The sequence below is a fragment of the Coprococcus sp. AF19-8AC genome (genome assembly GCF_003603115.1).
Taxonomy (GTDB): domain Bacteria; phylum Bacillota; class Clostridia; order Lachnospirales; family Lachnospiraceae; genus Coprococcus; species Coprococcus aceti.
On record NZ_QTMI01000003.1, the window covers coordinates 403,700 to 461,370 of the forward strand.

Here is a 57,671-nt window from a genome sequence, read left to right on the forward strand (position 1 = left end):
CCTTTTGGTCGCATACAAGGAGAGATTTGACAAGGACAACTTTATCAAGAACCTTCTCTTAGACAATCTCCTTCTGGTTGATATCTACAACAGAGCAAAGAAGCTCCACATAGATACTGATGTGAGAAGAATCGTATTTATCATAGAGACAAAGAATGAGAAGGATACCAATGCACTTGAGACAGTACGTAATATCTTCTCAGCCAAGACAAAGGATTTCATCACTGCTGTGGACGAGAAGAACATCATTCTTGTCAAGGAAGTCAAGTCCAACGAGACATATGACGACATGAACAAGATTGCCAAGGTCATCGTTGACATGCTCAATACCGAGGCGATGTCATCTGTACATGTATCATTCGGAACAATTGTCAATGAGATAAAGGAAGTTTCACGTTCATACAAAGAGGCTAAGATGGCTCTGGATGTTGGAAAGATATTCTATGAGAACACAGATATCATAGCATACAGCAATCTTGGAATAGGACGACTTATTTACCAGCTTCCACTTCCTCTGTGCAAGATGTTCATCAGAGAGATATTTGACGGCAAGAGCCCTGATGAATTTGACGAGGAGACTTTGTCAACTATCAACAAGTTCTTTGAGAACAGCCTGAACGTATCAGAGACATCAAGACAGTTGTACATCCACAGAAATACTCTGGTATACAGACTTGATAAGTTGCAGAAGAGCACAGGCCTTGATCTGAGAGTATTCGAGGATGCCATCACATTTAAGATCGCTCTTATGGTTGTAAAGTACATGAAGTACATGGAGTCACTGGATTATTAAAATGTCCGGTGGACAGTTATCTGGAATATAGATTGCATAGAAGCGGCAGCCTTACATATGGATATATGAAGACTGCCGCATCGTGTATTAATTTTAATTCACAAACTATACACAACAAAACAATCAATATGTAGTATAATGAAGCGTGGATGAAATGAATCAGAATCATCCGACTATGGACAAATGTAAGATAATGTACAGTTTATGCCGTAAAGAGGCAATATAGGAGACATGAGATGATAGAGTTAGAGAACGTGAGTATGACATACCCTGGGGGCAATCAGGCGCTCAAGAATGTGAACATCAATATAGAAAAAGGCGAGTTCGTATTTATAGTTGGAAGCAGTGGATCAGGCAAGACCACTCTGTTCAGGCTTATGCTCAAGGAGCTCGATCCTACGGAGGGAAATATCACTGTTGCCGGATACGACTACGGCAAGATCAAGAGGAAGGATATACCGAAGGTCAGAAGAAGGATAGGGGTTGTGTTCCAGAACTTCAGACTTCTCAAGGACAGGACTATATACGAGAATGTCGCATTTGCACAGAGAGTCATCCAGACCCCGGCGAGATATATCAGAAGACGAGTTCCGGCCATGCTGACGCTGGTTGGACTTGCAGACAAATACAAATCATATCCAAAGGAGCTCTCAGGTGGTGAGCAGCAGAGAGTTGCCATGGCGAGAGCACTGGTCAACAATCCTGACATCATACTGGCGGATGAGCCTACAGGAAATCTCGATCCTAAGAACTCATTGGATATCATGAACCTCCTTGAGGATATCAACAAGAGAGGAACCACAGTTGTCGTGGTAACCCACAACAAGGATATCGTCAATGAGATGAAGAAGAGAGTTATCACCCTGAAGAAGGGTGTAATTATCAGCGACGAGAAGGAAGGAGGATATATAGATGAAGATTAGTACATTTTTCTATATCCTCAGACAGGGCTTTGCAAATATAAGAAGAAATATTCTGTTCTCACTTGCATCACTTGGAACCATCATATCATGTCTGTTCCTCTTTGGAATCATATATGCGGTGGTTGTAAACTTCCAGTCCGGTATGCAGGAGCTTGAGAATACAGTTACAATATCAGTGTTCTTTGACGAGGATGTGTCGGACGACACGATACAGCTTATCGGATCACAGATAAGAACTCTGGATTATGTAAACACGATGGATTACGTGTCGGCGGATGACGCATGGAATAAATTTGTTGAGCAGAACTACGATGATCCACAGGCGGCAAAGAATGCATTTGGCGAGGACAATCCACTTAAGAATTCGGCCTCATATGAGGTTACGCTCAAGGATGTGGCCAGACAGCCGGAGTTCGTGGCATTTGCCCAGGGGCTTTCAGGAGTCAGAAAGGTCAAGAGCTCTGACGTGACTGCGGACAGCATCACGACACTGTCATCCCTTGTCGGATATGCATCCATAGGAATAGTTGTGATACTGATGCTGGTATCTATCTTCCTTATAAGCAACACTATCACCATAGGTATCACGGTGCGAAAGGAAGAGATAGGGATCATGAAGCTGATCGGTGCGACAAATGTATTTGTACGGGCGCCGTTCATCATAGAGGGTGTGATCATAGGTGCGGTCGGTTCGGCTATACCACTGGTCCTTCTGTACTACATGTATGATAAGATACTGACATATGTTGCCGGAAGGTTTAAGGTTGTCACAACGCTGTTTGCATTTGTGAGCCAGCATGACCTGTTCAAGACCATGATACCGGTTGGACTTGTGCTTGGTATTGGTGTTGGACTGGTAGGAAGTATCCTTACCACGAGGAAGCATTTGAGAGTATGATATAATGAGCATTGCGACGGATGCGCTTGCGCAAGACGTCATAATGCGAATGCCCTCATTGAGCCGGCAGGCGATATAATATAATGAAGCACGCTGATGCGTGCGCAGGTCATCGCGCTCACGCACGACGACATAAGATATACTAGTTAATTGTTAGATGGGGATAACAAGGAGTAGTAGATTATGAAAAAGAAAGTCAATGTAAAATGGAATATCAGAAGGATGGCATTGCTTGTTGCGGGATGTGTAGTCATGGGGGGCATGGCTGCGTCTCAGACCGGGGGAAATATGGCATATGCCATGACGAAGGAAGAGGCTGAGCGTCAGAAGGATGATGCCAGTGAAAACGAGAAGAATGCCAAGGACGTTCTGGATTCTCTGGAGGAACAGCAGAACAAGATCGTTCAGGACGTTGCGGATCTGGATGCCAAGATGACATCCGTCCAGACTCAGATAACGAGCCTGCAGGAGCAGACAGACGAGCTCCAGACGGAGATAGACACAACTCAGAAAAGTCTGGATGAAGCTCAGAAGGCAGAGGATGAGCAGTATGAGGCGATGAAGCAGAGAATACAGTATCTGTATGAGGAGGGGGAGACGGAATATGTCGATGCCCTGCTCACATCCATATCATTCAGCGATCTCCTGAACAAATCAGAGTATATAGACCAGATATCGGAATACGATCAGAGGCAGCTTGCAAAGCTGATCAAGACCAAGACAGATATTGCCAATTATGAGGCGCAGCTTGAATCTGACCTCAGACAGGTGGAGTCGGTCAAGACGGATCTGGAGAGTAACGAGGCTGAACTGCAGACCCTTATAGATCAGAAGCAGGAAGAGATCACCAGATATGATGGCGATATAGAAGCCCAGAAGTCGTTGATGAACAAGTTTACTGTGGCCCGTGAGGAAGCCGAGAGGCGTATCGCGGAGATATCCAGACAGGAGATGGGCAAGGCAAATGCAAATGGTACGGGTGCGTATACGAAAGATGGAAAGGTATACGACACCTCCAAATATAAGGGCAAATTCATGTGGCCGGTATCGACCGGAGGTGTTATCACGGATGAATTTGGTTACCGAGATGCTCCTACAGCGGGAGCAAGTACATATCATCAGGGACTTGATATAGGCTGTGATTATGGAACAGATATTGTTGCGGCGGAGGCCGGCACAGTCGTGATGTCCTGCTACAATGGCGGCGGTGGCAACATGGTCATGATCAGCCACGGCGGCGGAATATGTACGGTATATATGCACAACTCACAGCTATGTGTAAATGTTGGCGACAAGGTTGTGAAAGGTCAGGTCATAGCAAAGGCAGGAAGTACGGGTGTGTCGACAGGTCCGCATTGCCATTTTGGCGTGTCGATAGACGGAACGTATGTCAATCCGCATGACTTCCTTGGACAGTAGACCGGGCAGGGGATATGGAGAGATTCAGGTATTTGATGGCAATACAAGGTTAGGAGATAATGATATGAGGAAAATGTTGAAGAAGACAGTAGTGACAGCGGTGCTGGCAAGTACGGTGATCGGTCTGACGGGTTGCGGTACATCAGGTGTGTTCAGTGGCACACTCAGCGGCAAAACCGGCAGTTCCACCAAGATAACCTATGATGGCAATCTGTTGGATGCGGACGTACTTGACAAGACAGAGAAGATCGAGAGTATCATAGACAATTATTATTACAATGATATTGACGATGATACGATCAGGGAGGGCATATACAAGGGTATAATGGAATCCCTTGACGATCCGTATGCACAGTATTACACCAAGGAAGAGTATGCCAAGCTGCAGGAGGATGATTCAGGTGAGTATGCCGGAATCGGAGTTACGGTCAGCAAGGATGAGGATACGGGATATGTCCGTGCGGTAAATATCCTTGAGGGTGCACCGGCTGAGAAGGTGGATATACAGCCTGATGACATTATTGTACAGATAGACGATCACGAGATCACTACAGACGATGATCTTGACTACCTCGTATCACTCATAAGAGGTGATGCTGGAACTGATGTTACGCTGAAGATATACAGGGAGCGTGATAAGGCTTACCACGATGTCACCATCACTAGGGAGATCGTTGAGTACAGCACGGTATCATCATTTATGATAGACGACAAGATCGGATATGTGAGGATCACGCAGTTCATAGACAACACAGACGAGCTTTTCCAGAAGGCAGTTGAGGAGCTCAAGAATGAGGGCATGCAGGCACTGATGATCGATGTCAGAAGTGATCCGGGTGGAATGCTTACCACGGTCGTAAACATTTGCGACTATCTGCTCCCAGAGGGAACCATAGTGTCCATCAAGGACAAGACCGGCAAGGTTGTGGACGAGTATAAATCGACAGATGATGAATACCTCGATATGCCTATGGTAGTCCTGACAAATGAGTACAGTGCCAGTGCGTCAGAGATACTTACATCGGCACTCAAGGAATTCGGGGCTGCAACTGTTGTAGGAAAGAATACCTACGGTAAGGGAATCGTGCAGAGCGTTATACCACTTGGTGATGGCACAGCGATCAAGCTCACGACACAGAAGTATTTCACACACGACGGCAACGATATCCACAAGAAGGGTGTTGCGCCTGATATTGAAGTGGATCTTCCAGATGATTATACCTATGAGGATTTCCAGGGCAAGAATGACAGCCAGTACCAGAAGGGTATTGAGGTTTTGAAGGAGAAGCTGAAGTAGGGATTAAGATAGAGATTGGTATAAATATTGTTATATAATAGATTTCAATATTGAGTGGGTAGGGCAGATGACGTTACTGCGTTATATAAATTTGTCAGTGAAGTATCTGTTCGAATGCTATCGTATATGTAAAATGCATAAATAATTAAAACAACATAATTTTTAGATAATATGCAGCACAAAAGTGCTGCATATTGTGTTATACTAGGAAATGTTCAGAAATCTGTTATAAGTAATAAAAGGCAACAAAGGAGATATACATGGATAAGGAACTGATTATCGTATTGGACTTTGGCGGACAGTACAACCAACTGATCGCCAGACGTGTAAGAGAGTGTAATGTATATGCCGAAGTACATCCGTACACATTGCCGCTGGAGAAGATCAAGGAGATGAATCCAAAGGGAATCATCTTCACGGGCGGACCAAACAGCGTATACAAAGACGATTCACCTAGCTGCAGCAAGGAGATATTCGAACTGGGTATTCCTATTCTCGGAATATGTTACGGTTCACAGCTCATGGCTCATCTGCTGGGCGGCAAGGTCAGCACGGCCCCTGTCAGCGAGTATGGAAGAACAGAGGTAGAGGTTGACAAGACATCCAAGCTGTTTGCAGATGTGAATGACAAGACCATCTGCTGGATGAGTCACACAGACTATATTGCAGAGGTGCCAGAGGGCTTCAAGAAGACAGCTTACACTCCTGTATGCCCAGTGGCAGCCATGGAGAATGCTGAGAAGAAGCTGTATGCGACTCAGTTCCACCCAGAGGTTATGCACACCGAGGAAGGTATGAAGATGCTCAGAGCATTTGTCATGGATGTATGCCAGTGTGCAGGCGACTGGAAGATGGATTCATTTGTAAAAGATACAATAGAGAGCCTCCGTGCCAAGATAGGCGAAGGCAAGGTGCTGTGCGCCCTGTCAGGTGGTGTGGACTCATCAGTAGCTGCGGTTCTCCTGTCCAAGGCGATAGGCAAGCAGCTCACATGTGTGTTCGTAGACCACGGTCTTCTCCGTAAGAACGAGGGCGACGAAGTTGAGGCGGTATTCGGACCAGATGGACCTTACGACCTGAACTTCATCAGAGTAAATGCTCAGGACAGATTCTATAGCAAGCTTGCCGGAGTAACCGAACCTGAGGCAAAGAGAAAGATAATAGGCGAGGAGTTCATCCGTGTATTCGAGGAAGAGGCAAAGAAGATCGGTGCCGTTGACTTCCTCGTACAGGGAACCATATATCCTGATGTCATCGAGTCAGGCCTTGACAAGTCAGCGGTCATCAAGTCCCACCACAACGTAGGCGGACTTCCTGACTATGTAGATTTCAAGGAGATCGTGGAGCCACTCCGTCTTCTCTTTAAGGACGAGGTCCGCAAGGCCGGCCTTGAGCTTGGAATCCCAGAGTACCTGGTATTCCGTCAGCCATTCCCAGGCCCAGGCCTTGGAATAAGAATCATCGGAGAGGTCACAGCCGAGAAGGTCAAGATCGTTCAGGATGCCGATGCCATCTACCGCGAGGAGATCGCAAAGGCAGGCCTCGACAGAAGCCTCGGTCAGTACTTCGCAGCCCTGACCAACATGCGTTCAGTTGGCTGTATGGGAGATTTCAGAACGTACGATTACGCCGTAGCACTCCGTGCTGTAAATACAACAGACTTCATGACAGCTGATTGTTCAGAGATACCATTTGAGGTGCTTCAGAAGGTAATGAACAGGATTATCAATGAGGTTAAGGGTGTGAACAGGGTAATGTATGATTTGACTAGTAAGCCACCTGGAACGATTGAGTTTGAGTAGACAGATTGTTGTTTTTAAGAACTTGCAGGCTTTGATTTTACTAAGTTTTTGAAAACTTGGTTACAGAGCAAGTAATAAAAAAGTAATACTTTTCAGAAAAGAGAATAATTTTAGAGAGAACCACATAGGTGAATATTGCCTATGTGGTTCTTTTAATTTATAAGATCAGGTGCAAGCGAAGAGATATATATCTTTAGAGATTGACTACTAACGCTATTGATATTATAATGGTTGCTAATTAAAACACTATTATGGTGGAGGAGGGGACATATTGGATTAAAAAATAGATGTGTTAATGATGATACGATAAAGATGAAGAAAGAGAGATTTGAGTATGAAAAAAATAATAATGATTTTTATAAGTGCGAGTTTAATTATGAGTCTTTGTGGATGTGATTTTGTTGATAATGCAGTCGATGATATGAAAAAGGATAGGGAGTGGGCAATAGAAAATAATGCTTTTACTGATGGAAATGGTTCAGGGAAAAAGAGTAGCGATGAAAATGATAGTAGCTCAGACAATCAGACAGTCGATCAGCCAAAAGAAAGTGATGATTCTAATGAACTAAAAGTCGGGGAGACAACAACATTTACTGTAGATCAAGGTGAAAAGGAAGGAGAGATTGAATTAACTATATTGAATTGGGGAAGCGTATGGAGTGATAATTATGCGCAAAATATAATCTGGTTTGATACGGAATTTAACAATGTAGGAGAAAATCCGGTAAGTATATCAGCGGCTTTGTTTGCTGTTTACGCCGATGATTATTCAGTTGACTTATCGTATTTAGAGTCTGATGGATTGCAGACAACTTCATTGGATAGCGGTCGTAAGGCAAAGGGAAGGGTTTATGCTGTTGTCGATGCAAACTCTGTCAACTCAATAGAAGTTCAAGTGAGCAGCGCAGTGTGGGTATTGCAAAGGATAGATACTTCGGAACCTAATTCTGTTGAAACTGATTCCACAACAGAAAATGAGGTCGCTACAGAGGAAACTTCTACCTCGTATGGTGATTTTTCAGGAGAGTATACAGGATCTAAATATACAGCGACCGTAACCATGTACGCAGAAACGATGACTTCTTCAGATGATGAATTGGTATGTGGTACTATAGATATATTCTGTAATGGGGAGAAACTTTTTTCTAAAGATTTGTATTTGGAGGATGAAGACACTGCACCGTGGAACAAGCAATATGATGTATTGTGTTCTTTTGCAGGTTTTGATGTAGGTAAAAATTATGCTGGATTTACACAGAGTGCGGGGAAAAATAGCCTTGATTTAGGATTTGATGGAGAATATTCAGACACTCTGGAAATAAATAACTAGTCAGTTAAATTACTACATAATAAAAGCTGAACTTGTCAATATTGTGATTATTGGCAAGTTCAGCTTTTTATATTGTATTTAAGAAAGCAAGTAATGATTCTTTTTGAGAAGCATTTAGTTGGTATATTCGTTGTATAAGAGGATCATTAGTCAAATTTAAGCTTTCATCGTCAAAAAAATCTTTTAAAGAAATTCCCAGTGTCTGACATAATTGGAATAGCACTTCTATAGTGGGATTTTTGTTCCCAAGTTCAATATCACGGACGTAACTTTGGCTGATTCCAGCAAGATTGGCAAGTTTGTTGGTGGATATTTGCTTTTGCTCGCGAAAAAAGCGTAGTCTATCTCCGACAGGGTACTCATAGGGTTCATGTGTATTTGCCATATATGGAAACCTCCAATTAATTCATTATAGAGATAGACTATCAAAGTTTTTGAGATAAAATTACATCTAAAGAGTTGATAAATTATCTTTATAGATATATAATATGAGGCGAGTTTTATCTTTATAACGATAAGTAAATAGGGACAATGCATAGGAGAGGAGAATACATATGGATAAGACAGGTATAACTATCGCTTCGGCGGCAACTGGTACATACAACATGATAATTGAGGCTGCAAAAGGTGAAGTTGCAAGAACAGAGAATATATCCAAGGAGGAAATGATCAAACGTCTGGATACTATATTTTTACAGAATTCAGACGATGAGTATAAGGCATCAGTTAAGAAACTGTTTTCTCCGTGGAAGAAGGGGGCATCAATAATATCTCCTGATGGTAAGTATGAGCTCAAAACTTTTATAATTGGATGGTATTCCAAGTATTTGAATTTAAGATCCAGCAGAATATGGATTTACGACAAAGAGACCAACGTCTGTTATGAATGTAAAGCTTGGGCAATGAAAAAAGTCGTAAAATTTGTGAAGAGAAGATAAGATTATTTACAAGCTTAGATTAAAACATATCAAAAGAGGACAAATGCAATGAAAAAGAAGATATATATGCTCATTATGTGCATGCTTACTGTTTCAGTATTATTTGGCTGCGGAAACGATGAAACACAAGAGCAACAGGCAGATCAGGGCACTTATTTTAAAATAGTTGATGAAATAAACAATGGAAATTATGAAACTGCATTTTCGGATATAGAGAAAAATTATGGTAATGTTGATTACAAAGATCCTTCTGATGGAATGAATAAGATGCTTTTATATCGGCTTTACTATGATACATAGGAAATGTTTGATGATGAGATGGGTGTGCTGCTTGATTATTTGAAGGCGGTTGATTTCAAAGCAATACTGGCTGAGGATGGTATAAGTCAGGAGAAAGAAAATATTAAAACTGTTATTAAGTCGGCCAATAAGATAATTGATAAGGTAAATGCTGAGAACAGGACAAATGCGGTTGATGTGATAGGACAGGATAATCTGGACAAATATGGCAATTAGGAATATGGAAATCCAATAAAAAATAATAATTCAAAGCTAAATAAGGTGAAAACATATTTTGGAATACCCGAAGATGAGAAAATTTTTATTATTTTAGATTCTACTATTTTAGGAAAGGGTAAATCTGGATTTGCTATTGGAACGGATGGAATATACTATTGTCAATCTAATAAATGTGGGAAAATCACTTGGAATGAGTTGAAAAATAAAACAACAAAAAAGGCGTTTAGTTCTATAAAAATTGGTGAATTAGATTTTGTGTGTAATGCCGAAATTGAGCAAACAAGTCTTTATGCCATTTTAAGAAACATAAAATCAGTAGTTAATTTTATTGATGAAAAAGAAGTAAAATCACAAGATAATAATGAAAAATAAGTAGGGGGTAATTATAATAATACAGAATCTGAAATAACAATAAAGGAAAGTTCTCCAAATGATGTTAGGTTAGTTGCAGAGAAATATTTTTCGGATGACGTATTTGGCGAAAAAATACTTTTATTTGACAAAAATTATGATAGAGATGCTGTAAAGTATATTACACGACATTATTCTTTAGAAACTATGGAAGATCCATTGTTAATTTTTAATTACAAAGGAGATCATGAGCAAGGTTTTCTTATTACAACTCACAGAGTTATATGGAAATATAGAGGCTTGTCGGGAGAATGGAGTATCAAAGACATAGGTGCTGTTGATAGCGCAAAGTTCATGTCATATATGAAAAAATTTTATGAGACTTACTACAATGATGAATTTGTGACAACACTGTTGACACAAATTAGTTGGAGTAACCATCTTGCTATTATGTCCAAAGCAAAAACTGCAGAAGAGAGACATTTTTATATGACCCTTTGCATAAAGGAATCATATTCAGCCCGAGAGCTAGATAGACAGATTAATAGTGGTTATTACGAAAGATATATGCTTTCCAAAGAAAAACTCCTGCCAGAACAAATAAAGGGACTGAAAGAGAATCCGTTTTTGGATTCGTATGTTATTGAATTCCTTGATTTACCAAAGAATTTCAAGGAGGCTGATCTGCGAAAAGGTCTGATCCAGAACATGAAAGAATTTATTCTCGAAGTTGGAAAAGATTTTACTTTCATAGATGAGGAATACCGGGTACAGGTCGGTGGCGAAGATTTCCGAATTGATTTGTTATTTTTCCATAGAGGACTCCAGTGTCTGGTTGCTTTTGAATTGAAAATTGGCAAATTCAAACCGGAATATATCTCTAAAATGGATTTCTATCTGGAGGCATTAGATCGTCAGAAGAAGAAAGAAAATGAAAATCCAAGTGTTGGGATGATTCTTTGTGCTTCTAAAGATGATGAAGTAGTGGAATATGCGATGAGCAGAACCCTGTCTCCGATGATGGTAGCGGAATATAAACTACAGTTGCCGGATAAAGCGGTGTTGCAGAAAAAACTGCAGGAATTGATCAATATGCCGCTGATCGAAGAATAAATTTTGTTGTGTTGGCGTGAGTACAATTTGAGTACAATTTTTATACCAGTCAAAATCAGGACAGAAAATATGGCGAATAAAACGATGAAAAGTAGCGAAAACGCTATTAAAATCATTGTAATTAATCTCCCGTGAGTCGAGTTCGAATAACGGACTAAAATGCCGAAAGCCTGTATTTATGCGGGCTTCCGGCATTTGTTTTATCAAATGGCTCTAGTTTGGCTCTATTTGTGGGCAGGATAAGGGTTGCGAAAGCACTGATGGAGAAATAAAGGCATAATGGTAAGGGAAAAGTGATATATGCATCTTGGAAGCACAGGAATACTGAAAATTATAAGTTCAGCTGGAACAAAAAGTATGTTATGTACTGGAGAATTCCGGTAATCTGTGGGGAGTAATTGCGGGAAAAAAGGGAAAAGCGTATAATGCAAGAAAATAATGTTTTCACAGTGTAAAATAGAGGAGAGAACTATCATGCAGAAAATACTGATTGTAGAAGATGATACAAATATCAATAATCTGCTTCAGGAAGCATTATCCAAAGCAGGCTATTCCTGTGAGCAGGCGTTTTCCGGAACTGAGGCAAAGCTGCTTTTGAATATGCAGGAGCATAGCTATGAACTGGTGTTGCTGGATTTGATGTTGCCGGGAATTACAGGAGAAGCAGTTCTGGAGGAAATACGGAAAAAGGGAAATCTTCCGGTTATTGTTTTGACTGCGAAAGATAGCTTGGATGAAAAGGTAAAGGTTTTAACTAGTGGGGCTGATGATTATATAACGAAACCTTTTGAAATCAGAGAGGTACTGGCAAGAATTAAGGTACAGCTTCGTCATACAGAAGAAAAGGAAATAAAAGAATCTAACCTTTCGTTCAGAGAGATGGTATTGAACAAAGCTACTTTTCAGGTCAGCATTGGTGGAAAAATACTTCCTAAGATAACAAGACAGGAGTTTGCGATTTTAGAATTACTGCTCAGAAATCCGAAGCAGGTTTTCAGTAAAGAGGACATTTTTGAATATGCGTGGGACGAACCATATATGGGTGAAACAAAAACTCTGGATGTACATATAAGCAATATTCGTAAAAAGATAAAAACAGTTACATCTGAGGAATATATTGAAACAGTCTGGGGAATCGGTTATCGTCTTCATCTATAATCTTTACTCTTTTTTTACTATTTATTTGCGTTTGATTAGGATTATTCCTTTATGATAAATGCAGATAAGAAAAAGGAGATGAAAAACTTGAGCGAAATGTTATTGGAAACAAGAAATTTGACTAAGCAATATGGACACCATAAAGCTGTGGACAGTGTCAATATGCATATTAAAAAAGGTGCTATTTATGGTTTTATCGGTCGGAATGGAGCTGGGAAGACAACTTGTCTGAAGATGATCAGTGGACTTTCCAAGCCAACTTGTGGAGAAATCGAGATGTTCGGATACAAGGGAAAGGATTTGCAAAAAGTTCGATCACGGATAGGATGTCTGATTGAGGCACCGGGACTTTATGGAAATATGACTGCATATGAAAATCTGAATATCAAATGCAAGCTGTTTGGAATAAAGAAAAAAAGTTATATTGAAGAAATATTGAGAATTATCGGTCTGGAGGATGTGGGAAAGAAAAAAACAAAACATTTTTCACTTGGAATGAAACAGCGTTTGGGAATTGGTCTTGCTTTGGTTGGAGAACCAGATTTATTAGTTCTTGATGAGCCAATCAATGGATTGGATCCACAGGGTATTGCAGAGATCCGGGATACGATTCAGAGACTTCAGAAAGAGAAGAATATGACAATATGCATTTCCAGTCATATTCTTGAGGAATTATCGAAGATTGCTACTGATTATGGAATTATTCATAATGGAAGTTTATTACAGGAAATTACAAGAGAAGAATTAATAAGAAGATGCAGTGAACGGATAGAGTTGACATTGGATCATCCGAAACAGGCGATTCCGGTGCTGGATTCTATGGGATTTACCAACTATCAGGTAACAGATAAAGAGCATATTCATATTTTTGAACGATTGAATGAAAGTGCAGCGTTGAATATGGAACTTGCAAAGTCAGGAATTCCGGTAAAAGGGATTTCCATAACCAGTGAAGAACTGGAAACTTATTTCCTGAATCTGACGGGAGGTGCGGATCATGCTTAATATAATAAAAATGGATTTATACCGGATGCTTAAAACCAAAAGTATGTATGTAATCTGGATCGTACTGGCAGCAATATTATTGATTACAACATCTTTATGCAAGACGGATTATGAGCTTTTGACTGAAAAGGATGCCATGAAACAGGAGCAGGTTACTGAACCTACTGTGGATAATATTAATGTGGGAATGATGGTAACGCTGCCTACGGAGCCGGGAGAAAAGGTGACGGTATATGATATCTTTTTTGCCAATTCCCAAGGAAAATTGTATGCACTGCTTTTGGTGATTTTTACTGTTCTGTTTTCAACAGCGGATATCAGTAGCGGATATATTAAGAATATAGGCGGTCAGGTTAGAAATAGAGGAACTCTGATTTTTTCCAGAGCAATTGCCTTGGCTGTCTTTACGGTACTGACAATGGCAGGTGCATTCTTATTTCAGGCAGCGGCGAATGGTATTGTTTTCAGGGAATTGGAATGGGGAAATACAAAGGCAATTTTATCTTATTTTGTGACTGAACTGGTTCTTCATTATGCACTTGTGCTGATTTGTATGGCGATTGCAATTATTTTGAAAAATAATGTAATCAGCATGGTCATTGCTGTCTGTCTTAGCATGAATGTAATGACCATTGTGTATGGGGTGATCAATAGTGCTATTCAAAAAATAGGAATTCAGAATTTCCAGATTTATAAGTATACGATAACAGGAAAATTATCACTGCTTCCTATGAATCCGAGTGGAAATGAGTGTTTGGCGGCATTTGGTGTGGCAATAGTGTTCATCGTTATGATGATATCAGTAAGTAGCGTTGTTTTTCAAAAGAGGGATATTTAACGGATGTATATCGTAATTGGGATATTAGCAGGAATTATTATCTTACAATTTATTATTATGTGGAAATACCAGCGGCAGGTGAAAGACATCTGCCGCCAATTGGCGTTTATGATGAAACATGACAGTAACATGTTGATTAACCATGAATTTGATGTGGGTGGAATAGGAAAGCTTTCTGACAAGTTGAATGAGCTTCTGGAACTGCGAAGAAAAGAGAAGCAGCATTATCAGGAGAAAGAAGCTCTGATTGCGGACACTTATACAAATCTTTCTCATGATATCCGCACACCACTGACATCTTTGGACGGATATTTCCAGTTAATGGAAGAATGTGAAAATATAGAGGATCAGAAACGTTATTTAAGCATTATCCACGAAAGAATTCATAGTCTGAATGAAATGTTGGAAGAACTTTTTATGTTTACAAAGTTAAAAAACGAATCTTACAGTTTGGAATTGACATTGTGCTGTATGAACCGGATTTTGAAGGAAACAGTTTTTTCATACTATGATGAATGGGTAAGAATGGAAATTCAGCCGGATATTCAGATTACGGAAGAACAGTTGTATATACATGGAAACAGGCAGGGACTCCGCCGTGTTATCCAGAATGTGATAAAAAATGGGCTGGATCACGGAGAAAAGAAGATTAGCATTGTGTTGGAACGTGATCAAAATCAGGCGGTGCTTAGAATCAGCAATCAGGTTACACATCCAGAACAGATTAATATAGATCAGGTATTTGAGCGATTTTATAAAGCAGATGTTGCCAGAAGTAAAACATCTACTGGATTGGGACTATCTATTGCAAAGGAGTTGGTTGGTCGGATGGATGGAGAGATTGAAGCAAAAATAGAAAAAAAAGAGTTTATTGTTGAAATGAACTTTCCGATTGTAACCGATGCTAAATAGTATTTTGCGACGTAGAGTGATAATCAATAATTTTTATTTATCCTTGCAGAAGCATTAGCTCTTATGTTAGGGTACTCTTTAAGGAAAGTACCCATGACAGGGCGTTAAGTGTCTGGGGGTGCTTGCTTAGCGCCGATGACGGCTTATGAGATCATTTCGATTTTCATTGGGATATTAGCATTGTTGATGTCCTTTGGGACGATTGTGCAGGGGTATCTGAAGAATGGGTATAACAGGGTTACAGCGGAGATGATGGCTAGGGAGTTTTTTAGGTATGAGAGTTGAAAAATCTAATATTGATAGATTCTTTCAAAATGAAGTTTGTTGTAGTATATATATTATTAAGTAAAGACACGAGTGCTCTTTGTAATTGGAGGTAGATTAGATGGAATGGAATGAATTTTGCGAAAAAGTTTCTAGGATGTTAGGAAATTGGAAAAATAGATTGCAATTTAATTATGATAATAATAAAATTTCATACATTATTGCGACACAGGAGTACATATATACAATAGACAATTATAATGATTTAAGGCAGCAAGCAGAACGATATGATTTTGAGAGATATTCAATATGTGATGGAAATAGTTATGAATCAGTTGTTGATATACCAGATATTGATTCAAGACGACGTTTTTCCATAGGGCTTGAGGATAAATTGACGGAATTAATTGTAAGTGATGAAGAGGCTGATATTACATATTCGTTTCATGAAATCTCGAGACAATTGATTTGGTATGTTATTAAAGACTTTGATGTAAGAAAAAGAGTCTTTTCTAGTGTTCCATCTCAGCTTTTTGAACGTAGGTGTGAAACTTTAGCAGAAAAAGACATATTTAGCTTGATAAAAATGATTACACGTTTACCATTGGCGGTATATATAGAAACGAATACAAAAAAGAATAGGGAGCAATTACAAAGGTATGCTAAATCGTATTTATTCAACATTGCATATAATTTTGATTTTGTATTTAAAGCGGTAACGGAAATAGATGATTTATTTCCACAAAGAAATGTTTTGCCAAGAAGAAGAATTCAGAATGTCTCAGAACTTATGGCACCTCAACTTTTGTATAAAGAGCAATTAGTTGAACAATATTATATGGCATTAACTTCTGAGGAACCTTTTGTAAAGTTTGTAGGATTTTATCATATAATGGAACATTTTTATGAAGAAGTGTATAACGAAGATATTTGTAAAAGTGTGCAACATATTATACAGCACCCCGGCTTTTCGGCAAAAAGGACGAAAGATATCGTTAAGATTGTGGATTTAATAAAAAAGAAAAATAGACAAAATAAGGAAGAGTTTCAAGGCTCAGAATTGGAAGCACTAGAATTGACCTTGAGAAAATTTGTTAATATAAGTGAGTTGATTAATGACTTGACAGAATTTAGTAATTCTATTGTGGATTATTATAAATCGTCAGAGGTTAGTTTTTCAAAAGGAGATACTGTTGATTTAAGAGATGCTTCAAATGAAAAAGTGTATAAAAAGTTAGCAGCAAGAATATATAAGACTAGAAATGCGTTAGTACATAGTAAATCGAATGAAAGTCGCTTAAGTGAAAGAGGTGTATATAATCCCTTTGCAAATAGCCAAGAATTAACAATGGAAATTCCATTAATGAGATATATTTCTGAAGCAATAATAATCAATTCGGCTTCGCCATTGTAATGGAAAGTTTTGGCTCCATATTGGCTCTAAAAATTTTAGATTAGGTACACAAAAATGCGAAATAAGATGAATATGAAGAATAAAACGCACAAATGTGTACTGAGAAGAAACCAGATAAATCTCTCCGCCCAAGAGTTTGAGTAGAAAATGATAGTTGCGTGAGTAAAAATGAAGAAAGACGTTATATCCGTATTATTTGAATAGAAGGGTATGATATCTTTTTTTCTTGTCTTGTGAAAAAATAAATATACTGTACTGGATAATGATATATAGTGGAATGAAGGTAAACGCTCCATAGCCGGTACCTACCCATCTTACCCGAATTTTTTTATAATTACCTCAACTAGTTGGAAAATAAGAGCGAAAAATCCAAATATTCGGGAGGTAGATTATGGCGACACGACTTGCTATTCTGGAAAAGCAGCTTGTGACTTGGACCGCGATTATTCAGGAATGCAGGAACAGCGGCATGAAAACAAAGGACTGGCTTGCTGAAAATAAAATATCAAAGGATCAGTATTACTACTGGTTTAAGCAGCTGAGACTGGTGGCATGCATGCAAAGTTCAGGCTCTCAGCCTGAATTGCCAGTTGAAACTGAGAAACCACAAATAGTCAAACTTGAATGCGCTGATTATCAGAATGACCTTGATTCGTGCAGCAGTTCAAAGATAAGGATAGACCGCGGCAGCATACACATAGAGATCGCTGGCGGTGCTGCTCCCGCAGTGATACGTTCCATCATGGAGGTTCTTGTAGATGCTGAATGATGCAGTTGGTTTTTCTGAAATATACATAGTATGTGGCAGAACAGATCTTAGGTATGGTATAGACAGCCTTGCCGGAGTTCTCAGATCCCTTGGCATAGAGAACCCTGCAACAGCGGGTACGCTTTATCTATTCTGCGGAAGAAGATCTGACAGGATCAAGGGCCTTGTATGGGAAGGTGATGGATTTCTCCTCCTGTACAAGAAACTTGCAAATGGTTCATTTCAGTGGCCGCGCAATGCAAGCGAAGTTAAAAGTCTCACACCAAAACAATTCAGATGGCTGATGGAGGGGCTTACTATAGAACCACGAAAGGCAGTTAAAGAGGTATCCTTCGAATATATGAGCTGATAAATATTTGTGCATAATGGAGAAAAATATATCTTGTGTTTCTAAATCCTAAAGAGCTGTCAAAGTTCATCAAAATACAAGTCATACATAGCTGTATTAATTAATTTCAGTCAGATAATGGCAAAAATCATCTTCAATCATTTCTAAGATAAAAGACAGCTTACAGGCACTATAAAAGCGTATTTATTCATAGTCATTATGACGAACAGATAAAGTCCCTGAATTAGCCAATTTTCAGCATATATAGTATAATAGACCTCAAGAAACGGAGGGCTGTTATGGCAAAGCTATATGATGAGGAACAACTGAATAAGTTTAATAAAGAGACGATTATCCAGCTGTTTCTTATGCAGCAGGATCAGCTGACAGAGATAGACAGAAAGCTACAACTGGTAATTGAACAGCTGGCAGTATCCAACCGTAACAGATATGGAAGGTCTACAGAAAAAATGGAAAGCAGTCAGCTTTCTTTTCAGGAAGTAGATGGTGAACTGGTTATCATCTTTAATGAAGCAGAAGCACTGGCGGATGAAAATGCCTATGAACTTACAGAAGAAGTGATACAGAAGAGATCAAAAAAGCAGAAAGGCAAACGTGCCGAGGATCTGTTCGGACTTCCAAAAGAGATAATCAACCACGATCTCAGCGAAGATGAACTTAGAGCATTATACCCTGACGAAGAATGGAAGAAACTGCCTGATGAAGTATACCACAGATACAGCTTCACTCCAGCGAAGATCGCACTAGAGGAACATCATGTTGCTGTATACTCGGGGGAAAAGACGGAACATATGGAAAAGGCAAAACATCCGGCTTATCTGCTAAGAGGCAGTCTGGTATCCCCGTCACTGGAAGCAGGTATAATAACAGGAAAGTATGTTAATGCTACTCCGCTTGCACGACTGGAAAAACTTTATCAACAGTATAATGTACCGATCACCAGACAGAACATGGCAAACTGGACAATATTCTGTGCAGAAAGATATCTTTCAGTACTATATGACTATCTGCACAAATATCTGTATAGATGTCATGTGATACAGGCAGATGAGACTCCTCTTCTGGTAAACAAAGATGGCAGGCCTGCAGGAAGTAAAAGCTATATGTGGGTATATAGGACAGGGAAATATCAAACGGACAGGCAGGTAATACTTTACGATTATCAAAAGACAAGGAAGGCTGATCACCCAAGGGAATTCCTTAAAGATTTCAGAGGAGTATGTGTAACAGATGAATATCAGGTATATCATACACTGGAAGGAGAACTGGAAGATCTTGAGGTATCAGGCTGCTGGGCACACAGCCGCAGGCGGTATGATGAAGCAGTTAAAGCACTTCCAAAAAGCGAACAGAAAATGAGTCTGGCCTATCTTGCCCTCTCACAGATACAGCAGATCTATCATGAAGAGGCTAAGCTTCAGGATATGTCACCGGTGGAGAGACGTAAACATAGACAGAAGTTTATCAAGCCACTTGTAGATGCGTATTTTAACTGGATCCGTATAAACATAGATAAAGTCATGCCCAAGAGTAAGACTTATAATGGGATGACTTATTCAATTAACCAGGAAAAATATCTCAGGAGATTTCTGGATGACGGAGAGATCCCGATATATAATAATGCCGCAGAACAAAGTATCAGAAGTTTCTGTATCGGTAAAAAGAACTGGGTCATGTGTGACACAATAAATGGAGCCAAGTCCAGTGCTATAATATACAGCCTGGTAGAAACAGCAAAAGCAAACAAGCTCAGACTGTATGAATACTTTAATTATCTTCTTACAGAAATCCCGGAACACATGGATGATAAGAACAATGATTTCTGCGAGAAGCTTCTGCCCTGGTCAGCTGAACTCCCTGCAGAATGCAGGAAATAATACTGAAATAAAGCCGCTCAGACGAGCGGCAAATTATAGTGGGGGTACCTACAGTGGAGCGTTTACGATGTATCAAACACAACGAGAGTTACGTGATTATGCTATTTACAATGATAATGACATTATTGGATTTATTGAGGTATGGAATAGACCTGGTGCGCAAAAGAAGAATTCTATGGGGCAGATGACCAGTGTTTAAAACCAGTAGCTGATAGATATAACCTTAAAAATCCTGAAGAACGCTATCAGTTTAGAAGACAAGCGAGAAGTCTTGTAAAATGGTACAGCTACATATCGCAGGTGGTTCGTATGTTTGACAGAGAGATGCATCACGAGTATTTATTCCTTAGATATTTGATAGATATTATTCAAGCGGAAAAAGAGGAGGATGTAGATCTTGATGGCAAATTGAAACTTGAATATTACAAGCTAAAAAAGACATTTGAAGGTGCCATACAACTTGAAAATATGGATGGTCAATACGAAACTGTTACAGATAAAGGAAAACAGGGATTAAAGAAAAAGAGCACTTTGGATGAAATTTTCGAAAAAGTGAATGAAAAATTCAAGGGCGATTTCACGGATGCGGATAGAGTTATGCTTGGAGCTCTTCATGATAAATTAGCAAAAGACGAGAAACTTGCTAATTCAGCACGCACAACAAATCCACTTATCTTCATGCAGACTATCTTCCCAAATGCTTTTGGAACTGCTGCAATGGATAGTTATATGGAGTCTCAGGAGAGCTACCAGTCTTTGTTTGAAGATAAAGCTAAATATGATGCAATTATGAATGCATTGGCTGGGGTTATATATCGAGAGATGAGAGAACCGGTGAAAAAATAGCAGAGCATACGATGCCCGGAAAGGATAAAAATGAAAGAATTGAATCTAAAAGAAAAAATACAAAATTTAATTTCTGGGCATCAGAAAAATGGCTGCCCGGAGGGGAAGTTTGGATACAGGGACTTAACACCAGAATCAGATACAAAGAATAGTGAAGAATATATACGAGCACTTCATTGGGCGATAAAGAATAAAGAGGTAAAAAATATAGCATTATCAGGTCCGTATGGGTCGGGAAAAAGTAGTGTTATAAAAACGTATCTGGAAAAATATCCTAAGACAAAATATTTGTCCATATCATTGGCAGCATTTTCAACGCCAATAAAATCAGTAAATGGAGAAGATGATAAAACATCTTCATTAGCTGATGATTGGACTTTAGATGACGTTGATGAAAATGTAATAGAGGAAGGAATTCTTAAACAACTTTTTTACAGAGTGGATGTGGGCAAAATTCCACAAAGTCGATATAGAAAGATTAAGAAATTATCCTATTGGAAAATGTTTTTCTCGCTATTGATGTTAACTGTCGTAGCATCAGTTGTTTATTTTGAAATTAATCCGAATGTTTTGGAAGACTTTAAAAATACAGTCATTAATAATGGAGCTTTTTTTCATCTTAATCAATGGTCATCGTATGCTGTATTTATAGTAACAATCTTTGTTGTATTGTTATTGATTACAACAGTTTTTAAATATGTGATGTCAAATTTCAGAATTGCTAATATTAACTTGGGTGATAAGGCAAGTATATCTAAGAAAGAAGAAAAGGAATCAATCTTTGATAAGTCGTTAGATGAAATTGTCTATTTCTTTCAAAGTACAACTTATGATACTGTTTTTATTGAGGATTTGGACAGGTTCAACCAACCTAATATTTTTATAAAACTACGTGAATTAAATACGGTCATAAATAATTATGATAATATTAAACGCAAAGTTGTATTTATATATGCGATAAAAGATGATATGTTCAAAGACGAGGAGCGAACCAAGTTTTTTGATTTCATTGTTCCAGTGATTCCTTATATCAATGCAACAAACTCTGGGGAAATATTAAGAGGATTGTTAAAATTTGAAAAAGGTGCAGATGATGTATATAAAAGCAAAAATTATGATATATCTGATCGCTATATATGGAAGATTTCGCCTTTTGTACAAGATATGAGAGTGTTGACTAATATATGCAATGAATTTCTTGTATATAAGAGAACATTAAAAACGACGAAACTTAAAGATGAAGAAATGTTTTCGATGATTACATTTAAAAATCTATATCCGAAAGAATTTGCTGAATTACAGGCTGAGAGAGGAATAGTTAAGCAGGCTTTTCAGGAGAAAGGAACTTATGCCAATGCCGAAAAGGAAAAACTTGAAGAGCTAATAGTACCTAAAAGAAAAATCCTAGAAAATGTACATAACGATGTTCTTTTCGGGTTGCGAGAAATTAAGCATGCGTTTTTGGGATTTTTATCATATGACAATGGAACATATTACCCAATAAAAAATTTGCAGATAAATAATGGAAGTAAATATTATTATGGAGAAATACTTAAAGAGGATTTTGATTTAACTAAATTTGAGAACATTAACCAGCTAATTATTGGATATGATGAATCTAATGGTTATTATGAGCAATCGCATACTGTAAGTAATATCAAACAAAAAATGGCATCAGAGGGTAGCAAATATTTAAAGCGTATGAATGATTTGCAATTCAGCGAAGGCCCTAAAAAGCAAGAATTGATTTTAGAAATACAAAATTTGGAAGTGGCGATTGCCCAAATAGATGGATACTCATTAAAAGAGTTGATTGCTGAGTTTGGAGAGGATTTTCTTCCGGAAGGAATAAGTGAATATGGATTTTTAAAGTTTTTACTTATAAATGGATATATAAACGAGAGCTATGCAGATTATATTAATTATTTCCATCCCAATAGTATTACGAAGGATGAGAATGACTATTTACGTAGCATTCGTATGCGCAATAGAGCAAAGAACTTCGCATTTGAAATAAAAAATTTGCAGCAGGTGAGTGATCGTATTTATGATGCTGAGTATAGGCAGACAGAGACATTAAATTATATACTTACGGATTTTATGCTTATCCAATGTTCAGAGAAAACTAATAAAAAGTATTATTTTGATGGTTTCGAATTGGACAAAGGGGTGGAACATTATCAATTTACAAAAGAATATATTGAGAGAGGTCAAAATGTTAATGAGTTTGTAAGTGAATTGTGTAAATACTACCGCCATATGTGGAAAAATATTGCGCAGGATGTTTCTTTGTTGGATGAGACTAAATATAAATATTTGTCGCTAATTTTAAATAATGCAACTATGGATCAAATTGTAATAATGGATGAAGTAGATCGTTCGAATTGCATAAAAAATTTTATCGTTGAAGATGAAAAATCATTAGCATGCTTAAATGGAGTATCAGCGGATGTACTAATCGAAGTAATATCAAGACAGGCGATAGTATTCAGAAAAATTAATAATGTAGGTGCAGACGCGAAAGTATTAAATTATATATACCAAAACGATATGTATGAGTTAAATAATTCTATGGTTTCATCGGTAATAAATTTTTATCATTCGGATTTAGCAGATGGGCTTAAGAACGCACATTATACAACTATTCTAAATGCTGATATTAATGTCTTAAATAAAAGGATTTGGGATGATTTTGAAGATTATATTAATCATTTTGTATTGGGAATAGATGAGAATAATTCTGAGGAAATAAGTGCGGTAGAAGATATTATAGAACGTTTGGCAAATACAAATATTGAACTTGTCATAGCTGTATTGGATAAGGAAAAAGTAAACTGGGACAATCTGGATGAATGTTGTGAGAATAATGTTGAAAAAGAAAAAAAGAAAGAAATTTGGAATTATTTACTTGAAAATAGCCGTATTTCTTCCACTTGGAAGAATTTCAAATCTTATTATAATGAATTTGGTATTACCACTGAACTGTCAGTCTGGGTTAATGAAAACTGTAGTGACATTGTAACGTCAGAGAAGACAGATAAGATAGACAATGATTGTATAAAGAATATTATCACTAATTCAGAAATTACAGTACAAACAGTGGAACAAATAGCAGATAATTATAAATGTGATGAAGAAATTGAGTTTGATGTATCAAAACTTACGGTGGACAAAATAAATTTATTAATCAGAAAGCATTATATAAGATATACCGTATCAAAGATTGAAAAGATTAGAAGTCTTGCAAAAGATAGTTTTGGGGTATATTGTAAAGAATATATTGATGACTTTGTAAATGATTTGCCATCTATTTCACTGAACGAAAGTGAAATTGTTATGTTACTGAATGATACGACTATTGATAAGAAGTACAAGCCTGGAATATTGAAAAAAATATCTGCAAGTAGTATGACTGAAAATCTGGCAAAGACTATTGCCAATAATCAATTTAATGTAGATAAGGTATATGTTGAATATGCATGGAAAGATTTGGATAACGCAGGAAGACATATGTTGCTTGTAAATCATTTACAAGTGTATAGTATTGCAGAAATTTCGAGATTATTAACGGATCTTGGGGGTGAGTGGAGTAAGCTTAGTGATAATAAATCCAGACATAAGGAAGAAATTTCGATTGATGTAAATGGTTATAATGAAAAATTATTATCACAACTACAAAGGAAAGGTTTTATTACAAGTTACCCTGAAAAGAAGGATAGAGAAAAGAGTTTCTTTGAAGTTTGGGTAAAACAACAATAGGAGGTTGGAATTGAGGATTACAGTTGAATTTGAAACAAAACCAAATGCAAATACTAATATTATGCAGCTCCAAAATATTGATTTTCAAAATGTATCCGGTAATCTGATACAAGAGACAAAGAAATTTATGATATCACTTGAAAGTAATGCAGAAGATGTTATAGAAGTGCTTCGTAGCATATGGGAGCTGTCATCTTTGTATGATGGATATTTCTATAAGCCATGCAAATATAATGTTGATGGTATTGATGTGAATGTTGAAAAGTTATATTTTCTCTCATTTTATAAGACTGGTAAAACATGGAGAAAATGTGCAAGTACTTTAGTGGGCACAGATAAAGATTTTTCAGAAAAGAGAGTATTGGATTATAATGAATTTAGAAATAAGGGCAGAACATCTGGAGAGATGTTTAAATCGTTGATTAATTCATATTTCTACATACATTCCGAGGCATATGAAACAATAAATGTTAATCATAGGTTGTCGTTGCTATTAAATATATGCGATGGCTTTGTTATAAATACATCCGGTCCCAACAATAATGTTAAAGCAAATATAGCAAAGGTTATTGGAACTGCGTTGGATTCAAAAACGGTTAAATATGGAGCGTCGTTATTGGGAATACCATCTCAAAAAATGTATGATGCACTTATGCTAGAACGTCATGAGATTGATCACTATATTATGAAAGAAGGTAGTCTAACTGATTATGAGGCAAATTCAGAATCGGTTACAAAGGACTACATTAATTGGTATTTCACCTATGTTGTAGAGTTGGCTTTGCGAATTGCGTTTTTAAAACAGATTGGTTGCGAATGCAAGGACGAACTTGTTGAGTATGCACTAAATGATATTAATGATTGGCTTATACTTGAGTGTGATTTGCCAGAAAAATGTAAAAATCCTTGCAATAAAATGAAGCAGGATTTGAAGCAAATGGGTATAAGCATGAAATAGAGAAGAAGTTTCTTTACGACACAATCTAGTAAAAAATATAAATTACTTGCAAAACAACATATTCGATTCTATAATTTGCTTAGGAGTGAGAGCAAGTCAATCGCAGATTATTCTGTAAGTAGCGATTAATAACCTGCAAGCCACTCGAACCATAATGAGTAAAGAAAATACTTGCTGGTACTGATTTGGTACTAGAAGCTCTTAAAACGAGATAGAATAGAAAAAATACAGAGATATTTGATACTAAAATGTATGGAAAAACATAAGATAACAAAGTATGTTAAAAAGAACTTTGCGAGTTTGAATAAAAAGGTAAATCCCTACAAAGCCTGTATTTATGGGCTTTGTAGGGATTTTTTAGATGGCGTTGGGTACGATTTGGGTACAAAAATATTGACTATTTGGAGGACATTGCTAAGTGGGAGTTTGTTTACCGTGTTGTGGATACAGTTAAATCTTTAAGAGATTCCCCAAAGACCTTATTAATTCTGTTTTTCACAAGAGAAAAACTATTTCCAGCTTTTCTGATCAATTGTTGTACTAAAGGCTCAGTCAGGCTCGTATTTGATAACCTTGAAAAAAAGAAACCTATGAATTTAATTTTCAAAGTTTTTCTTCAATATCTTTGATAGATGTATGGTCTTCTGTTTTCCATTCGATTCTTCCGTTTGCATTTCTTCCCATAACAATAGCAGCTGCCAATGAAGGGCTGGTAAATATATAGTCTTTTGTAAAGCAGAAGTTTGAATCAATGATTCCCTTTTCAATAAGAGAAGTACGTAATTTGATTAGAGATGCAGACATACTGGGCACGGTACTGGAAGCAATTTTGGAATCTTTAAAAACTGCAAAACCATCGGGAACAATAACACCTTTGGAGCTTGCACCTCTTGTAACCTTAATATACATTTGGATTGTTTTGCTAAATGCCATTGTATTTACCTCGATTTTTGTTTATAAGTGGTGTTTCTGCTTTCGCTGCAGAGGTTACAATGCTGGATGCTTATAACGATAAGCATTTGTTGAAAAAAGTATAGCATGTGGGAAATGTTATAACAATAAAAAGCTAAACGATGTAAGTTAATCAAAAATTCCTGTTACAATCCCACCATAATTTTTACAAATCTCCCCATTCCCCATCTTTTATGATAAAATAAATCATACTATTTGAAATGGAGGACAACTATGATTCAGGATAAAACGCAGTTAGTACGTGACGGATTGGAAACTGCATATATCGATGGCAATATTGCATCTGAGATATCATATAAGCCGGGCTTTGTTTCAAATAATCACAGGGAAGGCAAGAAAGTTATTTCAGTCATAGAGAGTGAACTCCTAAAATGTGATAAGTTTCAGATAAGTGTGGCATTTATTACTTTGGGCGGTGTAACACCGCTTCTTCAGACGTTGAAAGAGCTTGAGAGAAAAGGGGTCCCAGGAGAGATATTGACCTCAAACTATTTGGATTTTAGTGAGCCTTTGGCTTTGGAGAAATTGCATTCTCTGAAGAATATAAAGATTAGAATGTATGATACAAGATCTGCTAACAACGGCTTTCATACAAAGGGATATATATTCAGAGAGGAAGAAATATATAGGATCATAATTGGCAGCTCGAATATTACCAGTGCTGCACTCACGACCAATAGAGAATGGAATACGAAGCTTGTCTCCACGGCACAGGGAGAGATGACAGAGGATATTTTAAAAGAATTTGACGAGTTATGGAACTCAGAATATGCTCTGGATTATGATGTGTTTTATGAGGAATATAAGCAGAGATACGATATAATCAAAGCTCAAAGGAAAATCGCTTCAGAGGGAAATGTTACCTCATTGGAGAGATATAAATTAAAACCTAACAGCATGCAGGTGAGATTTATTGCTAATCTGAAAGCGATATTGGAGAATGATGAGAAGAGAGCACTTCTTATAAGTGCTACTGGTACGGGAAAGACTTATGCGTCGGCATTTGCTATGCGTGAGCTTGGATTTAAGAGAGTGCTATTTCTTGTCCATCGAGCGTCACTTGCTGTACAGGCAAAGAAATCGTATCAGAGAGTTTTCGGCAGTACGATTTCTGTAGGATTGGTAGGTGCTGGCTATCATGAATACGATAGCGATTATGTATTTGCCACTGTGGAGACGTTAAATAGGGATGAGCATTTGCAAATGTATGATCCAGCCGAGTTTGATTGTATTATTCTGGACGAGGCCCACCATAGCTCGGCAAATACATATCAGAAGGTTATGAATTACTTTACTCCACGTCTATTCCTTGGTATGACAGCTACGCCTGACAAGAGAAATGACAATGATTCTGGGGAAAATATTTATGAGATATTTAATCATCAGATAGCCTATGAGATTCGTCTGCAGCAGGCAATGGAAGAGGACTTGCTGTGTCCATTTCACTATTTTGGAATTACTGATTTATCTGTTGTACAGGATTCCAAGTCAAAGAATCTATCTGAAGAAGATTTTAATAAATTGGTTTGTGACGAGCGTGTAAAGCATGTTATAGAGCAGTCAAATTATTATGGTTACAGCGGAGATCGTGTAAAGGGCCTGATATTTTGCAGCCGTAATCGGGAGTGTAAGGAACTTTCAAAGAAGTTCAACGAATTAGGATATAGGACAGTTGCACTCAGTGGTGAGGACTCAGAGATGGTTAGGCAGGATGCGTTTGAGAGGCTTGCTATGGATGAGAGAGACGCAGCGGCAGATAAGACTCCTATAGATTATATTTTCTCTGTGGATGTCTTAAATGAAGGTGTTGATATTGTCGAGGTAAATCAGGTCATCATGTTGAGACCGACTCAGTCTCCAATTGTTTTTATACAGCAATTGGGAAGAGGCCTTCGAAAAGCAGAGGGGAAAGAATACGTTGTAATCCTTGATTTTATTGGAAACTATAACAATAATTTCATGATACCGATTGCCTTATCAGGAGATAGAACATACAACAAAGATAATATCCGTAGATATGTCATGGAAGGTGAACGGATGATTCCTGGTGCCTCCACGATTCATTTTGACGAAATAAGTAAAAAAAGAATTTTTACATCGGTTGATAACGCAAACTTTAGTGATATAAGGCTCATTAAAGAGAATTATACGAACCTCAAGAATAAACTTGGACGTATTCCCAGATTGAGGGATTTTGATGAATACGGCGAGATGGATGTTATTCGAATCTTTGATAACAACAGTCTCGGATCGTATTATAAGTTTTTAGTGAAATATGAGAAAGAATACAAGACTCGCTTGCCAGAGGATGAAGAAAAAGTAATCGAATTTGTTTCTAAGAAATTGGCAAATGGAAAAAGAATTCAGGAACTTCAGATGTTGAAGAGAATACTTACATATGCCCGGGGCCTAGCTAAATTTGGTTTGTTTGCCGGCCTTTCAGAGGACATGAGGAAGTATGGAAAAGATGTCAGTCAGGATCAGAAGGAAAACATTGTAAATGTTATGACTAATGAATTCCCGGCTGGAGCGAGCAAGAAAACTTACGCGAAGTGCGTGTTTATTGAGAAAAAAGAAAACGATTATAGACCAACAAAGTCATTTTTACAAATGCTATCAAATGGCGAATTTTATGATATCCTTCAAGAACTTGTTGAATTTGGTATTAGCAGATACGAGCGTGATTATAGTAATACATATGATCAGACGGACTTTGTTTTGTACCAGAAATACACTTATGAGGATGTGTGTCGTCTTCTCAATTGGGAGCAGAATGAAGTTCCGTTAAATATTGGTGGATATAAATATGACAGAAAGACGAAGACATTTCCTGTGTTCATCAATTATGATAAGGCAGAGGATATTAGTGACACCACGAAATATGAAGATCATTTTGTTCCGGGCTTCAGGGATCGATTGATAGCTATTTCGAAGTCTGGCAGAAGTTTACAATCAGAGGATGTACAGAATTTCCTTAAAGCGAAGGAAAGAGGGATTCATGTAGAGCTTTTTGTAAGAAAGAATAAAGATGATAAGATTTCTAAGGAGTTTTATTATCTTGGACATATGACAGCAAGTGGAAAAACTAAAGAATTCAAAATGGCGAACACAGAGAAAACAGCAGTGGAAATTGAATGGATACTTGATGTTCCAGTGCGTGAAGATATTTACGAGTACATTGTAAATTCTTAATTGGAGGATGTTATGAAGACAATAAGAGTAGTTGCTGCAGTAATTGTAAGAGAAAAAAACAACCAAAAGCAGATATTTGCAACCCAGAGAGGATACGGAGAACTTAAAGGGGGATGGGAATTCCCTGGAGGAAAAATAGAAGCTGGTGAAACTCCACAGGACGCTCTGGTCAGGGAGATAAACGAGGAACTGGATGCAAGGATAAATGTTGGAGAATTGCTTGATACTATCGAATATGATTATCCAGCTTTTCATTTGTCGATGGATTGTTTCTTGTGTGAGCTGGCAGCAGATCATTTAGAATTAAAAGAACACGAAGATGCGAAGTGGCTCACTATAGAGGAACTTGATTCGGTCGATTGGCTGCCGGCGGACGTGACACTGGTGGATAAGATAAATGGTAAGCAAATGTAAAAACAGATTCAAAAGTGAGGTTATAAGAAAGATCGGAAGATATTTCAAGAAAGAAGATTAGGGGTTACACCACAAGGAGCACACCGAATGGAAGACAAAAGAAAGAACGCAGTCCTGGAAATCTTAAACTACTGGAAAATCACAGAATTTCTAGGTCAGACCGACATTCCACAGGAAAGTTCAGAGAACAAAAAGCTAATTAAGAATATTAAGAATGGCAAAGAGGTTAAGGCAGAGAAGATCGAGGTCTTCTTTGATTTGCCAGTTTTGTCGGCTTCTGATATAGATCTGGAAATGATCCTGGAAAAAGACAGGGACGACTATGCGAAGTTTCTTTCGGTTGGTGATGAGATCCATTTTTGTCTGGGGAAGGTAGAGAGGAATACAGTAGTTGATTATCTTGAGAAGTTTATAGAGGATAAATCCGATAATCCTGAGATAGCTTATCCGAAAAAGAGTGCGATCGCATGGTGCTCATTCAAGACAGATACGAAAGGTGTGTATCTTAAGAACAGTTTCCAGCTGTCATCGATACTGTGGGCAGTTGCCAAGTGGGATGAGTCAAGAGCACATAATAGTCATGACTTTTCTCTCGATACTAGCGAGTATGAAGATCTTGTTGGAGAGATCAATGAGAAACTGCAGGACCAGAATGTCGATGAGTTCATTTCAACCATATATGAAAAGATTTTTAATGAGTATGTGAAACACAGGTTCTTAGATGATCCTCAGGAATCGATGGGAATTGCCGAATACAACAGGTATGCGAGCGAACAGGCCAGAGATGCGGACGAAGACGCATTTGACTATGCGGATCAGGGTAAAAGTTTCTTTTTGAATGACATTATTCAGTTGTCAGAGCTGGTTCAGAACGGGAACTTTGGCGATGGGAATGAATATGAGAAGAAAGTGATCGAGTACATTCTGGCAGGGTACGAAAAGTCGAAAGGCCCAGACGATTTACCGAGAACGATCATCTCGCCGGATGCGGGAAAAAGTGAGATGAAGCTGTTCTTTGACAGAATTCTTAACGTTACAAATTCGCCAAGGGGAAAATGGCCGGCCAAATATATGCCGGCGTTGATGCAGCAGGTTGCAGTCAATATTGCAATCAGACAGGACGGGGATGCTCCAGTTTTTTCTGTAAACGGACCTCCCGGAACGGGAAAGACTACATTGCTCAAGGAGATCGTGGCAAGCAATATCGTTGAGCGTGCCAAACTTCTCGCTGAGAACGCAGAAGATCCAGACTCTATATTCGAAATGCATTCATTTTCTCATGGACCGCTAGAGACAAATGCAAATGCTTATTACCAGTATGCGCCTCATTATTATTCGATAAATGTTGATGAGATCAACAACTATAGTATGCTGGTCGCGTCATGTAACAATGCGGCGGTGGAAAATATCACGATAGACCTTCCGAAGGCGAGGAATATACTTGACAGTCTGGAGTCGTCTGGGGATGACGAAGAGGAGATCCGCTGCGGTCTGGATGAGGTTCATGATTTGTTTGATATCAACAAGTCAGGTGATGTGGAGACTATAACCAGATATGGTAAGAGCCGAGAGGAGAAGGACATTTATTTTACGCGTTATGCGGATAAACTTTTAGGCGGAGCTGACTGCTGGGGATTGATATCCGCTCCGTTTGGCAGAAAGGCAAATATCCGTAAGTATTGCAATTCGGTCCTGAAGCCATTTGTGGAGGACTACAGATCAAATGATGTCAGGGAGCAGCATAAGGCAAAATATCTGGAGGTAAGAAAAAAGTTTTTATCTCAGTATAAATTGGTTGAAAACTTACGAAAAGAATTAGGACAGATCTGTGCTCTGGCAGGTTCGGTTCCTGTGGAGCTGCAGGAAGATGCACCAGAGGATTTGTCATGTGAAATAAGTGATGTGGAAAGAAAGCGGCAGATGCTTGAGCGTCAGTTATTTGCTGAACAAAAAGAGCTGATCGAGCTTGAGGAAAGCAGACCGAAGGGATTGTTCGCAAGGCGTAAGGATACATCCGCAAGAGATATATTCATTCAGGAGAAGAAAGCGACAATATCAAAACTTAATGGAGAGATAACTTCTTTGAACAACAGGATATCAGGCCTGCAGAATTTTCAGGAATACCAGCGGTGTATTTCAAAATACTCGCATGGGCAGATGAAGATGACCCCGGTGGACGCTGCATTTATGGAACGTTATGTATCCGAGGATGATCGGCTGTCAACAAAAGCACAGATAACCAATCCATGGTTTACCGCCCAGTACAATAGAGAGCGTGAAAAGTTATTCCTGTATGCATGTAAGCTGCACAAAGAATTTGTCATTTCATCAAAATGCATGCGGCATAATATCATCAACCTGATGATTGCGTGGAATGTGTTTGATGATTGTGGTGAGAGGATGAAGCTTGCTGACAGAGAAGAAGCCATGCCATATATGCTCCAAAGCATTTTCCTGCTGACCCCTGTGATATCCACTACATTTGCTTCTGCGCAGACATTTCTGGGAGACGTGAAGAAAAGCGGAGTGCTTGGAACTCTTATTGTCGATGAGGCAGGACAGGCACAGCCGCAGATGGCAGTTGGTGCGATGTTCAGATGCAGAAAGGCGATCATAGTAGGAGATCCAAAGCAGATCGAGCCTGTGGTTACCGCAGAGACTGACATGATAAAACAGCTGCTTACCGCGGAGATATTGGCAGGTTACAAGGATAAGAAAATCTCTGTGCAGGCTTTTGCTGACTATATAAATCCGTATGGAACTTATCTTGGAAAGGATGAGGAGAAAGAGTGGGTAGGCTGCCCACTGGTAGTCCATAGACGCTGCATTGACCCGATGTACACAATCTCAAATGTGCTTTCATATGATGGAACTATGAAGCAGCAGACGGCAGCTCCTAAGGAGGACAGGACAAGAACATTTATCCTGGACAAGAGCTGTTGGATAGATGTAGCCGGTGCTGAGAATTCGGGCAAGAAGGATCACTTTGTCAAGGCGCAGGGCGAGCTTGTTCTGAAACTACTGGAGAGAAAATTTGAACGGGATTCCTGTGATATCCCTAGGTTGTTTATCATCACACCATTTACATCGGTGAAAGAGGGAATGCTGGAGATGATAAAGAAATCGGAGTTATACGGAAAAGAGCCAAGAGTCAGAAAATGGCTTAATGCAAATAACATTGGAACAGTGCACACTTTCCAGGGTCAGGGAACGGATGAGGTTATATTCCTGCTCGGATGCGACAGCAAATCTATGGGAGCCGTCAACTGGGTGAACAATAATATTGTAAATGTCGCAGCGACAAGGGCAAAATTCAGATTCTACATGATAGGCGATAAGTCGGTATGGACTTGCAGGCCGGTGAGGGTTGCGAGAGAATGCACTGCCGAGATGATAACAGCTAAAGAGTTTCGAGAGCTGCTCATCGGTAAGCCCCCAGAGGTCATCGTTAAGCCCAAGGAAGCCAGCGATAAGCCCCAAGAGATCGAAGCTATATCTGACGGTACGCAAAAAAAAGGCACTAAGACCTCCGATCATTTAAAGAAGAACGGCAATAAAATGCCGCAGGACTCAAGTGGAGATATTAAGTCTGCACCTGCAAAGATGTCTATGATATGCCCGGAATGCGGGAAAAAGTTGGTTGAAAGATCGGGGCAATTTGGCAAATTCATAGGCTGCTCGGGATTTCCGAAATGCCGGTTTACGCAGTCGGTATAGGAACAGAGCAACACCCCGTTGATTTCCACCATCCCCACATCTGTTATGATATCGACATATGAGGCGGAAGGGACAAATCCGGAACTGGTTCTTTATAAAAAGAGGTAGTATAATGAGTTAGGTTATTGCATTAATAATCTTTCACAATTTATATTACAGGGGGAAATACATATGATACAATGTGCCGGATGTGGCAGCAATCTGGTATATGATATAGCAAGAAAGAAAATGTACTGCAAAGCATGTGGAAATGAATACGAGCCAGAGAGTGTCGACAAGGATGAGGACAGCGAGGAACGCAAGCTTATGGAGATTACCGTATTCATTTGTCCGCAGTGCGGTGGCGAGATATACAGTACGGATGAATCAGCGACGGGATTCTGCAGTTACTGCGGGGCAGCAACTATGCTTTCCAGCCGGCTGAAAAGCGAGAGAAGACCAGATTATGTGATACCGTTTGCGGTGACGAAGGACATGTGCAAGGCATCATATGCCACAGTCATGAAGAGGGCGATATACGCGCCGAACAGACTGAAACACAGACGAAATGTGCAGGAGTTCCGTGGAATCTACATGCCTTATTGGCTGTGTGATGTTGACCAGAAAGGTAAAACCACTGTAAGGGCGACGGACAGCTATACTTCAGGGGTTGATACAGTCAGTCATACGTATAATGTAAGATGCTTTGCGGATAATCATTACGAGAATATAACAATGGACGCATCATCGCTGTTTCCAGATGATCTCAGCAGCAAGGTGGCACCATTTGACTCGGCGGATATGAAGCCATTTTCCATGGGATATCTGAGCGGATTCTATGCGGATCTGCCGGATGTGGATTATAAGGTTTACAGGGATAAGATAGCTCAGGTGACAGGAGATATGGCGCATGATGTGATGATGAGGAAGATAAAGCATCATCTATGCACATATGATGCTATCGGTGAACCGGAGGAGCCGTTGTCAGAAACGATGGATATAAAGATCACTGGAGCAAAAACCGGGTTGTTTCCTGTGTGGCTTTTGTCGTACAAGAACGGTAAGCGTATTGCATATGCAGCGGTAAATGGTAGCACGGGAAAAGTGGCTGCGGACATACCGCTTGACATCGGAAAGTTCCTGCTTGGATGCCTGATAGGAGTGATCCCGCTATACTTTTTGCTGAACTTATTTCTTACGGTGAGGCCTGGCGTGCTACTGGCATTTGTATCTGCGATAGGTGCGCTTGTGACCATGATATATTGCGATGAGATGGAGAAGATAGCAGATGTAGAGACACATGAAAATGATGTGGGATTCTTCGCAAGGCACACACTCAATGCAAAGAAAAGTGGAGGCAAGAAGAAAAAGCTACAAACAAAAAAGCTGCAAACAAAAAAGCCACAAAAAGACACAAAAAGAAAAATAAAAAATAAGATAACTTCATTTGTGAAGTTTTCCTGTTTTCTGGAAGTTATACAGCTGATAGTGTGCATAATAGTATTATTCTGCCTGAAGTTTGATATAAATCCATTTCTTTTTAACTGGGATATTATGGGAAAGGCCAGCTATGTTGTGGCGTGCATCTCGTGTCTGGTAGCCATTTATGGGGCAGTAAAAGGCATAGTAAACGTGAGAAGAGTAAAAAGAAAAAGTGGCGTCATGGGATTATTTGTTGCATTTGCCACCATTCTGTCTGTAGCGGTCGTGTTGATAAAACCTGTTATGGACAAGTATTATTATGGATGCGTGCTTCTGGTGTGTGCTGCAACCATTCTGACACTCATAGATCTGGTTATCAGCCACAACCGGATGTCCACAAGACCACTTCCACAGTTTGAGTATAAGGGAGGTGATCATCGTGCGTAGAGCGGTAATTACCAGAATGGTGATCACTGTAATGATCATACTGCTGTTTTGGGTTATGGGATGTAATGGTGTAGTGACTGCTCAGGCATCTGAGAAGGATCAGGATGATTCGTATAGTCACCAGCATGAAGTGGTAATCAAAGATGATGCAGATGTGCTGACTGAAAGTCAGGAGGCACAATTGTCGGAGACTATGAAGGAGACTGCCCGTTATTGCAATGTATTGTGTGTTACATCGAACCTTATGTACAAATCTACAGCATACCATGCGGAATCTGCCTATAAAAGAGAATTTGGCACCCGCGATGGCGTTATGTTCTTCATTGATATGCGTAACAGACAGATATACATCTATTCGTATGGCGGACCATACAAGATCATCACCAAGACAAATGCGTATACGATAACAGACAATGTCTATGAATATGCAAGCGAAGAGAAATATTTTGAGTGCGCAAATGAGGCGTTCAAGCAGATAAATACGCTGCTGGCAGGAGAGCAGATAAGCCGTCCCATGAAGCATATCAGCAACATACTCCTTGCAATAATATTTTCTATATTGCTTAATTATCTTCTGATGAAAAAGACCTCGAAGGTTTATGACATGGGTTCAAAAAATTTACTTACCGGTACAAAGGTTTCATATAATATGAATCATAAATATGATATGATCAGTGAAACGAGAAGTACAAGATCTGGATCCGGCGGTCATGGCGGAATCGGCGGCGGTGGATTCGGAGGCGGAGGCGGAGGCATCGGCGGTGGCGGTGGAGGCCACAGCTTCTAGTCAAAGAGAAGAAAATCTGACAAAATATAAATGATGAAAAATGCTGTGAAGAATTTTCGAAATTCACAGCATTTTATTTTCATAAGGAGGGACCCACGTAAGTGGGAGGATTCCTTGTGAAGTACGCAGACGCCGCGCGAAGCGCCTTACATTTACATGCGTCTGCTCCTTTTGTAACGTTTTTTTAGTTTACTGGTCTTATATGTGAAGGGAGGTAAAAAACTTGGCGTCAGGAAAAGAAAAAAATGAAATAGAAGAAATATACGAAAAGTACTACAAAGACGTATATCGTTTTGTGCTGGCACTGTCTAAGAATCCCCACATAGCCGAAGACATAACACAGGAGACATTTGTTAAAGCGATAAAAGCTGTGGATCGGTTCAAAGGAGACTGTGATATAAAGGTCTGGCTCTGTCAGATAGCCAAGAATACATACTTTACATATGCGGGAAAACAGAACAGGGAGCAGGTGGATGGTGACGCGGTAAATAACCGGTCAGAGTCACAGGCTGCACTTATGGGGGATGCGGAGTATGATCTCATATCAGAGACGGTTGATAAGGAGCAGGCTATAAAGATTCACAGAATATTGCATGAACTACCGGAACCGTATAAAGAAGTGTTCACGCTCAGGGTATTCGGTGAACTGAGATTCGGACAGATCGCTGATATATTTGGCAAGACGGAGAGCTGGGCGAGAGTGACATATCACCGTGCCAGAATGATGATAATGGATAAAATGTAACAGAAACAGGAGGTATAATAGTGAATAAAGATTGTGAAATTATAAAAGATCTCATACCACTTTACGTGGATGGCGTGTGCAGCGAGGAGAGCAAGGCAAAGGTTGAGGAGCATATAGAGCATTGTCCTGATTGCCTGATGACGGTTGAGCGCATGAAGTCGCATCTTGTGCTTCCGATGGAGGATAGTTCAGGTGTAAAGGGATTTAAGAAATTTGTAAATAAAAAGATAAGAGGAAGAGCGCTGGCGGTTATATTGATATTTGTGCTGCTCTGGATAGTGCTCAACTGGGCGATAACCTGCAGGTGGACTGAGGTTTGGCCAAAGATGACATCGGAGGGGATACAACAGGCTGCCCAGGTTGTCGAGATAGACGGAATGTTGTACCTTCACCAGAATGGCCTTGAGGGAATGGGACAGATAGTAGATATAAGTACTTCAGATGAAATGGATAGCGGCGTATTCAAATTCTATCTCGGGGAGCAGGGGCTGACATCACTTGATATATTTGGAAATGCAAGGTCGTGGATGTCAAGTGAGGCGTATCAGAGCATTGGAGGATATAGAGAGGGCGTGGCTGTCCCTCAGACAGAACATGAGGATACAGGCAGTTCAGATATATACTATGGCGATGAGGAGCCAAGAGTTATAAATAAGATTGTGTATTGTCACAAGGATGGAACCGAGGTTGCGACTCTCTGGGAGGAGAGCCAGAATCTGCCGATCCTGAACAGTGAAAAATAGAATGTGTATGCCACATAAAACTCACATTACAAATAATTAAAGTAAAAACCACCCTTTTTTGCCATTTAATTGAATGATCCATGATATACTAGCATTGTGCATGACGTTCACGCTGTATTTAAAGGGGTATTGCCCCACTTATGAAAAGGGCAGAGATATGGAAAACAAGAAAAAGATGATATTCAACGTATTGTTCCTTGTCCTGATATTTGCCGGCACCATATACGGAGTGTTCCACGGCAAGGATTTAGGGCAGATTGCGGATATAATGAAGACGGTGAATCCGTGGTGGCTTATACCGGGAGTGGTATGTGTTGTTGTATTTATATGGGGAGAATCTGTGATCATCCATTATATGATGAGCAAGCTCGGTGTCAGGATACGCAGGGGCACATGCTTTCTTTTCTCATCAGTTGGATTCTTCTTTAGCTGTATTACACCATCTGCATCAGGCGGACAGCCGGCGCAGATATATTATATGAAGAAAAAGAAGATACCGATCCCAGTGTCCACACAGGTACTGCTCATAGTGACGATCACGTACAAGCTGGTACTGGTGCTACTTGGACTTGGAATCGCTATATTTGGACAGAAGTTTATACATACTTATATAGATGATGTGCAGTGGGTGTTCTATCTGGGACTTATGCTGAACGTGGTGTGTGTGGCAGGTATGGTGCTGTTCGCATTCCATCCGTCACTTGCCAAGGCATTTGTTGTGAAGGGCAGCAGACTTCTTGAGAAGATGAGATTCCTGAGACACAAGAAGTCCCGTGAGGAAAAGCTTGCAGCATCGATGGAGAAATACAACCAGACTGCGGATTATATGATGGGACATTTCGGGATGCTGGTAATAGTATTTCTCATAACACTTGTCCAGAGATTTTCACTGTTTGCAGCGACATGGTTTGTGTACAAGGCATTCGGACTTGCGGGGGCATCTGCAGGACTTATCATACTGATGCAGGGAGCTATAGCTGTTGCGGTCGATATGCTTCCACTTCCAGGTGGTATGGGAATCAGTGAGAAGCTGTTCATGGAGATGTTTTTGCCGATATTTGGAAGCAAATTGTTGCTGCCGGGCATGATACTCAGCAGAGGGCTGGGATACTATACTGAGCTGATAATCAGTGCAATATTTACAGTGGTGGCAAGCTTTGTGATAGGAAGGAGATCCGAATGAAACCAAGATCAGAGATGAGCATGGAGCTCTATGAGATGATGCTTGACCAGGGATATCCCGAGGAGTTCTGTGATCTCATAACAAAGAATCTGAATACGGATTTTACGGCGGGCAGGATGATGGGCTATCTGTCGCATTACCAGGAACTGCCGCTTGAGGAGATCGTGGATGAGATGTTGTCCATCCTCACAGATAGGAACAGGATTATGCAGAAGAAAAAACTTGAGAGCAATAATGCTGAGTGGAACAGGTTCCTGGAAGAGGGATTTGGACTTTCAGATGATGAATAAACGAACATATCTGGGTGCTGAAGAACAAAAAGTAAGAAAAAGCAGTCTGCGGACATCGCCAGTGTTATACATGGTGATGATCCGTCAGACTGCTTTTTATTAATTATATTGAAATGTCTGTCTAGCCGATGCCTCCGAGAAGGATACCAAGTATCAATACAAGGAGACATACAGGACAGTAGATGTATTTGCATATAGGCACGAACTTCTCTGTGAACTTCTTTTCCCTTCCGGTGTTGACCTGTGTCTCAACATATTTCTTGCCACATACCCAGAAGAACATGATTCCGGCAAGTCCTGCGCCAAGTGGGCAGATGTAGATGGACAGTACATCCATCCAGTCAGATACGATACCCTGTATACAGATGGATACCACAACTGCTATGACACCGATGATGGCACATGCAGGTTTTCTGCCAACTCCAAGCTTCTCCTGCACCGTTGCGATTGGTGCTTCGTACAGGTTGATTAGTGATGACAGTCCCGCCATGAACACAGCCACAAAGAAGAGTATGGCAACAATATAACCGCCAGGCATGGACTTGAACAGGCATGGCAGATAGATGAACAGCAATCCCGGGCCGCCCTGGTTGAGCTGTGCTCCGGCAGTTGCCATGGCAGGTATGATTACCAGTGCGGCAAGCATGGCAGCAATCGTATCGAAAAGTGCAACACGTCCGGCAGCCTCCGGTATATCCTCATCGTCTGGCAGATATGAGCCGTATATCAGAGTTCCGTTTCCCGCAACTGAGAGTGAGAAGAATGCCTGTCCCAGCGCAAATATCCATGTCTTTGGATCTGCAAGTACCTTTGGCTCTATTCGGAAGATGTATTTGTATCCCTCTATGGCTCCCGGCTGGCATGCCGCATATATGGCCAGGATGATGAACAATACGAAGAACGCCGGCATCAGGACCTTGTTGGCCTTCTCAATACCGTTGCCCACGCCGAACATAAGGATGGTGATTCCGATGGCAAGTGCAATGATCTGCCATGCATTGTTGCCAAATGAAGATGCCATTCCGCCGAAGCTTGAAGCAAAGCCGTCTATATCCTCCGGTGACAGTGTGCTTCCGGTGAAAGCTCCGATCATGTATTTCAGTATCCAGCCCATGACGACCGTGTATCCGATGGCCATTGCCAGTGCGCCGAGCACAGGTATGCCGCCCAGCAGTTCACCGAGCTTTCGCTTGCCCTTTTTCTCCATGGCGATTCCAAATGCATCGATTGGACCGGATCTTGTAGCTCGTCCGAAGCTCATCTCTCCGATAACTCCGGTGAATCCGATGAGTACCACAAATATAAAATATGGTATGAGATAGGATCCGCCGCCGTATATGGAGACTCTTGTAGGGAACATCCAGATGTTGCCCATGCCCACGGCAGAGCCGATGCAGGCCAGGATGAAGCCCCATTTGTTGTTAAAAGATTCTCTCTTTTTCATGTATAATTCCTCCCAAATGTGTTCGTTACCGCATTGGCGGATCTCGCTCATAGTCCGTAAATTACGTTAACTTAATTAATATACATGAATATCATTTGGAAGTAAATTAAATAATGTGGACATGACTTAAAACATAGCTGCAAAAGCAAGAATTTAATTGAAAAATAACCGGCAGGTGGCGTACAATGTACCAGAAAAATGGAAAAAGTTATTTGAATATTATCTGAGAGGTGAGAAGATTGACAGAGGACAGATATGAACATATAGTACATCCATTTCCCCCACTATACGACGAGAAATCAAGGATACTCATACTGGGAAGCCTGCCATCGGTGAAGTCCAGGGAGCAGATGTTCTTCTACGGACATCCGCAGAACAGATTCTGGAAGGTCATCAGCAGAGTGCTTGGCGAGAAACTTCCGGTGACCATAGATGAGAAGAAAGCCATGCTGCATGCACACCACATAGCCCTGTGGGATGCGATCTACAGTTGTGACATCATAGGTTCAAGCGACAGCAGTATAAAGAATGTTACGCCCACGGATCTGTCGAAGATAGTGGAAGCTTCCAAGGTCACAAAAGTGATATGCAACGGCAAGACCTCAGGAAAGTATTATGCAAAATATCAGCAGAAGATACTTGGCATAGAACCTGTTGTACTTCCGTCCACAAGCCCGGCAAATGCTGCGTTTTCGGTGGATAAGCTGGTTGACATCTGGGGTGCTGAGATACCGGATATATGCAAATTATAGACAGAAGATAAACTCATACATAACATTTTCAAAAGCTTTCTGTAGAATGATGTACAACGAGTGAGAATATGTTATCATAGAGACCGCAGCCGGATGGAGTCAGATATCCGCTGTGAATATAGAATACTCATAATGAAGTTAAAAGGAGAGAGAAGAGATGGCATTAAGTTTTATCGAGATACTTAAGGTAGTATTCCTTGGTATCGTGGAAGGAGTCACAGAGTGGCTCCCGATCAGTAGCACAGGACATATGCTTCTTGTGGATGAATTTATCTCACTGAATGCGAGCACTGATTTCAAGGAAATGTTTTTCGTGGTGATACAGCTTGGAGCGATACTTGCTGTCGTGACCATATTCTGGAATAAGATGTGGCCTTTCCAGCTCAAAGACAAGACACAGCCTGTCATGAAGAAAGATACCTGGAGTATGTGGTTCAAGACAGTTGTTGCATGTATACCTGGAGCGATAGTTACGATACTGTTTGATAATTACATAGAGGCGCATTTGCACACAGCGGTTGTCATAGCGATTGCCCTTATTTTCTATGGAATAGCATTTATTGTGATTGAGAACTGGAACAAGACCAGAACACCGAAGGTTGAGACGCTGAACGACATAACATACAAGACAGCATTTCTTATAGGTATGTTTCAGGTGCTCTCCATCATACCGGGTACATCCCGTTCAGGTGCCACCATCATAGGCGCCCTGCTCATCGGTGTATCAAGAGTGGCAGCAGCGGAGTTCACATTCTTCCTTGCGGTTCCGGTTATGTTCGGACTCAGTGCTCTGAAGATGATCAAATTTGGACTGTCATTTACAAGTGCTGAGTTCGCTATACTTATTATAGGTTGTGTCGTTGCATACCTTGTATCCATTGTTGTCATCAAGTTCCTGATGAGCTACATCAAGAAGCATGACTTCAAGATATTTGGCTGGTACAGGATCGTGCTCGGAGTTATAGTTCTTGCATATTTTGCCTTATTTGCATAGCTTATAAATAAATAAAATCAAAAATTGCATAATATATATAGTATGTGCTATAATGCCCATGAATTGTGCATTATAGCACATACTAACATTGTGATAAAATTTTATGGGAGAAGAAAGATGGCAAAGGTTTCAATCATCATTCCAACATATAACGTAGAGATGTATCTGGTGGAGTGTATGGATAGTGTTGTAAATCAGACATTGAAGGATATCGAGATCATATGTATCAATGACGGATCTACAGATAGTTCACTTGAAATATTAAAGGGATATGCGGAGAAAGACGACCGTATCATTATTGTTGACAAGGAAAATGGCGGTTATGGAATAGGCATGAATATCGGTCTTGATAAGGCTACAGGTGAGTATATTGGTATAGTTGAGCCTGATGATTTTGTGCCACTTAATATGTATGAGGAACTGTACAACAAGGCGGTTGAGAACGACCTTGACCTTGTAAAGGCAGATTTCTATAGATTTAAGCGCAACGATGACAATGGCAACATGACTTTGGTGTACAACCACTTGTCACCGAATGCAGAGGATTATAATGTTGTGTTCAATCCAAGCGAGACACCAAGTGCGATCCGTTTCATTATGAACACATGGAGTGGAATTTACAAGAGAAGCTTCATAGAGGAGTATCATATCAGACACAACGAGACTCCGGGAGCATCATTCCAGGACAATGGTTTCTGGTTCCAGACATTTATATATGCCAAGAGAGCTATGATAGTGAACAAGCCATATTATATGAACCGCAGAGATAACCCGAATTCATCTGTTCACAGCAGAGAGAAGGTATACTGTGTCAATGTTGAGTATGATCACATCAGAGATATACTTGTAAAGGATCCTGAGATCTGGGAGCGTTTCAGAGGCGTATACTGGCTCAAGAAATACCACAATTACAACGAGACGATCAGGAGAATCGGACCTGAATTCAAGAAGGATTATATAAGAAGATACAGCTCCGAGTTCAAGAGAGCAATGGAGATGCAGGAGATTGATCAGACTATATTTACAAAGCTTGAGTGGGCGAACATCCAGTTTATCATCAAGTCCCCTGACGATTACTATTATACAAGAATCGGATGTACAGATCGTGAGCGCAAGCTTGAGAGAGAAGTCAAGAGACTCCGTGGTCTGGTTCATCAGACCCGTGCAGATCTGGACAGAGTGAAGAAGACACCTACATTCAGGATCGGTGCGGTCATTATGTTCATACCTAGAAAGATCAAGAGTTTATTTAGTCGAAACAAATAGAGGTAAAGCTATGGGTACAAAGGTATCAGTTATTCTTCCTGTTTACAATGTGTCTGATTATCTGCGCCAGTGCATGGACAGCATAGTGGGTCAGACACTTAAGGATATAGAGATCATTTGCGTGGATGATGGCTCCACAGATGATTCTCTGGCGATATTGAAGGAATATGAGGCGAAGGATCAGCGTGTAAAGGTTATACAGCAGGCAAATGCCGGAGCCGGGGCAGCGAGAAACAAAGGTCTTGAGATCGCGACCGGAGAGTATCTTTCATTTCTGGATTCCGATGATTTCTTTGAGCCGGACATGCTGGAAAAGGCATGGAGCAAGGCTCACGAGACCAGAGCTCAGGTAGTTGTGTTCAGATCAGATCAGTATAGAGAGGATCTTCAGGAATTTGTTCAGGTCAGATGGACACTTCACGAGAAGGAGCTTCCACCGTACAGACCAATGTATTTTCGTAATTTCACGGGAAATATATTCAAGGTATTTGTGGGATGGGCTTGGGATAAGCTCTTCAGCAGGGAATATGTTGAGGAGAACCATTTCCGATTCCAGCAGCTCAGAACTTCGAATGATATGCTGTTCGTATTTTCAGCGATAGCATTTGCAACAAATATAGAGATAGTGGACGAGGTGCTTGCACACCAGAGAAGAAACAATCCAAAGTCATTGTCCAACACCAGAGAGAAGTCATGGCAGTGCTTCCACGAGGCTCTTGTGGCACTCAAGGCGGCGCTTGAAGCACACGGCAATTTCTGGGAGTATGAGCAGGATTACATCAACTATGCACTGCATTTCAGTCTGTGGCATCTGGAGACCATCACAGGACCAAAGAAGGAGGTTCTGTTCAACAAGCTTAAGGAAGAGTGGTTCGAGGAGTTTGGTATCAAGAGTCTTTCAGAGGAGTGCTTCTACAACAAGACCGAGTATGGCAAGTACAAGGTTATAATGGATAAGACCTTTGAGGAGTACGAGAAGGCAACAGCATAGAAAAGAAAAAACAGTTTCACCAGTCGATCGGTGAAACTGTTTTTTTGTGGACAAATGTGTGTATCAGAACAGGTTCATAGCACCTATGATGCCCTGATTTCCCTCGAGCCCTGCGGGAACAATGTATGTGTCGGTGTCCTTGACCTGTGGCATGTCAATGTAACCCGACAGCAGTTCAGTGTAGTAATTGCGGATCATAGGGAACAGGAATTTGTTGTCCATGACTCCGCCGCCAAGGACGATCCTCTCAACTGAGTAGCACATGGTGTAGTTGACCAGTGCCTCAGCTATATAAAATGCTTCAAGATCCCATACCGGTGAGTCGGCTGGGATGTCTTTGCCTTTCATTCCGGTTCTGCGCTCAAGCATAGGGCCGGATGCAAGACCCTCTACACAGCTCTGGTGGAATCGGCAGGTACATGGTATATCATCTCCGGTTCGTCTAGGGATGAGGATGTGGCCTGTCTCCGGGTGTTCCATGCCGTGAATGAGTCTGCCATCGGATATTATACCGCCGCCGATGCCGGTTCCAACAGTGAGGTACATTCCCGAGTTGAGTCCTTTCAGTGCTCCATACAGGTATTCACCCCAGGCTGCTGCGTTTACGTCTGTGTCCACCACAACCAGGCAGCCAAGCGCATCCGTAAATGCTTTGTAAAGGCTGAATCCCTCCCAATCTTTCTTGGGACTCCTCATGATGGAGCCGTAGGTAGGGGAATTAGGATTGATGTCGGCCGGGCCAAATGTACCGATTCCGAGAGCGGATATGTCATATTTCTTAAAGTAATCTATCATGGCAGGCACGGACTGGTCAGGTGTGCCCGTCGGTATGGATATTCTGTCTATTATATTCTTGTCTGCATCGCCTATGGCACAAACCATCTTGGTGCCACCGGCTTCAAGTGCGCCGTAGTACATATTTCCTCCTTGGTGCCATGTTTATATGGCAGAAATTTTTCAAAATTATATACATTATATATGCCGTGTCACTTATCTTCAAGCCCGGATTTGCGTCGGTACTTGTGGAATATAAAAGAGAATTGGTGTACGCTTTTTTGGACACTTGACAAGATAAGATAGAGCCATATTAAGGAGCTTGATAGAGGCTTGAAGCTTGGAAGATAAAGTGTACAGGAGGCGTGATCATGATAAAAGGATATTTTGTTTCGGAAGGGTATATGGGATATGTGGACGGAGAGTACCAGCTTTTCGCTGATGAAAGAGATTATGTTGAGTATATAGAAGATTAGCCATTTAGCTTCTTGACCTTAGCATAACTTATGTTATGATGAGGCATATGGGTTAATACACAGGGATTACAATACGGATGGTGCTGCTATGAAAATCTGCAAGGTGATTCATGAGTTTGTATATCATGGATAATCTAAATATATACAAGGAGCAAACATAGTGGAAAAGGTATTGAACAAAAAAGAATATGTTATGGATATGACAGAGGGAAGCAGTATGAAACTGATCATGAAGTTCTCAGTTCCGCTACTTATAGGCAATCTATTTCAGCAGGTATACAGCCTGGTTGATTCGATAGTGGTTGGTCGTCATCTAGGGGCAAATGCGCTTGGCGGTGTGGGATCAGTTGGAATGATCAGTTTCCTGTTTTTTTCTTTGTGCAATGGAATGGCATCTGGAATAGGTGTTGTCATATCAAGATATTTTGGAGCGAAGAAAGAAGAGCAGGTAAAAAAAGCCATAGCAAATGCATTGTTTGTCATATTGGCGGTTGGTGCACTCATGAGTATACTGGGATATTGTTTTGCGGGGCCTATTATAAGGCTCATGAAGACCCCTGCAGAGACATTTGACTACGCATATACATACATGAGGATCACCTGTGGATTTACGATAGCGGTGGCTATTTATAACGGAATTTCTGCTGTGCTAAGGGCACTTGGGGATTCAAAGACCCCTCTTATATTTCTCATGATTGCTTCTGCCATAAATGTTGTGCTTGATATAGTGTTTGTCATATACATGGATATGGGCGTTGCCGGTGCCGCATATGCAACGGTTCTCAGTCAGATCCTGTCTAGCGTTGGCTCTATATGTTATGCGGTGAAAACCAATCCCTATTTCAGACTGAAGAGAGGCCATTTCAAGTTTGACAGAGATATAATGAAGGAAGATTTCAGTATCGGTATACCAATGGCGGTTCAGACTTCCATGATATCAATATCCTGCTCAATACTGCAGACCCTTATAAATGGATATGGTCCGGAGGTCATGGCTGCATATACTGCAACAGGAAAGGTTGAGGGAATCATATTCCAGCCGTTTAGTTCTCTGGGACTTGCATTGTCTACATTTGCAGGACAGAACTGTGGTGCACGCAAGTACGAAAGGGTGCGCAGAGCGGTATGGCAGACAGAGCTCATCACGCTGGCTCTTGGTGCAGCATTGTTCTGTCTGGTAGCAGTTTTCAGGGAAAATGTTGTGGGATTTTTCGTGACGGAGGAGAATGTCATAAGGCTTGGCGCAAAGGGACTTGTGATATCCGGAAGTATGTATATTGCACTTGGAACGATATATACCATGAGAGGCGCATTAAATGGAATGGGGGATGTGGTGTTCTCCATGCTGAATGGTGCTCTTGAGGTGGGAGGAAGGATAGTATTTGCACTGATACTGATGTATGTGTTAAAGATGGGATTCTGGGGAGTGTGGTATACGAATATATTTACATGGATTGTGATAGCACTCACCGCATCTGTGAGATTTTCTGTGTATATAAGAAAGTGTCAGAGAGAAGATGACGGTACGGAAAATGCATAGATAATAATTAATATAGCAAGGACGCCTTTTGGGGGGCGTCCTTCTTCGATTCAATCACATTGATACTCCAAGGGGCATAGGTGTTATGAATTAGCATACTTTATATTTTGACAAAAATTCAGCGCTATATTATCTTTAATACAGAATAAACAGGAGATGTCCATATATGTCAGGGGAAAGATCAGTGGATGTTGAAAAAATAAATAATAATGAAAAAGGCTTTGAACCGGCGCATATCAGAAGTGTGATCTCGCTGGCTCTGTTCAGCTTTGTATTTCTGGGTATGGAATTCTTCTTCGACAGCAGAGCTGCGGAGTTTGTGGATGCCAGAAGTGTTCTGTTGTATCAGAGTGTGATACTGCTGGCCAGTGCGGTGGGACTATTCATATATGCACTGATTGAGAGATATGTCGGCAGCAAAATCAAACAGATAATAATTATTACTTTGAATATAGTGGAGGTTGCCGCGCTCGCAGCGATAATACTGTGTTCCGGCAAATTGATACTGTTATATGGAATTATATTCTTTATTGTGTGTGGTGTTATGGGAGGACGCGTGTATCACGATGTGAGCCGCGATTATACGGATAGAAAGCATCTTACGGTAATTGTGGGAATTTCATATGCACTTGGACTGCTTCTGCAGTATATCAATTATAATCTTATAGACAATGTGATCCTGCGTATGGTTATGTTCTCGCTGGCCATAGTGGCACTTGCAGTGATACTTTTTCTGGCCAGAGATGAATACGCAGAAGCGGAAGTGGACACATACATGGTAGATGAGCGGAACAAAACGGATTGCAAAGAAAAATGTGACGAAACAACTCCTGATAGCGGATCGGTGGCTGTGGCGCTTGTGATGGTTGTTCTTCTTATGACGTTTATATTTTCCGCACTGGATAATGTTGTGACCGTTGTCCACGCTGAGGGCGGGGCAGATGTGGGGCAATGGCCAAGGTTGTTTCTCGCATTAAGCGGAGTTGCAGCAGGCTTCTTGTTTGATATAAAAGATCAGCGCTTTATGAATCAGATGATGTACTGCGTTACAGTGTTGTCCGTTATAGCCATGCTTATCATAGAGTTTGGAGGGGCATTTATCATAGGTCTGATTGTATTCTATCTTGCAGCCGGATTCTTCGTAGTGTATTTCACGACAGGATTCATAAATGTATCCTATGGAATGCGTTGGTCAGCGCTTTGGTCTGGTGCCGGAAGGGCAGTCAACAACATTGGTGCGGGTATTGTGGGAATAATATCATATATGCTGATAGATTTCCCCGGAATCATGGTTATGAGTGTAGTGGTCATATTGTTGCTCGTACTTATAAGCATTGCGGTATTTGTGCTTGAAAATCTACAGAAGGAACAATATAGACGATATGATGAAGAAAAAGTGACGAAATCGGCGGAGAATTCTAACGCAAGAGTTGAGGTTGATTTTGAATGCTTTGCAGATGCTCATCACCTCACTGGACGTGAGCGGGAGGTGTTGCAGAAGCTGCTTGTATCTGATGGCAGTGTACAGGATATAGCGGATGAGCTGTACATATCAAGGGCATCCCTATATAGGCATATATCTTCCATGAATGAGAAGACTGGAACGAAGACCAGAGTAGGCCTTATTCAGTATTATTATGGATGGCATGAGGAATGATGATTGCGTGAGAGTTGATTGCTATGGAAGTATAAGTGTGCCAGATTGAAAATACACATATGGATTAGATAAAAGTGATGAATGAATGTAAAATTGAATATATAGCACATATTGAGACATATGTAACGTTATGAAAACGACAGCAGATGACTATAATCTATGACATAAAACAACAGGTGAGTTACTTACCTGTAGACGAAGAATATCATAGAAGGGGGAATGACTATGAAGCATTTCAGGAGATTGACATTTCTGCTGTCGTTTATTTTTATTCTGACGGTAGGCGGTGTCGCGGCGATGGCCGCAAACAATGGCCCGTGTGAGGATGAGGAGTGGAGCTTTGCATATGTTGAGTTCTACAATCCGGATAATAACGAAGCGATATATGTGTACAGCTTCAGGACTCCGCAGGCAGGAACAACTACCAGTGCCAAAGGTGCGGTGTATGACAAGAGTACGAACACTTTGACACTCACCAATTGTAATTTGCCGGATTACAGGGTCGTTACCAATATGATGGGCGATGATTTTAAGATCAAGCTCGTGGGAACGAGTCATGTAAGTGCATTGTATGCATGGGGAGATGGATATGGCGGTTCTGTGGAAATCGTTGGTGACGGTAAATTGTATGTCAACGAGAAGCAGAAGTCAACTGACGCAATAGTTTTACAGCCGGAGGGAACAAGATCATACTTCAAGATAAGCGGAAATGCTGAGGTACACGCATTTGCGGGAAAGACGGATGGCAACCTTGTTCTGGCCATGAACACAACGGTTGCAGATTGTTTTGCTGTAAATGGTTTGACAGGTCTTCAGAAGACACAGGCAACCAGAATGAACTATGAGCAGATACAGAGCATAGAGATTGATCTGAGCGGTGAAGGTGACATTTGTCAGGTGTACAAAAAAGCTGATGATAAGAAATTGTATACTGTGACGGAGGGGGTGCGTACCGAGTATAATCCAGATGGAACGATAAAGGCAGAGAATGTGCGTATATATACAGAGTATGAGCTCATGCCTATACCAGGAAACGATGGAAAGTATTATATGCATGAGCTGAAGACTACAGAGGGTACATTCAACGCTGAGGAGTGTGGATACACCGATACACAAGAATCTGTTGCCGGATATTCTTTAAGATCCTCTTCACCTGCATATGTGTACATTGAGGAGAAGACGGGCGATAAGTGTGTATTTTTATATAATTCAATAGATAATAACTACAAAGATTATGCATATTTCAAATATGACATAGCAGGTGTACTTGGCGATGTGACAGACAAGTATGGAAATGTGTCATCATATTATATGGTGGAGAAGTCAGAAGACAATGTTTCATTTACAAGAGACCAGTATTACAGCAATGAGTATATGTTGTCACAGGGTTACAAGGTATCCGGTGAGCTTGAATATATACAGAACACTTACGTGGTGTATAGTAATGCCGCGTCTGGCGTCCTCACAGCAAAGACGACCGTATGTAAGCACGCCACAAAGGTGAACACTGTGACAACAAAAGCAACAATGTCGAAGGCTGGCGTCATCACCACAACGTGTAGGTCATGCGGCAAAAAGCTTTCGACATCCAGAATATCCAAGGTGTCTACAATTAAGCTTAATGCGGCTTCGTATGTATATAATGGAAAGGTCAGAACACCGGCGGTTACAGTAAAAGATGCCGCTGGGAATATTCTGACAAAGAATAAGGATTACAAGGCCACCTACAGTGCGGGGAGAAAAAATGTAGGAAAATATTCGGTCAAGGTCACATTGTGCGGAAATAAATATAAGGATTCGAAGACAATGTATTTCACCATAAATCCGAAGGGAACCACCATTGCTGCGACTGCGTCCGGCAAGGGCAGCATGACAGTCAGATGGAACAAGCAGATGACACAGACAACGGGTTACCAGTTACAGTATTGTGCAAATAAGAATTTCAGAAGTGGCACAAAGGTAAAGACTGTAAGCAAGAACAAGACGATCAGAACAAGTGTCAAGAAGCTTGCGAGTAGAAAGACATACTATGTACGTGTGAGAACCTACAAGACAGTAAAGATAAATGGAAAGTCAGTGACATTTTACTCTGCGTGGAGCAAGGCGAAATCAGTTAAAGTAAAATAGCTTAATTACATCCTTTTGAACAACGGGGCGTATACAGAACATAACAACAGTTTTGTATACGCCCCACTTTTGGTGTGCAAAAATTGCAGATGGTATTATAATATACAAAGGCGATGTGAAGCTTCAGCCATGTACAAAGATGGATGGCTGGTGCTTCAGTATACAGACAGGAGTTATTATGAAGAAGATACTTGTGGCGGTTGACTCTTTCAAGGGAAGCATGACGAGTCTTGAAGCGGGGAATGCCATAAAAAAAGGAATAAAGTCAATATTGCCGGATACAGAGGTCAGGGTACGTCCTGTGGCTGATGGCGGAGAGGGCACTACTGATGCTCTTATATATGGAAGAGATGGTGTCAGCAGAGAGCGATGTTATGTGACCGGACCGCTTGGTGATAGGATCACTGCGGAATATACAATATATAATGCCGCAGACGGGCGAACTGCTGTCATGGAGATGGCAGCGGCGGCGGGGCTTCCACTTGTTCCGGAGAACCGGAGAGATCCGATGCATACGACTACATATGGTGTCGGTGAGATGATAAATGATGCTGTTTCAAAGGGATGTGAGCGTTTTATCATCGGGATAGGTGGTAGTGCAACGAATGACGGCGGGATAGGAATGCTTCAGGCTCTTGGATTTTCCTGTCTTGACGTGAATGGTCATGAGGTGCCATATGGGGCAGAGGGGCTTGGAGTCCTTGAAAGGATTGTTATTCCAGGGAAGATGCTTGTCCGTAAGAATTCATCAGAGCTGGCTGTAGCAGATCCTGTCGATACGCCAATTGTAGGCACTGCTGCGATATCTGGTGCAGGTGCTGTCGATGAGTCATGTGTAGATGATGATGACTTTGCATACAGACTATCACGCTGTACATTTAGTATCGCCTGTGACGTGACTAATCCCCTTGTGGGGGAGCTAGGGTGCAGCCGTGTATTTGCACCGCAGAAGGGTGCAGATGCGGAGACGGTGGAAATCATGGATGGCTACATGAAAAACTATGCTGACGTTGTGGAAAGATCAGCTGAGGGAAAGTCTGACAGAAACACTCCGGGTGCTGGCGCTGCGGGCGGACTTGGATATGCGTTTCTCATGTTCCTAGGTGGAAAACTTATGCCGGGAATAGATATAGTTCTGTCAGAGATAGGGCTTGAGGCGGATGTAGAGTGGGCAGATACTGTCATAACCGGTGAGGGCAGGATAGATGCCCAGACCATGATGGGCAAGACCCCATTGGGAGTCGCAAAGCTTGCAAAGAAACACGGCAAATATGTGATCGCCATAGGAGGATGTCTTGGGGATGGTGCGGAGAACTGCGTCAAAGAAGGATTGTTCAATGAGTGTTACGCAGTGAACAATGTGCTTGGTATAGATGACAGTGATTCGGAGCAGGTGAGAACGGCGATGAAGCCTGAAAATGCTGCGGCGAATTTGACGACGTGTGCCGCAAAGATCACAGAACTTAAGGAACAGATGTCGGCACGTGTGTGCAGACCTGCACTGCTTAGATAGATATGGGATTGAATTTGTTTGAAACAGAATCAGAGGCGTGTGAATTTTTTCTGCAAAAAATGAAGAGATATGCAAGGAAATAAATTTACTACTATATAATACGAGGAGAATAAAAAGATGACAAGAGAAGAAGCGTGGGAATTACTCACAGAGTACAACAAGAACGAGTTCAGGACATTCAGACCATGATCGGGGGTATAAAGAAAATCGGAGAATTTGTCCGCAAAGAGACAGTGCTCACCGTGGCACTTCTGCTGGCGGTGATATCGGCATTTATCGTGCCTCCGGACAGCGCGTATGTGGACTACATAGATTTCAGGACACTTGCGATACTTTTCTGTCTTATGACAGTGGTCGCGGGATTTTCACAGCAGGGGATGTTTGGCATCATAGCGAAAAGCATGATAAATCGTATGGGTTCGCTCCGGGCGGTGACATTTGTGCTTACATTTATGTGTTTCTTTTTCAGCATGTTTATCACAAATGATGTGTCGCTCATAACATTTGTACCGATGACACTCACGGTCCTTGGTATGGCAGGGGAGGAAGTACTCACCAGATGGATGGTGCCGGTGATAACCCTCCAGACCATAGCTGCGAACCTTGGCAGTATGCTGACACCCATAGGCAATCCGCAGAACCTGTATCTGTACGGACTTGCAGGGATCAGCGCAGGCAGGTTTGTATTGCTTATGCTGCCATATACAGTGGCATCGGCAGCGCTTCTTGTAATATGTGTCATAGTATGCATGAAAGGAAAAAACAGGCAGCTTGAGATCAGACTTTCAGGCAGTGATATACAGGTGAACAGGAAGCTGGTGGGTATATATAGCATACTATTTGTGCTGTCGCTGCTCACCGTGGCGCGGATCGTCCCATACTGGGTGACATTTGCGGTAGTGCTTGTGGTAGTCCTTATATGCCAGAGAAGATTGCTGCTGAAGGTAGACTATTCGCTGATATTCACATTTGTGGGATTCTTCGTGTTTATCGGAAATATGGGAAGAATCGATGGATTTAGGACATTTGTAGAGAAGGTGCTTGGTGGGCATGAGGTGATAACTTCGGTCCTTGCCAGTCAGGTCATAAGCAATGTTCCGGCTGCAGTATTGCTGTCAGGATTTACAGACAGGTACACAGACCTGATAGTCGGTACCAATCTCGGCGGACTTGGAACTTTGATAGCATCTATGGCGAGTCTGATCTCATTCAAATATGTGGCGAGACAGGACAAGGGTGCCAGAGGAAGATATCTGGCGTATTTCACATTTGCAAATGTGCTGTTCCTGGCGGTGCTTATATGCATGTGGGGAATAATATTTTAGCCAGAAAAATATTGCCCTTAGATGGCAGTAGTCATAAAATAGAATGGTAAGTTTCTTCAAATTAAGGAGGCAGATAATATGAGTAAGAATCTTGGTGCAAAACCTATGCTGGTGCCACAGCCGGTCATGATGATCGGAACATACGATGCCGATGGCAATGCAAATGTCATGAATGCGGCATGGGGCGGAATAGTCGGAGCAAATGAGATCATATTTGACCTTGGAAGTCATAAGACTACCGAGAATATAAAGCTGAACAAAGCTTTCACAGTTGCCATTGCTGATGCAGAGCATGTGGCAGCCTGTGACTATGTGGGAATCGTGTCGGCAAATGACGAGCCAGACAAGATGAAGAAGGCTGGTTTTACAACCAGAAAGAGCGAGTTTGTAAATGCTCCAGTCATCAACGAGCTTTCACTGACAATGGAGTGCAAGCTCAAGGAGATCATAGACGGGGACAAGTTCCTCGGCGAGATTGTAAATGTTGTTGCAGACGACCGTATCCTGGGCGATGACGGCGAGATCACATATGAAGAGTTCCATCCGATCGTGTTTGACACCATCGGACATGGATATTTTGCACTCGGCGACAGGGTTGGCGATGCTTTCTCAGAGGGTAATAAGTTGAAGTAGGAAAGCTTGTAACTTGGGAAAATCATCAAATTGTACATTGTAACATGAAAAAATTAGCCGTTTTTGGAAGAAAAACCTTAATTTTTCAAGCAAATGTTAAATATACATATGGAAAAAGGCGAAATAATGTGATATAACAGACACATACAAAAAAGCACAAGCTAAAGTGAAAGGAAGATGTAGATATGGATAAGAAGAATATCGATTGGGCAAACCTTGGATTTGGCTATGTTCAGACGGATAAGAGATTTGTAGCAAATTATAAGGATGGAGCATGGGATGAGGGTACACTCACAGAGGATCCTAACGTAGTATTAAACGAGTGCGCAGGTGTTCTTCAGTACGCTCAGACAGTTTTCGAGGGAATGAAGGCTTACAGAACAGAGGATGGTCGTGTTGTATGTTTCCGTCCTGACCTCAACGCAAGCAGAATGGCAGACTCAGCAAGAAGACTTGAGATGCCACCTTTCCCAGAGGATAGATTTGTACAGGCAATAGTAGATACAGTAAAGGCAAATATTGATTATGTACCACCTTACGGATCAGGTGCTACATTATATATCAGACCATATATGTTCGGTTCAAATCCAGTTATAGGTGTTAAGCCGGCAGACGAGTATCAGTTCAGAATCCTCACAACACCAGTTGGTCCTTACTTCAAGGGCGGTGCAAAGCCTATCACAATCAAGGTTTCAGATTTCGATAGAGCAGCACCTCACGGAACAGGACACATCAAGGCTGGTCTTAACTATGCAATGAGCCTTCATGCAATAGTTACAGCACACAAAGAGGGATTCGATGAGAATATGTATCTCGATGCAGCTACAAGAACAAAGGTTGAGGAGACAGGTGGAGCAAACTTCATCTTTGTTACAAAGGACGGCAAGGTAGTTACACCTAAGTCAAACAGTATCCTCCCATCGATCACAAGACGTTCACTGATGGTAGTTGCAAAGGATATCCTTGGACTTGAGGCTGAGGAGAGAGAAGTATACTTCGATGAGGTTAAGGATTTTGCAGAGTGCGGTCTGTGCGGTACAGCAGCAGTTATCTCACCTGTAGGCAAGATCAACGATCACGGCAAGGAGATCTGTTTCCCAAGCGGTATGGAGAAGATGGGACCAGTTATCCAGAAGCTGTATGATACTCTTACAGGAATCCAGATGGGCAGAATCGAAGGCCCAGAGGGATGGCTTAAGGTAATCGAGTAATTCGGTGTGAGATAATAATTATTGAGAACATTATACCCCACAGATGTCTGATGGTAAGTCGGATGTCGGTGGGGTTTTTGTGTATCCAAGTTAGTTCGGTGTAAGAAAGATTAGCCCCATATACTAACAATTAGAATTGACTTGCACCGACACTGAAGAGTTATAATTGTATAGACAATAGAAGAAACGAAAGATAAATTGTATATCGGATAGTGCGTTGATACATAAGATGATTCATGAAATCAATTATTTTGAAGGGGTGGTTACTATGATGTCATTATCAGATGCAGTAAACGGTTTCTCAGGTGAGATAGCTTGGAACTGCGCGGACAGATCCCTGTTCGGCGCATGTCAGCTTGAGACCGGAGATCAGGTGCAAGTCGTATCGTCTTACTTTGGCAATGTGATAATCAAGGCAAAGGGAAAAAGACTTGCTATAACAAGAGATGCGGCGGAGCGGATAAAGCTGGCTTAGATTGAAAGTCAGAAGAAACGGGAAAAAACGGTAGTTGCTGGAGAACAGTGATATGTACCCAGAATCCTGGACACATATTTATGAACTAGGCTGAACACATGGATGCTATCCTGTATTGTACAGGTGGCATCCATTTTGTTTTTGCCTGAATTCTTTTGTTATTATAATAATCTATATATTCTTCAACCGCTTGTGAGAATTCTTCGAAGGAAGAATAGTCTTTCTCATAACCATAATACATCTCATTTTTCAATCTTCCAAAGAATGTCTCCATAATACAATTGTCATAGCAATTACCTTTCCGTGACATGGATTGTACAATGCCATGTTCTTGTAAGGCATTTCTAAAATTGACATGCTGATACTGCCACCCCTGATCAGAATGAAATATTAATCCTTCGACAGAAGGAAATTTTTCAAAAGCTTTATTTAGCATTCTTTCTATCTGGCCAAGATTAGGAGTCCTAGATAAATCATATGAAATGATTTCGTTTGTATTCATATCTAACACTGGCGATATATAACACTTTCCCCATGAAAAATTGAATTGAGACACATCTGTGGTCCATTTTTGTAAAGGCGAAGTTGTGCTGAAATCTCTGCCTATTATATTATCAGCAATCTTACCAACTTGTCCCTTATAGGAATGATATTTCTCCTTTGGTCGTTTGCCGGCTAATCCTGATTCATGCATAAGACGCTGAACTCTCTTATGGTTCACCTGATACCCGCGATTAATAAGTTCCTGGTGAACCCTTCTTACGCCATATCTGCGTTTGTTCTCCTCAAAAATATTTTTTATTTCTTCTAGTACTTCTTGATTGCGTTCGGCAACAATATCGTTTCTGTTAATCTCAAAATAGTAAGTAGATTTAGCCATATGCATTGCTTTTAGGAGATACTTTAGTTGATATCCTTTTTCTCTGAGTTCTTTGATGATTGCTGCTTTTTCGCCTTGAGTTGCGCAACCCATTTTTCTTGCCTCAAGGCGATCCGTTTTTTTATTACTTCATTCTCGGCTTTGATATATTCATTTTCAGTTCTCAAGCGTATCAGTTCTTCTCGTTCCG

At 40.7% G+C, this 57,671-nt stretch carries 49 protein-coding genes and 1 pseudogene (1 of these 50 cut by a window edge); 45 read left to right on the forward strand and 5 right to left on the reverse strand.

Translation table 11 applies throughout. The features are described from left to right. The 7 genes from DWX57_RS09930 to DWX57_RS09960 all read left to right on the forward strand — a co-directional run. Nucleotides 1-793: the 3' portion of a PucR family transcriptional regulator gene (locus tag DWX57_RS09930; protein WP_055224350.1), read on the forward strand. 296 nt of this gene lie to the left of the window's left edge; the window shows 793 of its 1,089 coding nt (coding positions 297-1,089); its start codon lies beyond the left edge, outside the window; it ends in the stop codon at nucleotides 791-793. Nucleotides 794-1,029: 236 nt separating this feature from the next. Next, the gene (gene ftsE / locus DWX57_RS09935) at nucleotides 1,030-1,716 is read left to right on the forward strand and encodes a cell division ATP-binding protein FtsE (RefSeq protein ID WP_120123977.1); all 687 of its coding nucleotides are present in this window, start codon (nucleotides 1,030-1,032) and stop codon (nucleotides 1,714-1,716) included. Further along, the gene (gene ftsX, locus DWX57_RS09940) at nucleotides 1,706-2,614 is read left to right on the forward strand and encodes a permease-like cell division protein FtsX (protein ID WP_015533994.1); all 909 of its coding nucleotides are present in this window, start codon (nucleotides 1,706-1,708) and stop codon (nucleotides 2,612-2,614) included. The genes ftsE and ftsX overlap by 11 nt, the downstream gene beginning before the upstream one ends. A 183-nt stretch (nucleotides 2,615-2,797) precedes the next feature. Further along, entirely contained in the window at nucleotides 2,798-4,033 is a 1,236-nt protein-coding gene (locus DWX57_RS09945; protein WP_120123979.1) for a murein hydrolase activator EnvC family protein, read from the forward strand. Nucleotides 4,034-4,097: 64 nt separating this feature from the next. Then, nucleotides 4,098-5,330, forward strand: a complete 1,233-nt coding sequence (locus tag DWX57_RS09950; protein WP_119998677.1) for a S41 family peptidase — start codon at nucleotides 4,098-4,100, stop codon at nucleotides 5,328-5,330. A 260-nt stretch (nucleotides 5,331-5,590) separates the two neighbouring features. Continuing rightward, complete coding sequence (gene guaA, locus DWX57_RS09955) at nucleotides 5,591-7,132, forward strand: glutamine-hydrolyzing GMP synthase (protein ID WP_120123981.1); 1,542 nt, start codon at nucleotides 5,591-5,593, stop codon at nucleotides 7,130-7,132. A 334-nt stretch (nucleotides 7,133-7,466) separates the two neighbouring features. Next, nucleotides 7,467-8,462: a hypothetical protein gene (locus DWX57_RS09960; protein ID WP_120123983.1), complete on the forward strand. Its 996-nt coding sequence runs from the start codon at nucleotides 7,467-7,469 to the stop codon at nucleotides 8,460-8,462. Nucleotides 8,463-8,529: 67 nt separating this feature from the next. Here DWX57_RS09960 and DWX57_RS09965 read toward each other — a convergent pair whose 3' ends face one another. Continuing rightward, nucleotides 8,530-8,847 carry a helix-turn-helix domain-containing protein gene (locus DWX57_RS09965; RefSeq protein WP_120123986.1) on the reverse strand — a complete coding sequence of 106 codons (318 nt, stop codon included), beginning with the start codon at nucleotides 8,845-8,847 and terminating at the stop codon, nucleotides 8,530-8,532. 169 nt (nucleotides 8,848-9,016) lie between these two features. Between DWX57_RS09965 and DWX57_RS09970 the strand changes: the two genes are divergently transcribed. The 17 genes and pseudogenes from DWX57_RS09970 to DWX57_RS14820 form a co-directional block, all read left to right on the forward strand. After that, complete coding sequence (locus tag DWX57_RS09970) at nucleotides 9,017-9,400, forward strand: hypothetical protein (protein ID WP_119998665.1); 384 nt, start codon at nucleotides 9,017-9,019, stop codon at nucleotides 9,398-9,400. A 48-nt stretch (nucleotides 9,401-9,448) separates the two neighbouring features. Further along, the gene (locus DWX57_RS09975) at nucleotides 9,449-9,700 is read left to right on the forward strand and encodes a hypothetical protein (protein WP_120123988.1); all 252 of its coding nucleotides are present in this window, start codon (nucleotides 9,449-9,451) and stop codon (nucleotides 9,698-9,700) included. A gap of 3 nt (nucleotides 9,701-9,703) precedes the next feature. Further along, nucleotides 9,704-9,916: a hypothetical protein gene (locus DWX57_RS09980; RefSeq protein WP_120123990.1), complete on the forward strand. Its 213-nt coding sequence runs from the start codon at nucleotides 9,704-9,706 to the stop codon at nucleotides 9,914-9,916. A 45-nt stretch (nucleotides 9,917-9,961) separates the two neighbouring features. Then, a complete protein-coding gene (locus DWX57_RS09985; RefSeq protein WP_119998662.1) occupies nucleotides 9,962-10,291 on the forward strand; it encodes a hypothetical protein in 330 nt (109 codons plus the stop codon). Nucleotides 10,292-10,477: 186 nt separating this feature from the next. Further along, entirely contained in the window at nucleotides 10,478-11,383 is a 906-nt protein-coding gene (locus tag DWX57_RS09990) for a PDDEXK nuclease domain-containing protein (RefSeq protein ID WP_243104877.1), read from the forward strand. Nucleotides 11,384-11,857: 474 nt separating this feature from the next. Then, on the forward strand, nucleotides 11,858-12,541 hold the full coding sequence (locus tag DWX57_RS09995) for a response regulator transcription factor (RefSeq protein ID WP_207666516.1): 684 nt from the start codon (nucleotides 11,858-11,860) through the stop codon (nucleotides 12,539-12,541). 51 nt (nucleotides 12,542-12,592) lie between these two features. Beyond that, nucleotides 12,593-13,546, forward strand: a complete 954-nt coding sequence (locus DWX57_RS10000) for an ABC transporter ATP-binding protein (protein ID WP_022118567.1) — start codon at nucleotides 12,593-12,595, stop codon at nucleotides 13,544-13,546. Then, nucleotides 13,539-14,384: an ABC transporter permease gene (locus DWX57_RS10005; protein WP_120123994.1), complete on the forward strand. Its 846-nt coding sequence runs from the start codon at nucleotides 13,539-13,541 to the stop codon at nucleotides 14,382-14,384. Before DWX57_RS10000 ends, DWX57_RS10005 begins: the two co-directional genes overlap by 8 nt. Before the next feature lie 3 nt (nucleotides 14,385-14,387). Next, nucleotides 14,388-15,296, forward strand: coding sequence for a sensor histidine kinase (locus DWX57_RS10010; protein WP_120123996.1), 909 nt, complete (start codon nucleotides 14,388-14,390; stop codon nucleotides 15,294-15,296). Between the two features lie 385 nt (nucleotides 15,297-15,681). Further along, nucleotides 15,682-16,974, forward strand: a complete 1,293-nt coding sequence (locus DWX57_RS10015; RefSeq protein ID WP_120123999.1) for a hypothetical protein — start codon at nucleotides 15,682-15,684, stop codon at nucleotides 16,972-16,974. A gap of 391 nt (nucleotides 16,975-17,365) precedes the next feature. Then, entirely contained in the window at nucleotides 17,366-17,743 is a 378-nt protein-coding gene (gene tnpA / locus DWX57_RS13975; protein ID WP_133300882.1) for an IS66 family insertion sequence element accessory protein TnpA, read from the forward strand. Then, on the forward strand, nucleotides 17,733-18,092 hold the full coding sequence (gene tnpB / locus DWX57_RS10020; protein ID WP_118758235.1) for an IS66 family insertion sequence element accessory protein TnpB: 360 nt from the start codon (nucleotides 17,733-17,735) through the stop codon (nucleotides 18,090-18,092). The genes tnpA and tnpB overlap by 11 nt, the downstream gene beginning before the upstream one ends. Nucleotides 18,093-18,370: 278 nt before the next feature. Further along, nucleotides 18,371-19,969, forward strand: a complete 1,599-nt coding sequence (gene tnpC, locus DWX57_RS10025; RefSeq protein WP_118758236.1) for an IS66 family transposase — start codon at nucleotides 18,371-18,373, stop codon at nucleotides 19,967-19,969. A 309-nt stretch (nucleotides 19,970-20,278) separates the two neighbouring features. Then, nucleotides 20,279-20,815 (forward strand): hypothetical protein, encoded by a 537-nt coding sequence (locus tag DWX57_RS10030; RefSeq protein WP_118758237.1) that lies wholly within the window; start codon nucleotides 20,279-20,281, stop codon nucleotides 20,813-20,815. Between the two features lie 30 nt (nucleotides 20,816-20,845). Beyond that, a complete protein-coding gene (locus tag DWX57_RS10035; RefSeq protein ID WP_120124000.1) occupies nucleotides 20,846-24,574 on the forward strand; it encodes a YobI family P-loop NTPase in 3,729 nt (1,242 codons plus the stop codon). Nucleotides 24,575-24,584: 10 nt separating this feature from the next. Then, nucleotides 24,585-25,532, forward strand: coding sequence for a hypothetical protein (locus DWX57_RS10040; RefSeq protein ID WP_118758239.1), 948 nt, complete (start codon nucleotides 24,585-24,587; stop codon nucleotides 25,530-25,532). Nucleotides 25,533-25,972: 440 nt separating this feature from the next. Continuing rightward, nucleotides 25,973-26,116, forward strand: a pseudogene (locus tag DWX57_RS14820) (IS30 family transposase); the annotation flags it as partial. A gap of 19 nt (nucleotides 26,117-26,135) precedes the next feature. Here the strand turns inward: DWX57_RS14820 and DWX57_RS10045 are convergent. Next, the gene (locus tag DWX57_RS10045; protein WP_118758240.1) at nucleotides 26,136-26,465 is read right to left on the reverse strand and encodes a DUF4357 domain-containing protein; all 330 of its coding nucleotides are present in this window, start codon (nucleotides 26,463-26,465) and stop codon (nucleotides 26,136-26,138) included. Between the two features lie 252 nt (nucleotides 26,466-26,717). Between DWX57_RS10045 and DWX57_RS10050 the strand changes: the two genes are divergently transcribed. From DWX57_RS10050 to DWX57_RS10090, 9 genes are all read left to right on the forward strand, one after another. Next, nucleotides 26,718-29,696, forward strand: a complete 2,979-nt coding sequence (locus DWX57_RS10050; protein ID WP_120124002.1) for a DUF3427 domain-containing protein — start codon at nucleotides 26,718-26,720, stop codon at nucleotides 29,694-29,696. Between the two features lie 12 nt (nucleotides 29,697-29,708). Further along, nucleotides 29,709-30,110 (forward strand): 8-oxo-dGTP diphosphatase MutT, encoded by a 402-nt coding sequence (mutT, locus tag DWX57_RS10055; RefSeq protein ID WP_120124005.1) that lies wholly within the window; start codon nucleotides 29,709-29,711, stop codon nucleotides 30,108-30,110. A gap of 87 nt (nucleotides 30,111-30,197) precedes the next feature. Next, nucleotides 30,198-33,827, forward strand: a complete 3,630-nt coding sequence (locus DWX57_RS10060) for an AAA domain-containing protein (RefSeq protein WP_120124007.1) — start codon at nucleotides 30,198-30,200, stop codon at nucleotides 33,825-33,827. A 171-nt stretch (nucleotides 33,828-33,998) separates the two neighbouring features. After that, the gene (locus DWX57_RS10065) at nucleotides 33,999-35,675 is read left to right on the forward strand and encodes a hypothetical protein (protein WP_120124009.1); all 1,677 of its coding nucleotides are present in this window, start codon (nucleotides 33,999-34,001) and stop codon (nucleotides 35,673-35,675) included. Beyond that, complete coding sequence (locus DWX57_RS14555; protein ID WP_133300883.1) at nucleotides 35,668-36,462, forward strand: TPM domain-containing protein; 795 nt, start codon at nucleotides 35,668-35,670, stop codon at nucleotides 36,460-36,462. Before DWX57_RS10065 ends, DWX57_RS14555 begins: the two co-directional genes overlap by 8 nt. Before the next feature lie 223 nt (nucleotides 36,463-36,685). Further along, the gene (locus DWX57_RS10075; protein WP_120124011.1) at nucleotides 36,686-37,207 is read left to right on the forward strand and encodes an RNA polymerase sigma factor; all 522 of its coding nucleotides are present in this window, start codon (nucleotides 36,686-36,688) and stop codon (nucleotides 37,205-37,207) included. 20 nt (nucleotides 37,208-37,227) lie between these two features. After that, the gene (locus tag DWX57_RS10080) at nucleotides 37,228-37,950 is read left to right on the forward strand and encodes a zf-HC2 domain-containing protein (RefSeq protein WP_120124013.1); all 723 of its coding nucleotides are present in this window, start codon (nucleotides 37,228-37,230) and stop codon (nucleotides 37,948-37,950) included. A 157-nt stretch (nucleotides 37,951-38,107) separates the two neighbouring features. Continuing rightward, nucleotides 38,108-39,133 carry a lysylphosphatidylglycerol synthase transmembrane domain-containing protein gene (locus DWX57_RS10085; protein WP_120124015.1) on the forward strand — a complete coding sequence of 342 codons (1,026 nt, stop codon included), beginning with the start codon at nucleotides 38,108-38,110 and terminating at the stop codon, nucleotides 39,131-39,133. Further along, a complete protein-coding gene (locus DWX57_RS10090; protein ID WP_207666517.1) occupies nucleotides 39,130-39,423 on the forward strand; it encodes a hypothetical protein in 294 nt (97 codons plus the stop codon). The genes DWX57_RS10085 and DWX57_RS10090 overlap by 4 nt, the downstream gene beginning before the upstream one ends. 121 nt (nucleotides 39,424-39,544) lie before the next feature. Here DWX57_RS10090 and DWX57_RS10095 read toward each other — a convergent pair whose 3' ends face one another. Further along, complete coding sequence (locus DWX57_RS10095; protein ID WP_118017645.1) at nucleotides 39,545-40,867, reverse strand: sodium-dependent transporter; 1,323 nt, start codon at nucleotides 40,865-40,867, stop codon at nucleotides 39,545-39,547. A 239-nt stretch (nucleotides 40,868-41,106) separates the two neighbouring features. Between DWX57_RS10095 and DWX57_RS10100 the strand changes: the two genes are divergently transcribed. The 4 genes from DWX57_RS10100 (at nucleotide 41,107) to DWX57_RS10115 (ending at nucleotide 44,870) form a co-directional block, all read left to right on the forward strand. Further along, nucleotides 41,107-41,619, forward strand: coding sequence for a DNA-deoxyinosine glycosylase (locus tag DWX57_RS10100; RefSeq protein ID WP_192934988.1), 513 nt, complete (start codon nucleotides 41,107-41,109; stop codon nucleotides 41,617-41,619). Between the two features lie 157 nt (nucleotides 41,620-41,776). Next, complete coding sequence (locus DWX57_RS10105; protein ID WP_015533460.1) at nucleotides 41,777-42,613, forward strand: undecaprenyl-diphosphate phosphatase; 837 nt, start codon at nucleotides 41,777-41,779, stop codon at nucleotides 42,611-42,613. A gap of 117 nt (nucleotides 42,614-42,730) precedes the next feature. Continuing rightward, nucleotides 42,731-43,879: a glycosyltransferase family 2 protein gene (locus tag DWX57_RS10110; RefSeq protein WP_118017643.1), complete on the forward strand. Its 1,149-nt coding sequence runs from the start codon at nucleotides 42,731-42,733 to the stop codon at nucleotides 43,877-43,879. Between the two features lie 10 nt (nucleotides 43,880-43,889). Continuing rightward, nucleotides 43,890-44,870, forward strand: a complete 981-nt coding sequence (locus DWX57_RS10115; protein ID WP_015533458.1) for a glycosyltransferase family 2 protein — start codon at nucleotides 43,890-43,892, stop codon at nucleotides 44,868-44,870. Nucleotides 44,871-44,933: 63 nt separating this feature from the next. On the opposite strand, the gene DWX57_RS10120 is transcribed toward DWX57_RS10115, so the two are convergent. After that, entirely contained in the window at nucleotides 44,934-45,788 is an 855-nt protein-coding gene (locus DWX57_RS10120) for an ROK family protein (RefSeq protein ID WP_117875367.1), read from the reverse strand. Between the two features lie 492 nt (nucleotides 45,789-46,280). Here DWX57_RS10120 and DWX57_RS10125 point away from each other — a divergent pair, with 492 nt between their 5' ends. The 8 genes from DWX57_RS10125 (at nucleotide 46,281) to DWX57_RS10160 (ending at nucleotide 56,601) form a co-directional block, all read left to right on the forward strand. Continuing rightward, nucleotides 46,281-47,660: an MATE family efflux transporter gene (locus tag DWX57_RS10125; protein ID WP_022216305.1), complete on the forward strand. Its 1,380-nt coding sequence runs from the start codon at nucleotides 46,281-46,283 to the stop codon at nucleotides 47,658-47,660. Nucleotides 47,661-47,826: 166 nt separating this feature from the next. Continuing rightward, nucleotides 47,827-49,317: a helix-turn-helix domain-containing protein gene (locus DWX57_RS10130; RefSeq protein WP_118017641.1), complete on the forward strand. Its 1,491-nt coding sequence runs from the start codon at nucleotides 47,827-47,829 to the stop codon at nucleotides 49,315-49,317. 225 nt (nucleotides 49,318-49,542) lie between these two features. Then, nucleotides 49,543-51,444: a fibronectin type III domain-containing protein gene (locus DWX57_RS10135; protein ID WP_158564590.1), complete on the forward strand. Its 1,902-nt coding sequence runs from the start codon at nucleotides 49,543-49,545 to the stop codon at nucleotides 51,442-51,444. A gap of 178 nt (nucleotides 51,445-51,622) precedes the next feature. After that, nucleotides 51,623-52,957: a glycerate kinase family protein gene (locus DWX57_RS10140; protein ID WP_158564589.1), complete on the forward strand. Its 1,335-nt coding sequence runs from the start codon at nucleotides 51,623-51,625 to the stop codon at nucleotides 52,955-52,957. 185 nt (nucleotides 52,958-53,142) lie between these two features. After that, the gene (locus DWX57_RS10145) at nucleotides 53,143-54,282 is read left to right on the forward strand and encodes an SLC13 family permease (RefSeq protein WP_120124018.1); all 1,140 of its coding nucleotides are present in this window, start codon (nucleotides 53,143-53,145) and stop codon (nucleotides 54,280-54,282) included. A gap of 78 nt (nucleotides 54,283-54,360) precedes the next feature. Next, the gene (locus DWX57_RS10150) at nucleotides 54,361-54,915 is read left to right on the forward strand and encodes a flavin reductase family protein (protein ID WP_015533453.1); all 555 of its coding nucleotides are present in this window, start codon (nucleotides 54,361-54,363) and stop codon (nucleotides 54,913-54,915) included. A gap of 185 nt (nucleotides 54,916-55,100) precedes the next feature. Beyond that, nucleotides 55,101-56,126 carry a branched-chain amino acid aminotransferase gene (locus DWX57_RS10155; protein ID WP_004853734.1) on the forward strand — a complete coding sequence of 342 codons (1,026 nt, stop codon included), beginning with the start codon at nucleotides 55,101-55,103 and terminating at the stop codon, nucleotides 56,124-56,126. A gap of 268 nt (nucleotides 56,127-56,394) precedes the next feature. Next, on the forward strand, nucleotides 56,395-56,601 hold the full coding sequence (locus DWX57_RS10160) for a FeoA domain-containing protein (RefSeq protein ID WP_055147308.1): 207 nt from the start codon (nucleotides 56,395-56,397) through the stop codon (nucleotides 56,599-56,601). An 85-nt stretch (nucleotides 56,602-56,686) separates the two neighbouring features. Here DWX57_RS10160 and DWX57_RS10165 read toward each other — a convergent pair whose 3' ends face one another. Next, entirely contained in the window at nucleotides 56,687-57,574 is an 888-nt protein-coding gene (locus DWX57_RS10165) for an IS3 family transposase (RefSeq protein ID WP_082418098.1), read from the reverse strand. Between the last annotated feature and the right edge of the window lie 97 nt (nucleotides 57,575-57,671).

Bases quoted from the DNA above. Each gene is read 5' to 3' on its own strand.
- ftsE (WP_120123977.1), top strand. From the start codon at position 1,030: ATGATAGAGTTAGAGAACGTGAGTATGACATACCCTGGGGGCAATCAG.
- ftsX (WP_015533994.1), top strand. From the start codon at position 1,706: ATGAAGATTAGTACATTTTTCTATATCCTCAGACAGGGCTTTGCAAAT.
- DWX57_RS09945 (WP_120123979.1), top strand. From the start codon at position 2,798: ATGAAAAAGAAAGTCAATGTAAAATGGAATATCAGAAGGATGGCATTG.
- DWX57_RS09950 (WP_119998677.1), top strand. From the start codon at position 4,098: ATGAGGAAAATGTTGAAGAAGACAGTAGTGACAGCGGTGCTGGCAAGT.
- guaA (WP_120123981.1), top strand. From the start codon at position 5,591: ATGGATAAGGAACTGATTATCGTATTGGACTTTGGCGGACAGTACAAC.
- DWX57_RS09960 (WP_120123983.1), top strand. From the start codon at position 7,467: ATGAAAAAAATAATAATGATTTTTATAAGTGCGAGTTTAATTATGAGT.
- DWX57_RS09965 (WP_120123986.1), bottom strand. From the start codon at position 8,847: ATGGCAAATACACATGAACCCTATGAGTACCCTGTCGGAGATAGACTA.
- DWX57_RS09970 (WP_119998665.1), top strand. From the start codon at position 9,017: ATGGATAAGACAGGTATAACTATCGCTTCGGCGGCAACTGGTACATAC.
- DWX57_RS09975 (WP_120123988.1), top strand. From the start codon at position 9,449: ATGAAAAAGAAGATATATATGCTCATTATGTGCATGCTTACTGTTTCA.
- DWX57_RS09980 (WP_120123990.1), top strand. From the start codon at position 9,704: ATGTTTGATGATGAGATGGGTGTGCTGCTTGATTATTTGAAGGCGGTT.
- DWX57_RS09990 (WP_243104877.1), top strand. From the start codon at position 10,478: ATGGAAGATCCATTGTTAATTTTTAATTACAAAGGAGATCATGAGCAA.
- DWX57_RS09995 (WP_207666516.1), top strand. From the start codon at position 11,858: ATGCAGAAAATACTGATTGTAGAAGATGATACAAATATCAATAATCTG.
- DWX57_RS10000 (WP_022118567.1), top strand. From the start codon at position 12,593: ATGATAAATGCAGATAAGAAAAAGGAGATGAAAAACTTGAGCGAAATG.
- DWX57_RS10005 (WP_120123994.1), top strand. From the start codon at position 13,539: ATGCTTAATATAATAAAAATGGATTTATACCGGATGCTTAAAACCAAA.
- DWX57_RS10010 (WP_120123996.1), top strand. From the start codon at position 14,388: ATGTATATCGTAATTGGGATATTAGCAGGAATTATTATCTTACAATTT.
- DWX57_RS10015 (WP_120123999.1), top strand. From the start codon at position 15,682: ATGGAATGGAATGAATTTTGCGAAAAAGTTTCTAGGATGTTAGGAAAT.
- tnpA (WP_133300882.1), top strand. From the start codon at position 17,366: ATGGCGACACGACTTGCTATTCTGGAAAAGCAGCTTGTGACTTGGACC.
- tnpB (WP_118758235.1), top strand. From the start codon at position 17,733: ATGCTGAATGATGCAGTTGGTTTTTCTGAAATATACATAGTATGTGGC.
- tnpC (WP_118758236.1), top strand. From the start codon at position 18,371: ATGGCAAAGCTATATGATGAGGAACAACTGAATAAGTTTAATAAAGAG.
- DWX57_RS10030 (WP_118758237.1), top strand. From the start codon at position 20,279: ATGTTTGACAGAGAGATGCATCACGAGTATTTATTCCTTAGATATTTG.
- DWX57_RS10035 (WP_120124000.1), top strand. From the start codon at position 20,846: ATGAAAGAATTGAATCTAAAAGAAAAAATACAAAATTTAATTTCTGGG.
- DWX57_RS10045 (WP_118758240.1), bottom strand. From the start codon at position 26,465: ATGGCATTTAGCAAAACAATCCAAATGTATATTAAGGTTACAAGAGGT.
- DWX57_RS10050 (WP_120124002.1), top strand. From the start codon at position 26,718: ATGATTCAGGATAAAACGCAGTTAGTACGTGACGGATTGGAAACTGCA.
- mutT (WP_120124005.1), top strand. From the start codon at position 29,709: ATGAAGACAATAAGAGTAGTTGCTGCAGTAATTGTAAGAGAAAAAAAC.
- DWX57_RS10060 (WP_120124007.1), top strand. From the start codon at position 30,198: ATGGAAGACAAAAGAAAGAACGCAGTCCTGGAAATCTTAAACTACTGG.
- DWX57_RS10065 (WP_120124009.1), top strand. From the start codon at position 33,999: ATGATACAATGTGCCGGATGTGGCAGCAATCTGGTATATGATATAGCA.
- DWX57_RS10085 (WP_120124015.1), top strand. From the start codon at position 38,108: ATGGAAAACAAGAAAAAGATGATATTCAACGTATTGTTCCTTGTCCTG.
- DWX57_RS10090 (WP_207666517.1), top strand. From the start codon at position 39,130: ATGAAACCAAGATCAGAGATGAGCATGGAGCTCTATGAGATGATGCTT.
- DWX57_RS10095 (WP_118017645.1), bottom strand. From the start codon at position 40,867: ATGAAAAAGAGAGAATCTTTTAACAACAAATGGGGCTTCATCCTGGCC.
- DWX57_RS10105 (WP_015533460.1), top strand. From the start codon at position 41,777: ATGGCATTAAGTTTTATCGAGATACTTAAGGTAGTATTCCTTGGTATC.
- DWX57_RS10110 (WP_118017643.1), top strand. From the start codon at position 42,731: ATGGCAAAGGTTTCAATCATCATTCCAACATATAACGTAGAGATGTAT.
- DWX57_RS10115 (WP_015533458.1), top strand. From the start codon at position 43,890: ATGGGTACAAAGGTATCAGTTATTCTTCCTGTTTACAATGTGTCTGAT.
- DWX57_RS10120 (WP_117875367.1), bottom strand. From the start codon at position 45,788: ATGTACTACGGCGCACTTGAAGCCGGTGGCACCAAGATGGTTTGTGCC.
- DWX57_RS10130 (WP_118017641.1), top strand. From the start codon at position 47,827: ATGTCAGGGGAAAGATCAGTGGATGTTGAAAAAATAAATAATAATGAA.
- DWX57_RS10135 (WP_158564590.1), top strand. From the start codon at position 49,543: ATGAAGCATTTCAGGAGATTGACATTTCTGCTGTCGTTTATTTTTATT.
- DWX57_RS10140 (WP_158564589.1), top strand. From the start codon at position 51,623: ATGAAGAAGATACTTGTGGCGGTTGACTCTTTCAAGGGAAGCATGACG.
- DWX57_RS10145 (WP_120124018.1), top strand. From the start codon at position 53,143: ATGATCGGGGGTATAAAGAAAATCGGAGAATTTGTCCGCAAAGAGACA.
- DWX57_RS10150 (WP_015533453.1), top strand. From the start codon at position 54,361: ATGAGTAAGAATCTTGGTGCAAAACCTATGCTGGTGCCACAGCCGGTC.
- DWX57_RS10155 (WP_004853734.1), top strand. From the start codon at position 55,101: ATGGATAAGAAGAATATCGATTGGGCAAACCTTGGATTTGGCTATGTT.
- DWX57_RS10160 (WP_055147308.1), top strand. From the start codon at position 56,395: ATGATGTCATTATCAGATGCAGTAAACGGTTTCTCAGGTGAGATAGCT.
- DWX57_RS10165 (WP_082418098.1), bottom strand. From the start codon at position 57,574: ATGGGTTGCGCAACTCAAGGCGAAAAAGCAGCAATCATCAAAGAACTC.